Origin of the sequence: Pseudomonas sp. NPDC087342, assembly GCF_044744265.1 — a bacterium.
Taxonomy (GTDB): Bacteria; Pseudomonadota; Gammaproteobacteria; order Pseudomonadales; family Pseudomonadaceae; genus Aquipseudomonas; species Aquipseudomonas nunensis.
Genome location: NZ_JBIUXZ010000017.1, coordinates 11,344 through 66,366 on the forward strand (window position 1 = coordinate 11,344; position 55,023 = coordinate 66,366).

Genomic DNA, 55,023 nt, shown 5'->3' on the forward strand with positions numbered 1-55,023 from the left:
CGAGAACGGCAAAATCGTTCCAATCAGTATCACCGGTAACAAAGCTCGTTATCAGCGTAAGATGGAAAACGCTATCAAGCGCGCCCGCTTCCTGGCCCTGCTGGCCTACACCGACAGCCACGGCCGCTGAGACCGGGCAGTCGACACGTAGCAAAGGATTGAATGCATGCGCGCCATAGCTGAGTTCATCATGCGCGGCCGTGTGCAGGCCACTCTGGTAGTGGCTGGATGCGCGACATTGCCGTTGTTGTATTGGTTGGGTGCTGCCGCTGGATGCCTCGTGCTCCTGCGGCGCGGATTGAAGGACGCCATTGGCGTACTTGCTCTGGGACTGCTGCCGGCCTTGGTCTGGTGGCTTTACTCCGATGACCCACGGGCACTTCTGGTGCTGCTGGGGTCTTCGAGCCTTGCGTTGGTTTTGCGCGCAAGCGAGTCCTGGAACCGCGTGCTGCTGGTCAGCATAGCGATGGGAGTGGTGTTTGCAGTGGTGCTGGGGACAGCTTTTGCTCCCCAAATCGAGATGCTGGCGCAGGCCTTGATAAAGGTCATGCCGTCGCTACTCGGTGATGTCTACCAGAAGTTGTCGGTAGATGAGCAAGCGCGTTTCGCGTCCCTGATTGCACCGGTCCTGACCGGCTTGATTGCGGCCTTGTTGCAAATCGTCAGTGTGCTGAGCCTGCTTGTCGGGCGCTACTGGCAGGCGTTGTTGTACAACCCGGGTGGATTTGGTCGCGAGTTTCGCGCCATCCGATTCCCGCTGGGGCTGGCGATGTTACTGCTGGCGTTCATGCTGCTGGGGCCGAACTTCGGTTCCCAGTTGGCGATGTTGACGCCGTTGTGCAGTGTACCGCTGGTATTCGCCGGGCTGGCCCTGATTCACGGGCTGGTGGCGCAAAAGCGACTGGGCCGATTCTGGCTGGTCGGGTTGTACGTAACGCTGTTGCTGTTCATGCAGCTGATCTATCCGTTGCTGGTGGTCTTGGCCATCGTCGACAGCCTGATTGATTTTCGCGGTCGTCTGCAGTCGAAAGACGCCGATAACGCGAACGGTGAAGGTTAAAAGTTAAGAGGATTTTCACATGCAACTGATCCTTCTGGAAAAAGTCACCAACCTGGGCAACCTGGGTGACAAAGTGAACGTTAAGGCTGGTTACGGTCGTAACTACCTGCTGCCTTACGGCAAAGCTACCGCTGCGACCGCTGCCAACGTGGCTGCGTTCGAAGAGCGTCGCGCTGAGCTGGAAAAAGCCGCAGCAGACCGCAAAACTTCGGCTGAAAACCGCGCCGCCCAACTGGCTGAGCTGGAAGTGACTATCACTGCCACCGCCGGTGACGAAGGCAAGCTGTTCGGTTCGATCGGTACTCACGACATCGCTGATGCACTGACCGCCTCTGGCGTTGAAGTTGCAAAAAGCGAAGTTCGTCTGCCGAACGGCACTATCCGTAACGTAGGTGAATTCGACGTAGCCGTGCACCTGCACGCCGAAGTTGAAGCCACCGTACGCGTTGTCGTGGTAGCAGCTTAAGCAGCACTTGTCGGCTGGCACCCTCGGGTGCTTGCCGGTAACATCGGGCACGATCCTGTTTACAGGTCGTGCCCTTTGTCTTTCTGTAATCCCTGCTTTTCATAAAATAACCAAGTGGCCATGAACGATATCTCCGCTCCTGAGCAATACGATCTGCAAACTGCTGCCCTGAAGGTGCCGCCGCATTCCATCGAGGCCGAACAGGCCGTGCTCGGTGGTTTGATGCTGGACAACAACGCCTGGGAACGCGTGCTCGATCAAGTATCGGACGGCGATTTCTATCGACATGACCACCGCCTGATCTTCCGTGCGATCGCCAAACTGGCGGACATGAACTCGCCAATCGACGTCGTGACCCTGGCCGAGCAATTGGACAAGGAAGGTCAGACCTCGCAAGTGGGTGGCCTCGGTTACCTCGGCGAACTGGCAAAAAACACGCCGTCCGTCGCCAACATCAAGGCGTATGCCCAGATCGTCCGTGCGCGGGCGACCTTGCGCCAACTGATCGGCATCGCCAGCGAGATTGCCGACAGCGCCTTCAACCCGGAAGGCCGCACCGCAGAAGAAATTCTCGACGAAGCCGAACGGCAAATCTTCCAGATCGCCGAGGCCCGGCCAAAAACCGGCGGCCCGGTGAGCGTGAATGACCTGCTGACCAAGGCCATCGATCGCATCGACACCTTGTTCAACACCGACAACGCCATTACCGGCCTGTCCACCGGCTACACCGACCTCGACGGGATGACCAGCGGCCTGCAGCCGTCCGACCTGATCATCGTCGCCGGCCGTCCGTCCATGGGTAAAACCACCTTTGCGATGAACCTGGTGGAAAACGCCGTGTTGCGCAGCGACAAGTGCGTCCTGGTCTACTCGCTGGAGATGCCAGGTGAATCGCTGATCATGCGTATGTTGTCGTCCCTGGGCCGTATCGACCAGACCAAGGTCCGGGCCGGTCGCCTCGACGACGACGATTGGCCGCGCCTGACCTCGGCGGTCAACCTGCTCAACGATCGCAAGCTGTTCATCGACGATACGGCGGGTATCAGCCCTTCGGAGATGCGCGCGCGGACCCGGCGCCTGGTGCGTGAGCATGGCGACGTTGCCCTGATCATGATCGACTACCTGCAATTGATGCAGATTCCAGGCTCCGGCGGCGACAACCGGACCAACGAGATTTCCGAAATCTCCCGTTCCTTGAAAGCCCTGGCCAAGGAATTCAATTGCCCGGTGGTGGCGCTTTCGCAGCTCAACCGCTCCCTGGAGCAACGGCCGAACAAGCGCCCGATCAACTCCGACCTCCGGGAATCCGGAGCGATCGAGCAGGATGCTGACGTAATCATGTTCGTGTACCGGGATGAGGTGTATCACCCGGAAACCGAGCACAAGGGCATCGCCGAGATCATCATCGGTAAGCAGCGGAACGGTCCGATCGGTACGTCGCGACTGGCATTTATCGGTAAATACACCCGCTTCGAAAACCTCGCGCCGGGTAGCTACAACTTCGACGACGAGTAATGTACTCGTCGTCTGGTCGGGCCTCTTCGCGGGCAAGCCTCGCTCCTACAGGTTCTGTATTGGATTGAGATTTGGCGAACGCCACATGACCTGTAGGAGCGAGGCTTGCCCGCGAATGAGGTCAGCACCAATTTCCGACCATAGCCGTCGGAATTGGTTATTTTTTGTGCTATATTCCGCGCCCGCGAAATTCAATGAAAGCCAACACCGGTTATCGACATGATGCAAGCAGCCAAGCCGTTATTTGACTATCCCAAGTACTGGGCCGAATGTTTCGGGCCAGCGCCATTCCTGCCCATGAGCAGGGAGGAGATGGATCAGCTTGGCTGGGATTCCTGCGACATCATCATCGTCACCGGCGATGCGTACGTTGACCATCCGTCGTTCGGCATGGCGATCATCGGCCGGCTGCTGGAGTCGCAAGGCTTCCGCGTCGGGATCATTGCCCAGCCGAACTGGCAGTCCAAAGACGACTTCATGAAGCTCGGCGAGCCGAACCTGTTCTTCGGTGTCGCGGCCGGCAACATGGACTCGATGATCAACCGCTACACCGCTGACAAGAAAATCCGTTCCGATGACGCCTACACCCCTGGTGGCCTGGCGGGCAAACGTCCGGATCGCGCGAGCCTGGTCTACAGCCAGCGCTGCAAGGAAGCCTACAAAAACGTGCCGATCGTCCTCGGTGGCATCGAAGCTTCCCTGCGCCGCATCGCCCACTACGATTACTGGCAGGACCGAGTACGCAACTCGATCCTGATCGACGCCAGCGCCGATATCCTGCTGTACGGCAACGCCGAGCGTGCGATTGTCGAAGTCGCCCAGCGTCTGTCCTACGGTCACAAGATCGAAGACATCACCGACGTGCGCGGCACCGCGTTCATCCGTCGTGACACGCCGAAAGACTGGTACGAAGTCGATTCCACGCGCATCGACCGTCCGGGCAAGGTCGACAAGATCATCAACCCGTACGTGAATACCCAGGACACCCAGGCCTGCGCCATCGAGCAGGAAAAGGGGCCGCTTGAGGATCCGGAAGAAGCCAAAGTCGTTCAGATTCTGGCCAGCCCGAAGATGACGCGCGACAAGACTGTGATTCGTCTGCCGTCGGTTGAGAAAGTCCGTGGCGACGCGGTTCTTTATGCTCACGCCAACCGCGTGCTTCACCTCGAAACCAACCCGGGCAACGCCCGTGCGCTGGTCCAGAAGCATGGCGAAGTCGACGTCTGGTTCAACCCGCCGCCGATTCCGATGACCACCGAAGAAATGGACTACGTGTTCGGCATGCCTTACGCACGGATTCCGCATCCGGCGTACGGCAAGGAAAAAATCCCTGCCTACGACATGATCCGTTTCTCGGTGAACATCATGCGTGGCTGCTTCGGCGGCTGCACCTTCTGCTCGATCACCGAGCACGAAGGCCGGATCATCCAGAACCGTTCCGAAGAGTCGATCATTCGCGAAATTGAAGAGATCCGCGACAAGGTCCCAGGCTTCACCGGCGTCATTTCCGACCTCGGCGGCCCGACCGCGAACATGTACCGCATCGCCTGCAAGAGCCCGGAAATCGAATCCGCGTGCCGCAAGCCATCGTGCGTGTTCCCTGGCATCTGCCCGAATTTGAACACCGACCACTCGTCGCTGATCCAGCTCTATCGCAGCGCCCGTGCCTTGCCGGGTGTGAAGAAGATCCTGATTGCTTCCGGCCTGCGCTACGACCTCGCGGTCGAGTCGCCGGAATACGTCAAGGAGCTGGTGACCCACCACGTCGGTGGCTACCTGAAGATCGCCCCGGAACACACCGAGGAAGGTCCGCTCAATCAGATGATGAAACCGGGCATTGGCAGCTATGACAAGTTCAAGCGCATGTTCGAGAAGTATTCCAAGGAAGCCGGGAAAGAGCAGTACCTGATTCCGTACTTCATCGCCGCCCACCCGGGCACCACCGACGAAGACATGATGAATCTGGCCCTGTGGCTCAAGGGCAACGGCTTCCGCGCCGACCAGGTGCAGGCGTTCTACCCGTCGCCGATGGCCACCGCCACCGCGATGTACCACTCGGGCAAGAACCCGCTGCGCAAGGTCACTTACAAGAGCGACGCGGTCACTATCGTCAAGAGCGAAGAGCAGCGTCGTCTGCACAAGGCGTTCTTGCGTTACCACGACCCGAAAGGCTGGCCGATGCTGCGTGAAGCGCTGACCCGTATGGGCCGCGCCGACCTGATCGGGCCGGGCAAGAACCAGTTGATCCCGCTGCATCAGCCAGCGACCGACAGCTACCAGAGCGCCCGTCGCAAGAACTCGACGCCGGCTGGCAGCCATAAAGTGGCAGGCGAGAAGACCACCAAGATCCTGACCCAGCACACCGGCCTGCCGCCGCGTGCCAGCGATGGTGGCAACCCGTGGGACAAGCGTGAACAGGCCAAGGCTGCGGCGTTCGCCCGCAACCAGCAAGCTGCCAAGGAGCGTAAGGACGCGGCCAAAGGCAAAGGGCCCAAGCCTGCGCGCAAGCCGGTTGTGCCGCGCTAAGTTTCGCCAGCGCTGACAAAACGCCAACCTTCGGGTTGGCGTTTTTTTGCCTGTTGATCGTTGTTGATCGTTCCAACGCTCTGCGTGGGAACGCCTCATGGGACGCTCCGCGTCCAGTGACGCGGAGCGTCACGGGCTGCATTTCCACGCAGAGCGTGGGAACGATCAGAACCCCGGCAAGACCTATCACCCGTCAGTGATTGCTCCTGCCTTTCAATTTCAAGGAAGAAATCCATGGCTCGCCGCAAGAAACCCCTCTCGCAACAACAATTGACTGCCGACAAGCTCATGCAGTTGAAATTCGCCCATTGGCTGGCCTGGCAACCTTATGCGAGGCGTTACGGGTGGATTCATGTGGCGGTCATGATGATGACGATTTTCGCCATGTCGTTGACCGGCACGGTGTTCGGCGAGGTATTTTTCCCACGGGATTACCCGATGATGGAGTACATCCTGATCGGCATGATGGGCGGGTGTTTGCTGATGTCAGGGTGTTTCATCGCGTTGATTCGTGGCTACCCCAAAGCAGTCTGGGGCTTGTTCTGCATGCTGGTGTTCTGCCTGTCGAGCACATTGCTGGCGATGCTCGAAGCAAGCCATGTGGGGTTTACCTGGATCCCGGCGGTTCCGTCGCTGATCGGCTTGTACTTGATGAGCAAGCGTCGCTATCAGCGCGCGATCCTGGTGTTGCAGGTGGGCGCCCGCATCCGTCAGCGGATCAAGCGTCTTGAAGCCAGCCTGAAACCCCATCGATGAACCCCGGCAGTCATGCCTTGCGACATTTGCGTGCAATCCCCTCCAACCAAATTCCCGCGTCGCCCGATTTTGGTGCTGTACTGCCTTAAGCAATCTATGAAAGCGCCAGCGCTGCGCGATGGCATAAGTCTTGCGCGCTGTCGAATACGCTTAAGGCTCGCAGGAGGCACGCCGTGTCGATTCATGTCGCATTGCATCACGTCACACATTACCGCTACGACCGCGCCGTCGAGCTCGGTCCGCAGATCGTTCGCCTGCGCCCGGCAGCCCACAGTCGCACGCGGATTTTGTCCTATGCGCTGAAAGTCTCGCCCGAGCAGCATTTCATCAACTGGCAGCAAGACCCCCAGGGCAACTACCTGGCGCGCCTGGTGTTCCCGGAGAAAACCAATGAGCTGCGGATCGAAGTCGATCTGCTGGCGGAAATGGCGGTGTTCAACCCGTTCGATTTCTTCCTTGAGCCCTACGCGGAAAAGATCCCGTTCACCTATGCCGCCGATGAGCGCAAGGAACTGGCGCCGTACCTGGAAACCTTGCCCCTGACGCCGAAGTTCAAGGCCTATCTGGACGGCATCGACCGCACGCCGCTGCCCAGCGTGGATTTCCTCGTCGCGCTCAACCAGCGCTTGAGCGAAGACATCGGCTACCTGATCCGCATGGAGCCCGGCGTTCAAACCCCCGAACACACCCTCGAACACGCCTCCGGCTCTTGCCGCGATTCGGCGTGGCTGCTGGTGCAATTGCTGCGCAACCTCGGGTTGGCGGCGCGTTTCGTCTCCGGCTACCTGATCCAGCTCACCGCCGACGTCAAAAGCCTCGACGGCCCCTCGGGCACCGAAGTGGACTTCACCGACCTGCACGCCTGGTGCGAGGTCTACTTGCCCGGCGCCGGCTGGATCGGCCTGGACGCGACGTCAGGGCTGTTTGCCGGTGAAGGACACATTCCGTTGGCGTGTAGTCCCGATCCGGGCTCTGCGGCACCGATCAGTGGCTTGGTGGAACCGTGCGAATGCGAGTTCACCCACGAAATGTCCGTGGAGCGGATTTGGGAAGCGCCGCGGGTCACAAAGCCCTACACCGAAGACCAGTGGTTGGCGATCCAGGCGCTGGGTCGGCAGATCGATGCCGACCTGCTGGAAGGCGACGTGCGCCTGACCATGGGCGGCGAACCGACCTTCGTCTCCATCGACGACCCGGATGGCGCGGAATGGAACACCGCCGCGCTCGGCCCGGACAAGCGTCGGCTGTCTGCCGAACTGTTCCAGCGCATGCGCAAGCACTACGCGCCCAAAGGCCTGGTGCATTTCGGCCAGGGCAAGTGGTATCCCGGCGAACAACTGCCGCGTTGGTCGCTGAACTGCTATTGGCGGCGGGACGGCGTGCCGATCTGGCACAACAGCGCGCTGATCGCCGATGAGCAGGAAGACTACGGCGCCGATGGCGAACTGGCCGGTCGTTTTCTCGCGAGTGTCGCTGAACGCTTGAAAATTCCGACACGCTTCGTGTTCCCGGCCTACGAAGACAATTTCTATTACCTCTGGCGCGAAGGCACTTTGCCGCTGAACGTCAGCGCCGAAGACTCACGACTGGAAGAACCGTTGGAGCGTGCGCGCCTGCGCAAAGTGTTCGGCCAAGGCCTGGACAAAGTCATCGGCCAGGTCCTGCCGCTGGCGCGCACCGCCAAGGGCGATCAGTGGCAGAGCGGTCGCTGGTATCTGCGCGACGAGCACTGCCGGTTGGTGCCGGGGGATTCGCCGCTGGGTTATCGCTTGCCGCTAGGGTCGCAGCCTTGGGTGAAAGCCGCGGAATATCCGTTCATCTACCCAAACGACCCGAATCAGGAATTCCCGGCGCTTCCAGACACTCAGCAGTTGAACAGTCCGGGCACGCCTGCGGAAGCGATTGAACGGGATATTGAGATCGACGAATCCGCCGATTGGCTGACCCGCACCGCGTTCTGTGCCGAAGCGCGGGATGGCCGCTTGTACCTGTTCATGCCGCCACTGGAACGGGTCGAGGATTACCTGGAACTGGTCACCGCTATCGAAGCCACCGCGCAGGAACTGCATTGCCCGGTGTTGCTGGAAGGCTATGAACCGCCGAGCGATCCGCGCCTGAGCAACTTCCGCATCACCCCGGATCCGGGCGTGATCGAGGTCAACGTGCAGCCGTCCGCCACGTGGGACGAGCTGGTTGAGCGCACCGAGTTTCTGTACGAAGAAGCGCGCCAGACCCGGCTGACCACCGAGAAATTCATGATCGACGGCCGGCACACCGGCACCGGCGGCGGTAACCATTTCGTACTGGGTGGCGCCACACCGGGTGACTCACCGTTCCTGCGTCGTCCGGACTTGCTGCGCAGCCTGATCAGCTACTGGCATAACCACCCGTCCTTGTCCTACCTGTTTTCAGGACTATTCATCGGCCCGACGTCCCAGGCACCACGGGTGGACGAGGCGCGTAACGACTCGTTGTATGAACTGGAAATCGCCTTCGCACAGATGCCGAAACCGGGAGAAGAGTGCGCGCCGTGGTTGGTGGATCGGTTGTTGCGCAACCTGCTGATCGACGTCACCGGCAACACTCATCGCGCCGAATTCTGCATCGACAAACTCTATTCGCCGGACGGCGCCACCGGGCGTCTCGGCTTGCTGGAATTGCGCGCGTTTGAAATGCCGCCCCATGCGCGCATGAGCCTGGCGCAGCAATTGTTGCTGCGGGCGCTGGTGGCGCGGTTCTGGCGCGAGCCTTATGCACCGCCGAAACTGGCACGCTGGGGCACCGAGCTGCACGATCGCTTCCTGTTACCGCACTTTATCGAGCAGGATTTCGCCGATGTGATCGTCGATCTCAACGCTGCCGGTTACCCGGTGCGCGCCGAGTGGTTTGCCGCGCATCTGGAATTCCGCTTTCCCAAGGTCGGCGATTACGCCGTCAGTGGCATCGAGCTGGAAGTGCGCCAGGCCCTTGAGCCTTGGCATGTGCTGGGCGAGGAGGGCGCGGTCGGTGGCACGGTGCGTTATGTGGATTCGTCCCTGGAGCGCTTGCAGGTCAAAGTCACCGGACTGGCGCCGCAGCGTTACCTGCTGACGTGCAATGGCATTCCGGTGCCGTTGCAGCCGACCGGTCGGGTGGGCGAGTTCGTCGCGGGCGTGCGGTTCCGCGCCTGGCAACCGTTCAACTGCCTGCAACCGACCATCCCGGTCCACGCGCCGCTGGTGTTCGACCTGCTCGACACCTGGATGGAGCGTTCGCTGGGTGGCTGTCAGTACCACGTCGCCCATCCGGGCGGGCGCAACTACGACAGCCTGCCGGTGAACGCCAACGAAGCGGAGAGCCGGCGAATGGCGCGTTTCTTCCGAATCGGACACACCCCTGGGAAACTTCCTATACCGAACGTGACGATTAACGACGAGCTGCCGATGACACTCGATTTGCGACGTTTCTAAGCCCTACACGACGCTCGGATTTTTCGTATATCCGAGCGTCATGAGCCTGCGTTAGTCTGACCGTTCTTTGCTGTCTGCCGAGCTTTCCATGCCTGACCTGCTTGACCGCTACCCGCTGACGGCGGGCACTTATCACGAACTGCTCGACGACAGCGGCGCGGTGCGTCCGCACTGGCGTCGGCTGTTCGACCAATTGCAGCGCAGCACCCCGACGCAACTGGTGCAGCGCCAGGCGTTGCTGACCCGGCAAATCCAGGAAAACGGCGTGACCTACAACGTCTACGCCGACCCCAAGGGCGCCGATCGTCCGTGGGAACTGGACCTGTTGCCCCATGTGATCGCTGCCGATGAGTGGCAGCAACTGTCCGCCGGGATTGCCCAGCGGGCGCGCTTGCTCAACGCGGTACTGGCGGATCTGTATGGCCCGCAGCGTCTGATCGCCGAAGGGCTGCTGCCGGCCGAGCTGGTGTTCGGGCACAACAATTTCCTGTGGCCGTGTCAGGGGATTTCTCCGCCTGACGGCGCCTTTCTGCATCTGTACGCCGTGGATCTTGCGCGCACCCCGGACGGTCGCTGGTGGGTGACGGCGGACCGGACCCAGGCGCCGTCCGGTGCCGGTTATGCGCTGGAAAACCGCACCATCGTGTCTCGGGCTTTCCCCGAGTTGTACCGTGATTTGAAGGTGCAGCATCTGGCCGGGTTCTTCCGTACGTTGCAGGAAACTTTGGCCCGTCAGGCGCCGAGTGACGACGAAGCACCGCTGATCGTGCTGCTGACGCCGGGGCGGTTCAACGAAAGCTATTTCGAACATTTGTACCTCGCACGCCAGCTCGGTTATCCGCTGGTGGAGGGTGGCGACCTGACGGTGCGCGATGCCACCGTCTACCTGAAAACCTTGAGCGGCCTGCGCCGGGTGCACGCGATCATGCGGCGCCTCGACGATGACTTCTGCGACCCGCTGGAACTGCGCACCGACTCGGCGCTCGGCGTGCCGGGTTTGCTGGAGGCCGTGCGTCAGGGCCGGGTGCTGGTCGCCAATGCCCTGGGCAGCGGCGTACTGGAATCGCCGGGGCTGCTGGGTTTTCTGCCAAGGATCAATCAATTCCTGTTCGGCGAAGAACTGATCCTGCCGTCCATTGCGACCTGGTGGTGCGGTGAAGCGCCGGTGCTCGCCCAGGCCTTGGAAAAGTTGCCGGAATTGCTGATCAAACCGGCATTCCCGTCCCAGAGCTTCACGCCGGTGTTTGGCCGTGATCTGAGTGAAAAACAGCGTCAGGCGCTGGCTGAGCGCATGCAGGCGCGGCCTTACGCTTATGTTGCGCAAGAACTGGCGCAGCTGTCCCAGGCGCCGATCTGGCAGGCCGAGGACGGTCAACTGCAACCTCGGGCCATTGGCATGCGCGTTTACGCGGTGGCCAGTCGCGACGGTTATCGGGTATTGCCCGGCGGCCTGACCCGAGTCGCCGCCGAGGCTGACGCCGAAGTGGTGTCGATGCAGCGCGGTGGCGCGAGCAAGGACACTTGGGTGCTCGGCGAGCGGGCGCCAAGCGGCGAGCAATGGAAAACCCAGCGCACCATCGGCGTCCACGATCTGGTGCGGCGCGATCCGTATCTGCCGTCGCGGGTGGTCGAGAATTTGTTCTGGTTTGGTCGGTACTGCGAGCGTTGCGATGACAGTGCGCGGTTGCTGCGGGTCATGCTGGCGCGTTACGTCGATGGCGATGACCCGCAAGCGCTGGAAGCGGCGGTGGACCTCGGGGAACGCTTGAATCTGTTGCCCGAGGAAGGCGAATTGCCGGAACGTTTGCTGGCGGCGTTGCTCGGCGATGACTGGCCGTTCAGCTTGCGTTCCAACCTGCAACGACTGCAGTGGGCGGCCTCGCAAGTGCGCGGCAAGCTCTCCCGGGAAAACTGGCAGGCGCTGGTGGAATTGCAGCGCGAGGCCATGGAGCTGGAAACCGAAGAGCCGGATTTCGGCGAGTTACTGGACTTCCTCAACCGCTTGGTGATGTCCCTGGCGGCGCTGTCCGGGTTTGCCCTGGACGATATGACCCGGGACGAAGGCTGGCGTTTCCTGATGATCGGCCGGCGCATCGAGCGTTTGCAGTTTCTCAGCAGCAGCCTCGCGGCATTCCTGCGCGGTGCTGGTGCCTTCGATCAAGCCGGGCTGGAATGGCTGCTGGAACTGGGCAACAGCAGCATCACCTACCGCTCACGCTATCTGGCGGTGGCGCAGTTGATTCCGGTGCTCGACCTGTTGCTGCTGGATGAGCAGAACCCGCACGCGGTGCTGTTCCAGTTGAAACTGGTGACCCGCACATTGAAGCGCCTGAATGACGATTTCGGTGCGCCGCGAGAGGCGGGGTTGCCACGGTTGGTGGAGCGCTTGATGCACTTCGATCTGGGCTGCCTGGAGAACTCGCTGTTTGGCGAGGCCAGCGTTCACGCAGCGGTCGAGGGCTTGGCCGATTTGCTCCAAGAAATCGCCGATGCCAGCGGCCAGGTCTCGGATCGTCTGGCCTTGCGCCATTTTGCCCATGTCGATGATGTCAGCCAGCGCACGGTGTCCGTCTGATGAATGCCCGTTACCAGATATTCCACGACACCCATTATCACTACGACAGCCCGGTGTCCCTGGCCCAGCAACTGGCGCACCTGTGGCCGCGCCCCTGCACCTGGCAGCGCTGCACCGCGCAGGCGTTGCTGATCAGCCCGGACCCGACGACCCGTCGTGATGAGCTGGACGTGTTCGGCAATCCGCTGACCCGCCTCGCTTTCGAGCGCCCCCACGATGAATTGCTGGTGAATGCCGAGCTCACCGTTGAAGTACTGGCCCGGCCGGTCCTGGATTTCAATCTGTCGCCGGCCTGGGAAGAAACCCGCAACGCGCTGACTTACAGCAGCCAGCCGCTTTCACCTGAGCTGCTGGAAGCCTGTCGTTATCGTTTCGAATCGCCGTACGTGCACTTGAAACGCAACTTCGTCGACTTCTCCGAAAGCTGTTTTCCTGCGGGACGACCGCTTCTGCTGGGTGTTCAGGCGTTGATGGAGAAGATTTTCAGCGAGTTCACCTTCGATGCCGAGGCGACCCAAGTCGCCACGCCGCTGGTGGAAGTACTGGAGCGTCGGCGTGGCGTCTGTCAGGACTTCGCACACCTGATGCTCGCGTGCGTGCGCTCGCGCGGTCTGGCGGCGCGCTACATCAGCGGTTATCTGCTGACCCAGCCACCACCGGGCCAGCCGCGACTGATCGGCGCCGATGCGTCCCATGCCTGGGTATCGGTGTTTTGCCCGGTGCTTGGCTGGGTGGATTTCGACCCGACCAACAATGTGCAACCGGCGCTGGAACACATCACCCTGGCCTGGGGCCGGGATTTTTCCGATGTATCGCCGTTGCGCGGGGTGATTCTTGGCGGCGGCAACCATGACCCGGAAGTTCGAGTCACCGTGATGCCACTGGATTGATCGAGATCCCCTGTGGGAGCGAGCTTGCTCGCGATGGCGGTTTGTCAGACACATAAGTGCTGGATGTGCCGCTCTCATCGCGAGCAAGCTCGCTCCCACAGGGGAGATGTGTTGTATTCGCTGGAGAGGAATTTTCATGTTCCCGGTTTCAATCAAAGGCGTCCTGCAATCCCCCGAAGGCCTTGTCGTGCTGATGCTCAACGAGCGTGACGAATGGGAATTACCCGGCGGGCGAATCGAGCTGGGCGAGACGGCACCGGACTGCCTGGCACGGGAAATCGTCGAGGAGCTGGACGTCGAAGTGGGGGTGGGGGAGCCGCTGGATTCGTATCTGTTCGAGGTGATCCCCGGCAAACACGTATTTATCTCGACCTACCGCTGCCAGTTGCTGGGCGGATTTGTGCCGAAAGTCAGTCATGAACATAAGGAGATCGGGCTGTTTGATCCGGCGAATCTGCCGGCCAACTTGCCCAAGGGGTATCGCGATTCGATTCACAAAGCGTTGGGCCTGTGAGGGTCAGCAGCGGGGCTGCTGACCCTGGACACAGATCCGGTGAGCCTGATCAGATCATCGGGCCCTGAGGGTCTCAGGCGTCGGGCGCCTGATCTTTCGGTGCATCAACATCATCTTCTGCCGCCACTTCACCTTCTGCATCCGGGTTCAGTGCTGCTGCTTCTTCTTCAGCTGTAGCTTTCTTGCGCTGAAGCTTTTCCTCTTTCTTCTGCTCCTTGGCCAAGTCTCTCTGACGTTTGGCGAAGGAATAATTAGGTTTAGCCATGGGCGATCCTCTGGGGTCGAAGGTGAGGTTGAGCGGCGCATATTCTGCCCTGTATCGGTGCCTAGCCGTTAGCTGGGTTTTTGCTCGGCCCATTTTGGCAGGATCGAGGGTTGCCAGGCGTCCAGTGCATCGAGCAGGGTTTGCGGCGATTCGCTCACTTGCAGCATGTCACGGTGTGGTGCGCGAACGAAGCCTTCGCCGACGATATGATCAAGAAAAGCGGTCAATTGGCCATAGAAACCGTTTACTTCGAGCAAACCGAGCGGTTTTCCGTGGTAGCCGAGCTGACCCCAGGTCCAGACTTCGAACAGTTCTTCCAGCGTGCCGAGGCCGCCGGGCAGCGCAATAAACGCGTCGCTGAGTTCAGCCATCCGCGCCTTGCGCGCATGCATGCCGTCCACGACTTCAAGACGCGTCAGGCCGCTGTGACCGATTTCCTTGTCCTTGAGGCTTTGCGGGATGATCCCGATCACTTCCCCACCGGCCGCGAGTGCCGCATCGGCGACGATCCCCATCAGCCCGACGGCGCCGCCGCCATAGACCAGCGTCAGCTTGCGCTCGGCCAATGCTCGCCCGAGGGCGACAGCCGCTTCACGATAAGCCGGGTTGGTGCCGGTACTGGCACCGCAAAATACACAAACGGATGCGATAGACATGCCTTACTCCGTGGTCAGAATGGCCACAGAGTAAAGGCAGAAATCCGTCGATCCAAGGGTTAAACCTCGCGCTGAGGTGTTTCGTAAGTACCGCTGGCGCCACAGGCGTAGGCGGCGAGCAAACTGCGTAATAAGCTGTTGATGGACATGACAGGCGCTCCTTCCAAGTGATGAAGACTTGAGGATAGGGCCGACCCAGACGTCTGGCTGTTAGTTTGTTTCGATGAGTGTCATAGCCCGAAAGTTGTATACAATTTTTGACTCAGGTCATAGGAACTTGCGAAGTTTTCAGGCAGTCTTCTGTCCATTCGCGATTTTGTTAACCCTGCCTTGGAGATTCACCATGTTTGCAAAACTTGCTGCGGTATCCCTGCTTACACTGGCAAGCGCTCAGTTGATGGCTGCGGAGTGCAAGACCACCGTCGACTCCACTGACCAGATGTCCTTCAACACCAAAGCCATTGAAATCGACAAGAGCTGCAAGACCTTCACCGTCGAACTGACTCATTCGGGCAGCCTGCCGAAAAACGTCATGGGCCATAACTGGGTGCTGAGCAAAGAGGCTGACATGCAGCCGATCGCCACCGCAGGCCTGGCCGCCGGCATCGACAAGAACTACCTGCCGGAAGGCGATGCACGTGTGATCGCGCACACCAAGATCATCGGTGCCGGCGAGAAAGATTCGGTGACCTTCGACGTGTCGAAACTGGCGGCTGGCGAAAGCTACGGTTTCTTCTGCTCGTTCCCTGGCCACATCTCGATGATGAAAGGCACGGTTACCCTGAAGTAATCGAATCGCACGCATAAAAAAAGCGTCCCGATCGGGACGCTTTTTTTGTGCCTGCCGAAAGACTGAGTCATCGTTCTTCGCGGGCAAGCCTCGCTCCTACAGGGTTGGCGACGTTCCGTGATAGTGGGAACAACACTGAACTGTAGGAGCGAGGCTTGCCCGCGAAGGCGTCGGCACGGACACCTCAGCAATCAAGGCGCAAACGGCATCACGCGCTTGTGATGGGTCTTTTTGTACGTATCACAGATGATCTTGAACGCTTCCTCACGCACCGGCTCGCCGTGCAGGAACGCGTCGATCTCGGCATAGGTCACGCCGTGGGACGCTTCGTCCGGTTTGCCCGGCGACAGGTCTTCAAGGTCGGCAGTCGGGATTTTTTCCACCAGCGATTCCGGCGCGCCGAAGCTGCGAGCAATCGACCGCACCTGGTTTTTCACCAGCCCGCTCAACGGGGCCAAATCGCAGGCACCGTCACCGAACTTGGTGAAGAAGCCCATTACCGCTTCCGCCGCGTGGTCAGTACCGATCACCAACCCGTGGGCTGCGCCGGCGATGGTGTACTGGGCGACCATGCGCATCCGCGCCTTGGTGTTGCCGAGCACGAAATCCACCGACACCGCGTGCTGGCCTTCGAAGGCCGCGACTTCACCGGCCAGGGATTTGACTGCCGGGCCGATGTTTACCGTGTGACGTTCGTCCGGGGCGATGAAGTCCACCGAGGCCTGGGCGTCGTGCTCATCGAATTGCGTCTCGTACGGCAGGCGCACGGCGATGAACTTGTAGCTGTCATCACCGGTGCGGGTGCGCAGTTCGCGCATGGCGCGCTGGGCCAGCAGGCCGGCGGTCAGGGAATCCACGCCGCCGCTGATGCCCAGCACCAGGGTCTTGAGTCCGGAATTGACCAGGCAATCCTGAATGAAGGTAATCCGCCGGGCGACTTCAGCCTCGAGGGCGGCCTGATCGGCGAACGGCGGCTGGACGTTGAGCTGTTCAGCAATCTCACGCTGTTCGGCTTGCATGAATTCACTCCTTGCTAGAAATACTGGGAAGGGCAGGTACTTTGAAAACATGTCGCAAATAGGCGACGAAATTCGGGTCTTTGCAGTGAGTCTTGCCTGGCTCGTCGGAGATCTTCGCCACCGGTTGGCCGTTGCAGGCGGTCATTTTAAGCACGATGCTCATCGGTTCAACACCCGGAATATCACAGGTCAGGTTGGTGCCGATGCCGAAGCTGACGTTGATCCGACCCCGCAGCGCGCGGAATATTTCCAGCGACTTGGGCAGCGTCAGGCTGTCGGAGAACACCAGCGTCTTGCTCATCGGGTCGATGCCGAGCTTGTGGTAATGGGCAATCGACTTTTCGGCCCAGAGCACCGGATCACCGGAGTCATGGCGCAAACCGTCGAAGAGCTTGGCGAAATACAGGTCGAAATCACCGAGGAAGGCGTCGGTGGTGATGCAGTCGGTCAGGGCGATCCCCAGCAAGCCGCGATACTCGCGGACCCAGCAATCGAGGGCGGCAATCTGGCTGTCGATCAAGCGCGGGCCGAGTTGCTGATGCGCCATGATCCACTCGTGGGCCATGGTGCCCAGTGGTTTCATGTCCAGCTCGCGGGAAAGATGCACGTTGCTGGTGCCGACGAAGCGCCCAGGGAAATCGTGCTTGAGCACGTTCACCACTTCTTCCTGCACACGGTACGAAAACCTGCGCCGCGTGCCGAAATCGGCTACCTGCAATTCGGATAATTCGTCGCTGCTGGCGTTGGCGGTCAGCCAGTCGAACTTGCGGTAGAGCTGCTCGCGCGCCTGCTCGAGGACGACTTCGCGGTAGCGATAGCGGTTACGCACTTCGCTGACGATTGCCAGCATCGGCACTTCGAACAAAATCACATGCAGCCACGGCCCACGCAGGCGGATGAACAACTCGCCGTTTTCGATGCCGGTGTGGACGTAGCGCAGATTGAAGCGGAATAACCCGAGAAAGCGCAGGAAATCCGGCTTCATGAAGCTGATGCGCTCGAGGAAACTCAACTGGTCGGCGCTCAGGCTCAACTCGGCCAGGCGTTCGATCTGGTAACGGATCTCCGCCAGGTACGGGCGCAGATCCTCACTGTTACGGCAACGAAACTCCCATTCGACTTCCACGTTAGGGTAGTTGTGCAGCACCGCCTGCATCATCGTCAGTTTGTAGAAGTCGGTGTCGAGCAGGTTCTGCACGATGCGATCGCCAAATACGCTCTCGCTCATAAGGGAATCTCCAGGCTGGCCGCGGCCCGTGGTCGCGACGTTTCAGCTGTATCAATGAATGGGGCTAGTGGCGCATATCCGTGGCAGTTATTGCCAGCGATTTTTTAGACCGCCATAGATTCCTGTGGGAGCGAGCCTTTGTGGCGAGGGAGCTTGCTCCCGCTCGGCTGCGCAGCAGTCGTCGATTTCAGGGCCGCTGCGCGACCCAACGGGAGCAGGCTCCCTCGCCACAGGTATTGAGTGCGACCCTAGAGTTGTGGGGTATCCGGGCTATCAATCTGCTCCAGCATCCACTTCACAAAGTCCCTAACCTTGGGCACTTCCGCCGAATGCTCGGGGTACGCCAGGTAATACGCGTCGGAACTCGGCATCGCATGCTGCCAGGGTATGACCAGTTTGCCGTCGGCCAATTCCTCTTCCACCAGAAACCGTGGCAACAGCGCCACGCCGCAGCCGACTTGCGCGGCGCGGATGCACATATAAAAGGTTTCGAAGCGTGGGCCGTGGTAGCTGTGTTCGGTGTGGTAGCCCTGGCTGTCGAACCAGTCGTGCCAGGCCTGGGGCCGGGAGGCGTTTTGCAGCAGGACCAGGTCGGTGAGTTGCGTCGGATCGGTAAACGGCGTGCCCGGCAGGCTGCCCGGCGCGCACACCGGCACCAGCTCTTCGCCGAACAGCTTCAGGCTTTCGGTGCCGGGTCGCGAGCCCTGGCCGAAGTAGAACGCCAGGTCGCTGCGACCTTGCAACAGGTCGTCGGCTTCCTGCTCGCTGCACAAATCGAGGTGAATCGACGGATGACGCAGGCGCCAGCCTTTCAGGCGCGGCACCAGCCAGCGTGCGCCGAAGGTCGGCGGTGTTGAGACGCGCAGGACTTCGGTGTCACCGCCGTAGGAACGCAGGTAGTGGGTCGACATCTCGACCTGCGTGAGGATTTTTCGTACCTCCACCAGGTACAAATCACCGGCAGGGGTCATTTGCAGGCGTCGGCGCACCCGGCGGAACAGCAGGTGCTGCAACAACTCTTCGAGTTGCGCGACCTGTTTGCTGACGGCGCTCTGGGTCAGGTTCAGCTCTTCAGCGGCCCGGGTGAAGCTCAAATGCCGGGTCACGGCCTCGAAACACTGCAATGCGGTGATCGACGGCAAGTAGCGTTTATTCAGCATGGGTGGTCCTTTTTCTTGTATCTCTATGCTTTTCTTAACCGACAGATGCGAAGCATGAATAAACGGAATGATATCTCGCTTAATGGTCGTTTGTTGGCTCGTCTCGGGGGCGCTACAACTACAGGTCTGATCAGCCGTGAAATTCCGGCTGCACGATTTCCGTTTTCTGCTTGAGGAATGACCCATGGTTGCCGCATTGCTTGATCGTCTTGGTGTGAACCCGGCCCTGTACCAGAACGGCAAAGTGCCCGTGCATTCGCCGATCGATGGCAGCCAGATCGCTGCCGTGAACTGGGAAGGTGCCGCTGAAGTCGAGCAACACATCAGTCGCGCAGATCATGCGTTCGAATTGTGGCGCAAGGTCCCGGCACCGCGCCGTGGCGAACTGGTGCGCCAACTGGGCGATATCCTGCGTGAATACAAGGCCGATCTCGGTGAGCTGGTCTCCTGGGAAGCCGGCAAGATCACCCAGGAAGGCCTGGGCGAAGTTCAGGAAATGATCGACATCTGCGACTTCGCCGTCGGCCTGTCCCGCCAGTTGTACGGCTTGACCATCGCGTCCGAGCGTCCTGGCCACCACATGCGCGAAACCTGGCATCCGCTGGGCGTTGTCGGCGTGATCAGTGCGTTCAACTTCCCGGTTGCGGTCTGGGCCTGGAACACCACGCTGGCGCTGGTTTGCGGTAACCCGGTGATCTGGAAACCGTCGGAAAAAACCCCACTGACCGCATTGGCCTGCCAGGCACTGTTCGACCGCGTGCTGAAAAACTTCTCCGACGCACCGCCGCACCTGAGCCAAGTCATCATTGGCGGCCGCGATGCCGGCGAAGCGCTGGTCGATGATCCGCGTGTCGCGCTGATCAGCGCCACCGGCAGCACCCGCATGGGCCGTGAAGTGGCGCCGAAAATCGCCGCGCGCTTTGCTCGCAGCATCCTTGAACTGGGCGGTAACAACGCAATGATCCTCGGCCCAAGCGCCGACCTGGACATGGCCGTTCGCGCAATCCTGTTCAGCGCCGTCGGCACCGCCGGCCAGCGTTGCACCACCCTGCGTCGCCTGATTGCCCACGAATCGGTGAAAGAAGAAATCGTCACCCGCCTGAAGGCTGCTTACTCCAAAGTGCGCATCGGCAATCCGCTGGAAGGCAACCTGATCGGTCCATTGATCGACAAAAACAGTTTCGAAAACATGCAGGAAGCGCTGGAGCAGGCTCTGAGCGAAGGCGGCCGGGTGTTTGGCGGCAAGCGTCAACTGGAAGACAAGTTCCCGAATGCCTACTACGTGTCCCCGGCCATCGTGGAAATGCCAGAACAAAGCGACGTGGTTCGCGATGAAACCTTCGCGCCGATCCTTTACGTGGTGGGTTACACCGATTTCGCTGAGGCCCTGCGCCTGAACAACGCTGTACCGCAAGGCCTGTCGTCGTGCATCTTCACCACCGACGTGCGTGAAGCCGAGCAGTTCATGTCGGCGGTGGGCAGCGACTGCGGCATCGCCAACGTCAACATCGGCCCGAGCGGCGCGGAAATCGGCGGCGCGTTTGGTGGCGAGAAAGAAACCGGCGGTGGCCGTGAATCGGGCTCCGACGCATGGCGCGGCTACATGCGCCGCCAGACCAACACCGTGAACTATTCGCTGGAGTTGCCGTTGGCGCAGGGGATTACGTTCGACTGATGGGCCTCTTCGCGGGCAAGCCTCGCTCCTACAGGGTTGTCGACGTTCCGTGATTGTGGGAACGACACTGAACTGTAGGAGCGAGGCTTGCCCGCGAAGCTTTTGCTTTGTTGTTTGTTAGGTTTCTGATTGGAGTCTGGCAATGCCGTTACGCGAAGAGTGTCTGTGGGAAAAACTGACGCCACAAAGGCCCGACAATGCGGCGCTCAAGGGTGAAGTGAAGGTCGATGTCTGCGTTATCGGCGCCGGGTTTACCGGGCTGTCGGCGGCGGTGCATTTGTTGGAGGCGGGTAAAAGCGTCTGCGTGGTGGAAGCCCATCGCGCCGGGCATGGCGGGTCTGGACGCAACGTCGGGCTGGTCAACGCCGGGATGTGGATTCCGCCGGACGAGATCGAAGCCGGGTTCGGCGAAGCGGTCGGCAGTCAACTCAACCGCATGCTCGGTGCGGCACCGTCCCTCGTGTTCAGCCTTGTGGACAAGTACAAAATCGATTGCCAATTGCGCCGCGAAGGCACGCTGCACATGGCGCACAACAGCCGTGGCGAAGCGGATTTGCGCAGTCGTGAAGAACAATGGAAACGTCGTGGCGCCCCGGTTGAGTTATTGACCGGCCAGGCCTGCGAACAAGCCACCGGGACCAAAAAGATCGCCGCCGCGTTGCTGGATCGACGTGCTGGCACGATCAACCCGATGGCCTACACCACCGGGCTGGCCAAAGCGGCCATCGCCCTCGGCGGTCAACTGTTCGATCATTCTCCGGTGACCCGACTCGAACGTCAGGGCCAAAAGTGGTCAGTGCAGACCGCGCAAGGTTCAGTACTTGCCGATCAAGTCGTGATCGCTTCCAACGCCTACACCGAAGGCGACTGGACTGAACTGCGGCGCAATTTCTTCCCCGGTTATTACTACCAAGTGGCCTCGGTCCCGCTGACCGACGACGCCGCGCAACAGATCCTGCCCGGTGGCCAGGGTTCCTGGGATACCCGCCAGGTCCTCAGCAGCATCCGTCGCGACAAAGATGGACGCCTGTTACTCGGCAGTCTCGGCAATGGCAACCAGAAACCGACCTGGTTTCTGAAAGCCTGGGCCGATCGGGTCCAACAGCATTATTTTCCCTACCTGAAACCGGTTGAATGGGAATGCACCTGGACCGGCTGCATCGCATTTACTCCCGATCACTTGATGCGCCTGTTCGAACCGGCGCCCGGTTTAGTGGCAGTCACCGGTTACAACGGCCGGGGCGTGACAACTGGCACGGTGGTCGGTAAAGCCTTTGCCGACTATTTGTGTAACGGAAATCCTCAAGCGCTACCGATTCCGTTCGCACCGATGCAGCCCCTGGCCGGTGTCGGCCTGCGCAGCTGTCTGTATGAGGCCGGTTTTTCGCTGTATCACGCAGGCCAGTGCTTGCGGATCGTGATTTGATTGTTGAAATGTGTTGCTGGAAGCGGCGCTTTTTCGCGTAGCGACTAGCCTGTAATGGTGCGGGTTGTAGCAGTACCGCACCAGCAGTGTGCACTTCGGTGACGCACGTTGTTACAGGCTGGTTGCACGTCGTTTAGTGCCGCGGTTGCAATGATGGCGCGTGCGGGTTGCGCCTTTTTAAAATAATGGTTTCACCTCCCGCGGTTTAGACGGTTGCACGCCCAATGAAAATGGGATCGAAACAGTCGAAATAACAATAAAGCAGCGACTTTTTTCAGAATAAAAAACCGATGGCACGGCCCTTGCTCTGAGCAACCAGAGAAGTCGCAGTGCCAACTAAAAAAAAACCTTGGAGCACCACCTCATGTCCCAGACGTTTTACAAGAAAGGCTTTCTGGCCCTCGCAGTGGCAACTGCGTTGGGTGTTTCTGCGTTTGCACAAGCTGATGTGAAAATCGGTGTGGCAGGTCCAATGACTGGCGCCAACGCGGCATTTGGCGAGCAGTACATGAAGGGTGCACAGGCAGCAGCCGACGCGATCAACGCATCGGGCGGCGTCAACGGGGAAAAAATCGTACTGGTGAAGGGCGATGACGCCTGCGAACCGAAACAGGCTGTGACGGTCGCCAAGGACCTGACCAACCAGAAAGTCGCTGGCGTAGTCGGTCACTTCTGCTCCTCGTCGACCATCCCGGCCTCCGAGATCTACGACGAAGCGGGCATCATCGCGATCACTCCAGGTTCCACCAACCCACAAGTTACCGAACGCGGCCTGAGCGCCATGTTCCGTATGTGCGGGCGTGACGACCAGCAAGGCATCGTGGCCGGCGACTACATCGTCGACGTGCTCAAGGGCAAGAAAGTTGCCGTACTGCACGACAAAGACACCTACGGCCAAGGCCTGGCAGATGCCACCAAGGCTCAACTGGTCAAGCGCGGCGTAACGCCAGTGCTGTACGAAGGCCTGACCCGCGGCGAGAAAGACTTCAGTGCCGTGGTTACCAAGATCCGTGCGGCCGGTGCCGACGTGGTCTACTTCGGCGGCCTGCACCCAGAGGCGGGTCCACTGGTTAAACAGCTGCGTACCGAAGGCCTGAAAGACGTGAAATTCATGTCCGATGACGGCATCGTGACCGACGAACTGGTGACCACCGCTGGCGGCCCGCAATACGTCGACGGCGTGCTGATGACTTTCGGCGCTGACCCGCGCCTGCTGCCAGACAGCAAAACTGTCGTAGACGCTTTCCGCAAAGCCGGCACCGAGCCTGAAGGTTACACCCTGTACGCCTACGCTTCGGTCCAGACCCTGGCTGCTGCCTTCAACGGCTCCAAGTCCAACAGTGGCGAAAAAGCTGCCGAATGGCTGAAGAAAAACCCGGTCAAGACCGTCATGGGCGAGAAGACCTGGGACAGCAAGGGCGACTTGAAAGTCTCCGACTACGTGGTTTACCAGTGGGACAAGGACGGCAAATACCACCAGCTGGAAAAACAGAAGTGATATGACCTGCTGATTTGCCCGGCGCCTTGTGCGCCGGGCAGTCAAAGAACATGTCCGTGCAGTACCTGTCTTTTCTCGTAGAGCTGCACATAACCGTGTTGCACTGGTGGCTGAACCCCGGTCCGTTGCAACCCGCTTCTGTGCAGTCTCTCAAATGCGTGAGATTGCGTTATGGATGGTATTTTCCTGCAGCAACTGGTCAACGGCCTGACCCTCGGGTCGGTCTATGGCCTGATCGCCATCGGCTACACAATGGTCTATGGCATCATCGGCATGATCAACTTCGCCCACGGCGAGGTTTACATGATTTCCGCTTACCTCGCGGCAATCAGTCTGGCTCTGCTGGCTTACTTCGGTATTGAATCCTTCCCTCTGCTGATGCTCGGCACACTGGTCTTCACCATCATCGTCACGGCGGTGTATGGCTGGGTCATCGAGCGCGTCGCCTACAAACCGCTGCGCAACTCCACACGACTGGCACCGCTGATCAGCGCCATCGGTATTTCCCTGATCCTGCAAAACTACGCACAGATCGCCCAGGGCGCTCGCCAACAGGGTGTTCCAACCCTGCTGACCGGTGCATGGCGCGTTGAAGTGGGCACTGGCTTCGTCCAGCTGACCTACACCAAGATCTTCATTCTGGTGGCAGCGTTCGTCGGCATGGGCCTGCTGACCTATGTCATCAAGTACACCAAGCTCGGCCGCATGTGCCGCGCCACCCAGCAAGACCGCAAGATGGCCTCGATTCTGGGGATCAACACCGACCGCGTGATTTCCTACGTGTTCATCATCGGTGCAGCAATGGCGGCCCTCGCCGGCGTACTGATCACCATGAACTACGGCACGTTCGACTTCTATGCAGGCTTCGTTATCGGGATCAAGGCGTTCACCGCCGCGGTACTCGGTGGCATCGGTTCGCTGCCTGGCGCGATGCTCGGCGGGATCATCCTCGGGATTTCCGAGTCGCTGTTCTCTGGTCTGGTGAACTCGGACTACAAAGACGTTTTCAGCTTCTCGCTGCTCGTTCTCGTTCTGGTCTTTCGGCCCCAAGGCCTGCTCGGCCGTCCTCTTGTGTCGAAGGTGTAAGCGATGTCTTCAACCACTAAAAAAACCATTGATCTCAAAAGAAGCCTGGTTGACGCGATTCTTGCCGGCCTCGTTGCCCTGATTGTGTTCGGCCCGATTGTCGGCGTGGTCCTCGACGGCTACGGCTTCAACCTGCAACCGACACGGGTGGCGTGGATTGTCGCCATCGTCATGGCTGGCCGCTTTGCCTTGAGCCTGTTCCTGCAAACCCCCAAGGGCCTGAGAATCCTCGAAGGCTTTGAAAGCACCGGCTCCGGGGTTCATGTACTGCCACCCGATTACAAAACCCGTTTGCGCTGGATTGTGCCGCTGGTGATCGTTATCGCCGTGGTGTTTCCGTTCTTCTCCAACTCCTACCTGCTGGGCGTGGTCATCCTCGGGTTGATCTACGTGTTGCTGGGCCTGGGGCTGAACATCGTGGTCGGCCTGGCCGGCCTGCTCGACCTCGGTTACGTGGCGTTCTACGCCATCGGCGCCTATGGCTTGGCGCTCGGTTACCAATACCTCGGTCTGGGTTTCTGGACGGTGCTGCCGCTGGCGGCGATTACCGCTGGCCTGGCCGGTTGCATCCTCGGTTTCCCTGTGTTGCGCCTGCACGGCGATTACCTGGCGATCGTGACCCTGGGCTTCGGTGAAATCATTCGCTTGGTCCTCAACAACTGGCTGTCCCTGACCGGCGGCCCGAACGGCATGCCGGCGCCATTGCCGACGTTCTTCGGTCTGGAGTTTGGCAAACGCGCGAAGGACGGCGGGGTGCCTTTCCATGAGTTCTTCGGTATCGCCTACAACCCGGACGTGAAGTATTACTTCATCTACGCGGTGTTGTTCCTGGTGGTTCTGGCCGTGCTGTACATCAAGCATCGCCTGGTCAAGATGCCGGTCGGCCGCGCCTGGGAAGCCCTGCGTGAAGATGAAATCGCTTGCCGCTCCATGGGCCTGAACCACGTACTGGTCAAGCTCTCGGCGTTCACCATCGGCGCATCGACTGCCGGTTTGGCGGGTGTGTTCTTCGCGACCTATCAAGGCTTCGTCAACCCGACTTCGTTCACCTTCTTCGAATCGGCCCTGATCCTCGCCATCGTGGTACTCGGCGGCATGGGCTCGACCATCGGTGTGGTCATCGCGGCGTTCGTGCTGACGGTTGCCCCGGAACTGTTGCGTGGCTTCGCGGAATACCGCGTGCTGCTGTTCGGCATCCTGATGGTGTTGATGATGATCTGGCGACCGCGCGGCCTGATTCGAATCAGCCGTACCGGTGTGACCCCGCGTAAAGGAGTAGCGCCATGAGCGAAGTCGTACTCTCGGTCGAGAAGCTGATGATGCACTTCGGCGGCATCAAGGCGTTGAGCGATGTCAGCCTCAAAGTCCACCGCAACTCGATCTTCGCCCTGATCGGCCCCAACGGCGCTGGCAAGACCACCGTGTTCAACTGCCTGACCGGTTTCTACAAGGCCTCGGGAGGCAAGATCGAACTCAGTGTGCGCGGCGAGAAGACCAACGTTATCCAGTTGCTGGGTGAATCGTTCAAACCGGTGGATTTCGTTTCACCGAAATCCTTCTTCAGTCGTATGTACTACAAGATGTTCGGCGGCACCCACCTGGTGAACCGGGCCGGCCTGGCGCGGACCTTCCAGAACATTCGCCTGTTCAAGGAAATGTCGGTGCTGGAAAACCTGCTGGTGGCCCAACACATGTGGGTCAACCGCAACATGCTGGCGGGCATCCTCAACACCAAGGGTTACCGCAAGGCCGAAAGCGATGCGCTGGATCATGCGTTCTACTGGCTGGAAGTGGTCGACCTGGTGGACTGTGCCAACCGTCTGGCTGGCGAACTGTCTTACGGCCAGCAACGCCGTCTGGAAATTGCCCGCGCCATGTGCACGCGGCCGCAGATTATCTGCCTCGACGAACCGGCCGCCGGCCTCAACCCTCAGGAAACCGAAGCGCTGAGCGCGATGATCCGGCTGCTGCGCGACGAGCACGATCTGACCGTGGTGCTGATCGAACACGACATGGGCATGGTAATGAGCATTTCCGACCACATCGTGGTGCTGGACCACGGCATCGTCATCGCCGAGGGCGGGCCTGATGCCATTCGTAACGACCCGAAAGTGATTGCGGCCTACCTCGGCGCTGATGAAGAGGAAGTGGTGCTATGAGCCAACCCATCCTCGAACTGAAGGATCTGGACGTGTTTTACGGGCCTATCCAGGCCCTGAAGAAAGTCTCGCTGCACATCAACGAAGGCGAAACCGTCAGCCTGATCGGCTCCAACGGTGCCGGCAAGTCGACCCTGCTGATGTCGATCTTCGGCCAGCCCCGGGCGGCTGACGGGCAGATCATCTACCAGGGTGTGGACATCACCCACAAATCGTCCCACTACATCGCGTCCCACGGCATTGCGCAGTCGCCGGAAGGGCGGCGGGTGTTCCCCGACATGACCGTCGAGGAAAACCTGCTGATGGGCACGATTCCAATTGGTGACAAGTACGCCAAGGAAGACATGCAGCGCATGTTCGAGCTGTTTCCGCGCCTCGAAGAACGACGTACCCAGCGGGCCATGACCATGTCCGGCGGCGAGCAGCAGATGCTCGCCATCGCGCGTGCACTGATGAGCCGGCCCAAGCTGTTGCTGCTCGACGAACCAAGCCTGGGCCTGGCGCCGATCGTGGTGAAACAGATCTTCGCGACCCTGCGGGAACTGGCGAAAACCGGCATGACCATCTTCCTGGTCGAGCAGAACGCCAACCATGCGCTGAAACTCTCGGATCGGGCGTACGTGATGGTCAACGGCGAGATCCGCCTCACAGGCACCGGCAAGGAGCTGCTGGTGAATGAGGAAGTGCGGAACGCTTATCTCGGCGGGCACTGATTCTTTGCAGATGTAATCCACAGCCCCGACGAGCAATCGCCGGGGCTTTTTTACATCCTAAGAACACTACAAATCCCTGTGGGAGCGGGCTTGCTCGCGAAGGCGGCGTTTCAGCCACTTTGATGCTGGATGTGCCGCCGCCTTCGCGAGCAAGCCCGCTCCCACAGGTGTCTGTGGTGTGCTTTCGGGAAATTGTGGAAAACAATATTCACAAGCTCTCAAACCGCGACATAAAGCCGCTGCAAATAGTTGTTTTGTCACAGTTTTGACTTGTCCCCGTTTGCTGTGGAGCTGGCTGTGAATAACGTGGGAGTAGCTGGCTGAACGCCTTTAAAACCGTGGCTTTCAGGCGTGTAGTTGTTTTTTGATCAGGCGTTTTTCCCTGGGCATGAGCCGCCGTTGTCAACCTTTTTGTTGTGGGTCAAAAGTGCCAGATCCGAGGTGTGCCAGCCTGTGGATAAGTCTGTGGTTAAACTCTGGAAAGACTCGGCTGAGGGCCGTCGTTGCTGGCTTGGCGCCATCGTCGGTTTGTGCGGCGGATCGTGCAAAATGCCATGGGCTACACGGTGGCCTCTTGAGGGTCAAGCAAAAAAGTTTCTATTCTGCTCGCAAAGCCTTATACACAGCGGCTTCCAGCTTTTGCACTTGCCCCCAAAGACTGTGGACCGGCCTGTGGATAACGTGCGCGCACATGGCTGCAAGCCACGGCGGACAAGGCGTGGCTGTGGTTGGTTGTTTTTCGTACACATGCGCGGTTTTTGTAGCAGCTGGCGGAGCCTGCGTTCGGCTGCGCAGCAGTCGTAATCCATGCAACGCTACTTTCACTGTTGATCCGTATTGGGCGACTGCTGCGCAGCCGAACGCAGGCTTCGCCAGCTGCTACAGGGATTGTCGATGGCCCATCGAGTTGTGCTGGTTGCCGGTAAGGGCGAGGCCGGGCATGCTGGCTGCTGATTTTCTATTCCAATGGCTGATGATCAGCCGAAGCAAGGAGAACACGATGTCCAACACCCTGTTTATCACCGGCGCGACGTCCGGTTTTGGCGAAGCCTGTGCCCGTCGTTTTGCCGAGGCTGGCTGGAAACTGGTGCTGACTGGCCGTCGTGAAGAGCGCCTCAACGCCCTGTGCGCCGAGTTGTCGAAGCAGACTGAGGTGCATGGCCTGGTGCTCGACGTGCGTGACCGCAAGGCCATGGAGGAGGCGATTGCCAACCTGCCGCCATCCTTCGCCAAGCTGCGCGGGCTGATCAACAACGCAGGCCTGGCCCTGGGCGTAGACCCGGCGCCCAAGTGTGATCTGGACGACTGGGACACCATGGTCGATACCAACATCAAAGGCCTGATGTACAGCACTCGGCTGCTGCTGCCGCGCCTGATCGCCCATGGTCGTGGCGCGGGCATCGTCAACCTCGGCTCCATCGCCGGCAACTACCCGTACCCGGGCAGCCACGTGTATGGCGCGAGCAAGGCGTTCGTCAAACAGTTCTCCCTGAACCTGCGCTGCGACCTGCAAGGCACTGGCGTGCGCGTCAGCAACATCGAACCAGGCCTGTGCGAGAGCGAGTTCTCCCTGGTGCGTTTCGCTGGTGACCAGGAGCGTTACAACGCCACCTACGCTGGTGCCGAGCCGATCCAGCCACAGGACATTGCCGACACCATTTTCTGGGTCTTGAATGCGCCAGCGCACATCAACATCAACAGCCTGGAACTGATGCCGGTGAGCCAGACCTGGGCGGGTTTTTCGATTGAGCGAAATGGTGGCAAGGCGTAATTGTGGCGAGGGGGCTTGCCCCCGTTGGGCTGCGTAGCAGCCCCTAAGCCAAGCGCATCGGTTTGCCAGATATGCCGCATTCTCAGGTTTGCGGCTGCTGCGCAGCCGAACGGGGGCAAGCCCCCTCGCCACAAAACCGGGCAAAACAGCGCATAAGGTAGACTCCTCCCCCAACAACCCCACCGCACCCCGCGGTTTTCAAGGTTTTCAGAGGAGGCTACGTGAGTAACCGAGGTGAGCAGTCGCTGCTCAAACAATCGACGATCCTGATGTTCGCCGTGGCGATCGCCGGGATCGTTACCGGTTTTATTTCGGGCGCCCAATCCATCCTGTTCGATGGTTTCTTCTCGTTGATCGCGACCTTTATCAAGGTCCTGATGCTGATCACCGCCAAATTGATCGCCAAGGAAAGCAACCACCGCTTCCAGTTCGGTTTCTGGCATCTGGAGCCGATGGTGTTGCTGATCGAAGGCAGTTTCCTGTTTCTGATCGCGATCTACGCCTTTCTCAACGGTGTGTTCGGCATTATCAATGGCGGCCGTGAAATCGAGCTGGGGCTGGTGATCATCTACGCGGCGGTGTTTACCGTTGTCGAGTTCGCGTACTTCTTTTACGTGCGCCATCGCAATCGCAAGCTCAAATCCACGCTGATCCAGTTCGACAACATCAGTTGGCTGGTGGACGCGATGCTCTCGGTGGGCCTGCTGGTGAGTTTCCTCACCGCGCTGCTGCTCAAGTCCCAGGGGTACGGCCAGTGGGCGGTGTACGTCGACCCATTGATCCTGATTCTGTTGGCGCTAAGCATGTTGCCACCGGCCTTCAAAATCCTGCGTCCGGCGCTACGCGACGTGTTGGGAATAGTGCCGGATCAACTGAATGACAAAGTGCGTCAGGTGATGGACGCGGCCAAGGTCGAGCATGGTTTCGACGACTACATCTCTTACGTGCAGAAGCACGGACGGGCGCGGTTTATCGAGATTCATGTGGTGTTGCCGGCGGATTACCGACTGGAAAGCGTGGGGCAACTGGATGTGTTGCGCGAGGATATTTCCGCGAAGTTGGGTCAGGCGGATGCGGCACGATGGCTGACCATCAGTTTTACCGGGGACAGGAAGTGGATTGCGTGATCAATAGGTGATCGTTTTGAGGGCCTCTTCGCGGGCAAGCCTCGCTCCTACAGGTTATGTGTCGTCCGCATTATCGCGTTCAAACATAATTCCTGTAGGAGCGAGGCTCGCCCGCGAAAGCAATCTGTCAGTCAGCGCAAATACTCGACCAACCCGCGATAACAAGTCGCCAAATGATAAGGCGTGGTCGAAGGCATGTCCTTGCGACTCACTTCGCCCACGGCATCACGACACTCATACCAGCCACCCTCATGCAGGAACTGCTGCTGCAACGCCTGCAATTGGCGCAGCACCGCTACTTCGCTGCTCGGCCGCAAGGTCAGCGCCCGCAGATACTCGGCCTGGGCCCAGATTCTCTCCGTGCCATCCTTCGGGCAGCCATCCAGATCGAGCATTGCCCGAACCGCGCCGGTCTGTGGATCGACACCCAATTGCTCAGTAAACGCAAAAGCGCGATCCAGAGAAGCATGCAGCGCCGATCCACGCAGCAATGGCGAGGATTCCAGCAGGAAATACCATTCGAATTGATGCCCAGGTTCGAACCAGTTATCCACAGCCCCGAGGGGTTTTTCCATCAGCACGCCGGTCTGCGGATCGATGAAGTGCTTCTGCATCGCTGTGCATAACTCGACGAGTGCGCCTTGGGCGGCAGCGTCTTCGCGAACGGAAAGGGTCGCGAGGAAGGCTTCGGCCAAATGCATCAGCGGGTTCTGCAATGGTCCGGTCTGGAGCGAGGACCAGTCGCGCTCAAGGCACGCTTCGTACAGACCGTCGTCCGTGGCGAAGCGTTGGGCTACAACTTCCAGTGCGGCGTTGAGCACCGACTCGACCAGCGGTTCACGCACCTTGTCCCAGTAATGGGCACAGGCGAACAGGATGAAGGCGTGGGTGTAGAGGTCTTTGCGCTGGTCCAGCGGCGCGCCTTGCGGGTCGATGCTGTAGAACCAGCCGCCGTGCTCGGCATCGTGGAAATGCTGCTGCAAGGAACGGAACAGCGCCGCCGCACGTTCCTGAGCTGCCGGCACCTGGCCGATCAGGCTCGAGAATAGATACAGCTGACGGGCGCAGGCCATGGCGCGATAGCGTTGCGGTGGCAAAGGTTGATGCCCGGCGTCCAGCGCTTCATATGGCAGCGCCATCTCGGCATTCCAGCCGGGGCCTTGCCAGAGCGGCACGATCACGTCCAGGAAGTGTTGTTGCACCGAGGCGAACAGGGCGGTCAATTCAGGCTGGGAGGCAGAGCGGGAAACAGGTGGCATTGGCTGGCGTCGTCACGGCAGGGGCGATTGCGCGACATGTTAGCAGCCTGAGAGAGGCGGTGTCTGTCAGGCCGCCTTCGCGAGCAGGCTCGCTCCCACATGGGAACGCATTCCAATGTAGGAGCGAGGCTTGCCCGCGAAGAGGCCAGAACAGCCAACAAAGAATCAGCCCGCGAGCAACCAAACCCCAGTCGCCGCCGAAGCCGCACCCGCCATACGAATCAACGGCGCCGCCGCTTGCGGCAGAACACGAACCACCGCGTAACCCAAACCATGCAACGCCGCAGTCGCCGCCACAAATCCTGCGGCATACGCCCAAGGGCTCGACATGTCCGGCAATTCCAGACCGTGGGCCACGCCATGGAACAACGCAAACAACGCCGTCGCGCCAACGGCCACGCTCAACGGCGGACGCACTGCCAGCGCCACAGCCAGGCCCAGCGCCAGCACCGACGCGGCAATCCCGCTTTCCATTGCCGGCAGGTTCAGTCCTTCAAAACCCAGCAAACCGCCGATCAACATGGTGCCGACGAACGTGCACGGCAGCGCCCAACGCGCCGCGCCTTTTTGCTGCGCTGCCCACAAACCCACGGCGACCATCGCCAGCAAGTGGTCGATGCCGCCAATCGGGTGGCTGATGCCGGCGATCAAACCATTGTCGCCATGGCCCGGGTGGGCGAAAGCGATAGCCGGAGTAAGCAGCAGGGCCAGGGCGCCCAGGATGCGTTTCAGTGTCATGGATAAGCTTCCTTGTTGATAAGTCGTGATCAGGCTGCGGTCAGCAGGCCCTGGCGTTCGATGAAGGCGATGATGTCTTCCAGGCCCAGGCCGGTCTTCTGGTTGCTGAAGACGAACGGCTTGCCGTTGCGCATGCGCTTGGTGTCGCTGTCCATCAGTTCCAGCGAGGCGCCCACCAGTGGCGCGAGGTCGACCTTGTTGATCACCAGCAGATCGGATTTGCAGATCCCCGGCCCGCCCTTGCGCGGCAACTTGTCGCCGGCCGAAACGTCGATCACATATATCGTCAGGTCCGACAGCTCCGGGCTGAAGGTCGCCGAAAGGTTGTCGCCACCGGACTCGACGATGATCAGGTCCAGTCCTGGAAAGCGCCGGTTCAACTGATCCACGGCTTCAAGGTTGATCGAAGCGTCTTCGCGGATCGCGGTGTGCGGGCAGCCGCCGGTTTCCACGCCGATGATCCGTTCTGGCGCCAGGGCTTCATTGCGCACCAGAAAATCGGCGTCTTCGCGGGTGTAGATGTCGTTGGTCACGACGGCCAGGTTGTAGCGATCGCGCAGGGCCAGGCACAGGGCCAGGGTCAGGGCGGTTTTGCCGGAACCGACCGGGCCGCCGATGCCGACGCGCAGAGGTTGTGTGTTCATATGATTCTCCAAAATAAAAGGCCCTAAGAACGGAACAGGCGGCTGTACTGGCGCTCATGGGCCATGCACGCCAGGGACAGGCCGAACGCGGCGCTGCCATAGTGTTCGGGATCGATTCGGGTGGCGTTGTGCTGGGCTTCCTGCAACAGCGGCAGCAACTGACTGGTCAAGCGCTGGGCGGCTTGCTGGCCCAGGGGCAGGGTTTTCATCAACACCGCCAATTGGTTTTCCAGCCAGCTCCAGAGCCACGCGGCCAAAGCGTCTTGCGGACTGATGCCCCAAGCGCGAGCGGCCAGGGCCCAGCCGAGGGCCAGGTGCGGTTCGGGACGTTGTTCGAGAAAGGCCCGGGCCGGCGCGTCGAGTTCCGGCAAACCGTTGAGCAGTTGCTGCAACGAATAGCCCATCTGCCGACTTTCCTGATGCAACTCGCGGGTTTCGCGGCTGGCGCGATGTTCCTCGCAGCGTTGCAGCAATTCGGCCCAGTTATCGTGCGAGGCGGCCACGCAATGGGCGAGCAGCAGCGGCGCTTCGAAGCGGGCGAGGTTCAGCAACAACTGATCGCTGATCCAGCGCCGGGCGCTGTCGGCATCCGTCACGCGGCCGTTATCCACAGCCATTTCCAAACCTTGGGAATAGCTGTAGCCGCCAATCGGCAACTGCGGACTGGCCAGGCGCAGCAGCGCCCAGGCTGGGTTCATAGACGTACGCCGAACTGGTGCAGCTTCGGCGGATAGTTGAAGTCTTCGTCACCGTGGCGCGAGTGGTGATGGCCGCCACCGTAGGCACCGTGTTCCGGCTGGAACGGCGCTTCTATGTTTTCGACCTTGGCATCCAGCTGTTCGAGCATGGCCTTGAGCACGTAATCGTCGAGCAGGCGCAACCAGCCGTCACCAACTTGCAGGGCCACGTGGCGGTTACCGAGGTGATAGGCGGCGCGGGTCAGTTCGAACGCATTGGCGCAGGTGACGTGCAGCAGTTGTTCGGGGCGGGCGCAGACGCGGACGATGCGTCCGTCTTCGGCCTGGAGACACTCGCCGTCATACAGCGGTGGCTGGCCGCGCTCCAAAAACAACCCGACGTCTTCCTGCTCGGCACTGAAACAGCGCAAGCGGCTTTTGCTCCGGGCTTCGAAGGTCAGGTGCAACTCGGCGGCCCAGACGGGTTGAGGGTCGATTCTGCGGTGAATCACCAGCATCGGAAAGCTTCCAGCAAAGGACAATGCTCAGGCTAGAGCAAGGGGCTTGCCAATCGGGCGATACGTAGGAAAACCCTGTCGGAGAGTAGTAGTTGTTGCAGGATGTTGCAGTGTTTTGAGTCATGTTGGTGCGTGAAGGATTCTTCATGCACCAAATGTGGGAGCGGGCTTGTGTGGCGAGGGGGCTTGCCCCCGTTCGGCTGCGAAGCAGTCGTAAAATCTGAGAGGCGCGGTGCTCTGATAGGACGCGAGGGAGCGCTGCGCACTCCAACTGGGGCAAGCCCCCTCGCCACACAAGCTCGCTCCCACAGGGTTTATTCCGTGCTGCCGAGACCTTGCCAATGCTTGAGGCCGATGAAGATAAATCGCAGCTGCTGAGTGATTTTGGCCTGAGGCGTCAGGTGCTCGGGCAACGCTTCAAGCGGCGGATCGATGATATCCGGCAAGGTCGCAAACACACTTTTAACAATCAGGTCAGCCATCACGCTCAGCCCGGCAATGTCCAGATGCTGCAACTTGGGCATCAATGACAAATCCGCCGCGAGGTCGGAGCTGATATCTTCGCGCAAGCGGCCAATGGCCTGGCGCACCGGTAGCGAGCCACCGTACTGCTCGCGGGCGAGAAACAGGAATTGCGAACGGTTGGCGCTGACCACATCGAGAAAGATCCGCACCGACGCATCAATAATGCCGCCCATGACGAATTCGTTGTGGCGGACCAGGCGGATGGTTTCGCGGAAGGTCTGGCCGACTTCACTGACCAGCACCAGGCCCAGTTCGTCCATATCGGCAAAGTGCCGGTAGAAACCGGTGGGCACGATCCCGGCGGTTTTCGCCACTTCGCGCAGGCTCAGGCTGCCGAATCCTCGGCCGCATTCCATCAAATGGCGGGCGGCGTCCATCAGGGCGTTGCGGGTCTGTTGTTTCTGTTCGGCGCGGGGCAGCATCGCAAGGGTGTTTTCTGGAGAGGACAGCGGCGCACTCTAGCAAATCGGCTTTGCCGGCGTCGAACGGGGATCGGGGGTCAAGCGAGGAGAAGTGTGGCTCTATATAAAGTCAAAAGCCCAATCCGGGGATTGGGCTTTTTTTCAGGGCCGCCATGGGCTCAGCTCAAAGCGCTGTTGCGTTCGATTACACGGTCACCACCACCTTCAGCAAGGGTTTGGCCTTGTGGGGTGCGGTCCGAACCATCAGCAGCGAGGGTTTGGCCCTGTGGAGTGCGATCAGAACCGTCGGAAGCCAGGGTTTGGCCTTGAGGGGTGCGATCGGAACCGTCGGCAGCCAGGGTTTGGCCTTGTGGAGTGCGATCCGAACCGTCAGCAGCAAGGGTTTGGCCTTGTGGAGTGCGGTCGGAACCGTCAGCCGCCAGAGTTTGACCTTGTGGGGTTTTGTCGTAGCCGTCTTGGGTGATCAAGCCTTTTTCTTTCAGGCGATCATTACCACCTTCGGCAAGGGTCTGGCCTTGTGGAGTGCGATCCGAACCATCGGCTGCGACGGTTTGGCTGAACACCGAGTGGCTGTCTTTGACTTGTGGTGTGGCTTGATCAGCAGCTGGCAGAGCAAAAGCGGTGCTGGCTAGCATCGAAAGGGTAAGGCTAAGCAGTAATTGGCGTTTCATGATGGGTTGCTCCTTGGGAGGGCGATAAAGTGGGTACGAGGGCAATGCTACTCTCGATAAGTCGATATAAAAGTTCATAAACGCAATGGTAATAATCAACAGAATTGATTGTTTGACGCAGAGGCTCTAGAACGGGCGTTTCCGGCGGGCCGTTTTGCACTGAGGTGGGTATTTTCGACTCACTCGTGCCGCACAAAAGTGCGGGACCGGTAACGCCAGAAGCGGGCGCACTGTGTCCGCGGCCGATTATTTGAGCGTTAAGAGGCATTTCAGTTAAACCTGCGAGCCATTTCCCAGTCGTAGATTTCATGGCAGGCCGGTTCTGGCCTACCGTTTCAAACGTGCGTCGCAGTCAGGGCGCTCAGTCGTATTCAGGAGCCCTGTGCAATGACGCGCACTTCAAAAATAATTACTTGGACCTTCGCCAGCCTGGTTGTCCTGCTGGCAATACTGGTTCTGATCATCGTGTTCTTCGATTGGAACCGGATCAAACCGCCGCTCAATGCCAAAGTCTCCGAAGAACTGCATCGTCCGTTCGCCATTAATGGCAACCTCGCGGTGGTGTGGCGGCGCGAGCTCGATGAAGGCGGCTGGCGTGCCTGGGTGCCGTGGCCGCATGTGGTGGCCGAGGACCTGAGCCTGGGCAACCCGGACTGGTCGAAGCAGCCGCAGATGGTCACCCTCAAACGCGTCGAGTTACGCATCTCGCCGCTGGCCTTGTTGGCGCAACGCGTGGTGATCCCGCGCATTGACCTGACCGAACCGAATGCCGACCTCCAGCGCCTGGCCGATGGCCGCGCGAACTGGACGTTCAAGTTCGACCCCAAAGACCCGAACGCCGAACCGTCGAATTGGGTGGTGGACATCGGTGCCATCGGCTTCGACAAGGGCCACGTCACCCTTGACGACCAAAACCTGAAAACCCAGCTCGACGTGCTGATTGATCCGTTGGGCAAACCGATTCCGTTCAGCGACATCGTCGGCGACAAAGCGGCGAAAACCGCAGTCGAGAAGGGCGGTGCTCCCCAGGACTACGCGTTCGCGATCAAGGTGAAGGGCCAATACCACCAACAGAAACTCGCCGGTGAAGGCAAGATCGGCGGCCTGCTGGCGTTGCAAGACGCGGCCAAGCCGTTTCCGCTGCAAGCCCAGGTGAAGATCGCCGACACCAGCGTCGAACTGGCAGGCACCCTGACCGACCCGCTGAACCTCGGCGCGTTGGACCTGCGCCTGAAACTCGCCGGCAGCAGCCTGGCCAACTTGTACCCGCTGACCGGCGTCACTCTGCCGGACTCGCCTCCTTACGCCACCGACGGTCACTTGACCGCCAAGCTGCATGACTCCGCCGGTGCGCAGTTCCGCTATGAAGGCTTCAACGGCAAGATCGGCAACAGCGACATTCACGGTGACCTGGCTTACGTCGCCAATCAGCCACGGCCCAAACTCAGCGGTTCGCTGGTCTCCAATCAATTGTTGTTTGCCGACCTCGCGCCGTTGATCGGCGCCGATTCCAACGCCAAGCAGAAGGCTCGTGGCGGTGAAAGCAAGCAGCCGACGGACAAGGTGTTGCCGGTCGAGGAGTTCAAGACCGAGCGCTGGCGGGATATGGACGCGGATGTCGAATTCACCGGCAAGCGCATCGTCCACAGCGAAAAACTGCCGTTCACCGACCTCTATACCCACTTGGTGCTGACTGACGGCGTGCTGAGCCTGGAGCCCCTGCGTTTCGGCGTGGCCGGCGGCAAGCTCGATGCGCAGATTCGCCTCAATGGCCGCACCGAACCTTTGGAAGGCCAGGCGAAGCTCACGGCGCGGGGCTTCAAGTTGAAGCAGTTGTTCCCGACCTTCGAACCGATGAAAACCAGTTTTGGCGAGCTGAACGGCGACGCCGATATCTCGGGTCGTGGCAACTCCGTGGCCAAGTTGCTGGGCACGTCCAACGGCAAGTTGAAAATGCTGATCAACGACGGCGCCATCAGCCGCGAGTTGATGGAGCTGGCCGGGCTCAACGTCGGCAACTACGTGGTCGGCAAAATCTTTGGCGACAAGGAAGTGAAGATCAACTGCGCAGCGGCGGACTTCGACATCAAGACCGGCCTGGCGACCACGCAGTTGTTTGTCTTCGATACCGAGAACGCGATCATCTACATCGATGGCACCGCGAACATGGCCACTGAGCAACTGGACTTGACCATCACCCCGGAATCCAAGGGCTGGCGTTTGATTTCATTGCGCTCGCCGCTGTACGTGCAGGGCAAATTCATCAAGCCGAGTGCCGGGGTGAAAGCTGTGCCGTTGTTGCTGCGCGGTGCGGGGATGGTGGCGCTGGGCGTGATTGCTGCGCCTGCGGCGGGGTTGCTGGCGCTGGTGGCGCCAAGTGGTGGCGAGCCGAACCAGTGTGCGCCGTTGCTGGAGCAGATGAGGGCGGGCAAGGCGCCGGTCACCGTTAAGCCAACCAAGTAAATCTATGGCGTCTGTGAAGACGCCTTCGCGGGCAAGCCTCGCTCCTACAGGTTCGATGATCCCCTGTAGGAGCGAGGCTTGCCCGCGAAAGCGATCTACCAGGCGCTACAAATCTTTCAGAATGTCAGCCATATCGTCCGCATGCTCTTCTTCCTGAGCCAGGATGTCTTCGAAGATGCGCCGTGTGGTCGGGTCTTTTTCGCCGATGTACTGGATGATCTCGCGGTAGCTGTCGATGGCAATCCGCTCGGCGACCAGGTCTTCGTAGACCATCTCCTTGAGGTTGTTGCCGGCCACGTATTGAGCGTGGGAGTTTTTTGACAGCAGGTCGGGGTTGAACTCCGGCTCACCGCCCAGTTGCACGATGCGCTCGGCCAGACGGTCGGCGTGTTCGGCTTCCTGGTTCGCGTGTTCGAGGAATTCGTCGGCGGCCACGTGGGCCTTGAGGCCGTTGGCCATGAAGTAGTGGCGCTTGTAGCGCAATACACAGACCAGTTCAGTGGCCAACGATTCATTGAGCAAGCGCAGCACCTCGTCTAGGTCGGCGCTGTAGCTTTCGGTCACGGCACCGTTTTCGACGTTCTGGCGGGCGCGTGCACGCAGGGTGGTTACATCAGACAAATGCATGTCGCTCATCTCGATCTCCTGGAGGCTAATCCGGTTTGCGTCACGCCTCTGGGGACGTGATCGCTACTTAAGGTGTGAGTTATGAGCGCTGCAGAAAGTTTTATGTAATTGAACCAGCGGTCAGCCTTTGTTGATCTGGATCACGCAAGGCATGCCCTGACGCCCGCGCCTCCTCGCGCAGCCATTCGAAAAACGCCCGCACCGGCGGATGCCGTTCGCGCCCCGGCACGCACAGCGCGCTGTACCCGGCGCCATCGATCTGAACCTCACCTTTGTAAGCCACCAGCAGCCCGTTGGCGACGCTCTCGGACACCAGGATATTGCTCGCCAGTACCAGCCCTTGCCCGGCGATTGCCGCTTGCAAGGCGTAATGCTCTTCGTCGTATTCACGCACCGCCGGATGCCCGGCCAGCCAGGTTTCGCCGGACTGTGCACACCAGGCCTCCCAACTGTACGCGTCAAATTTCGCATGACACCACCGCACGCTGATGAGTGTCGGTACCTGGCTGGCCGCCAGGGCGACCTGTTCGGCGGAGCCATAGACACCAAAGGACTCGTCGAACAGGCACAGTCCATAAAGGTTCGGGTAGCCGTCGAGGGTGTAGCGCACCACCAGATCGACACTCGCGTCCTGATGCAAATCGATGACGTCACAATGGGTGTCCAGCCGCAGGCTGATATGCGGATACCGCGCATAGAAGCGCCCCAATCGCGGCACCAGCCACAGCGCAGCGAACGCGGCGATAGTAGAGATCGTCAGGCTCGTGCCACTGCGTTGCGGGCGCAGCGTGTCGACGCTCTGCGCCACTTCCAGCAAAGCCCCGTGCAGGCTCTGGAACAACCGCTCGCCGCCCTGCGTGAGGCGCACCTGTCGCGGCAGCCGTTCGAACAGCGCAATGCCGAGCCAACTCTCCAGCGAACGAATCTGATGGGAAATCGCCGTGGGCGTCACCGACAGTTCCTCGGCGGCGGCCTTGAAACTCAGCAAGCGCGAAGCCGATTCGAAAGCGCGCAGGGCGGTCAGCGGCAGCGAGGCGAACATTGAATACTCCATGGATGAAATGGATTCATCCTGAATGACTTTTGCTCATTTGAAGAGGGACTGCTTTGCACGACAGGCTGCAAGCCATTCAAGTGTAGTTCTTTAGGAGATTCAGATGAGTTCAGTTCTTGTAATAGATGTAAGCCCCGGTGACGAGCGTGTTCATTCCCGGCGCTTGGTCGAGGAGTTCTAAATGGCCTGGTTTTTTTTGCTGATCGCTGCCGGGTTCGAAATCACTTTCGCCATGAGCATGAAGTACTCCGAAGGCTTCACTCGGCTGTGGCCGTCGGTGATCACCGTCGTGGCGGCAATTGCCGGGATTTACTTCCTGACCCTGGCCATGCGCGAGTTGCCGGTGAGCATCGCCTACCCGATCTGGACCGCCATTGGTTCTCTAGGCACAGTGTTTCTCGGCTTTGCGCTGTTGGGCGAAACCCTGACCGTGGTGAAGCTGATATCGGTCGGGTTGATCGTGACGGGCGTCGTGGGGCTGAAGTAAAGCGTGTTTGGCGGATGTCATAGACTGGTCATGTTCGCTGGCGATGCTTGGCTGATGTCTTGCATCCCGCCTTGCGTCACCTCACCGATCACAAGGATGTCCGCCCATGTCGCAAGGTTCCGCCACGCGTTACCCGTTGGTGCTGGTCCCCGGAATGCTCGGGTTTATCCGCGTGCTTTTTTATCCGTACTGGTTCGGGATCGTCGCGGCGTTGCGCCGGGGTGGTGCGAGCGTGTTTGCGGTGCAGGTGTCGCCGCTCAATTCGACCGAAGTGCGTGGCGAGCAGTTGCTGGCGCGGATCGACGAGATCCTGCGGGAAACTGGCGCCGAGAAGGTCAACCTGATCGGCCACAGCCAGGGCTCGCTGACCGCGCGCTACGCCGCCGCCAAACGCCCGGACCGCGTGGCTTCAGTCACTTCGGTGGCCGGGCCCAATCACGGCTCGGAACTGGCGGACTACCTGCACAAACATTACCCGGCGGACAGCGCCAAGGGCCGGGTGCTCAGCGTTTTGCTGCGGATAATCGGCGCCTTGATGAGCCTGCTGGAAACCGGCTATCGCGGACCGAAACTGCCGGTGGACATCAATGCTTCGCACCATTCCCTGACGACCGACGGCGTGGCGCAGTTCAACCAGCGTTATCCACAGGGCTTGCCTGAAACCTGGGGCGGACAGGGGCCGGAAGAGGTCAACGGTGTGCGTTATTACTCCTGGTCCGGCACCTTGCAGCCGGGCAAGACCGATCGCGGCGGTAATCTGTTCGACGGGACCAATCGTTTTTGCCGGTTGTTTGCGACAACGTTCGTGCGCGAAGCCGGGCATTGCGACGGGATGGTCGGGCGCTATAGCTCGCATTTGGGCACGGTGATTGGCGACGAATATCCGCTGGATCATTTCGATATCGTCAACCAGTCGCTGGGGCTGGTGGGGAAGGGCGCGGATCCGGTGCGATTGTTTGTCGAGCATGCGGCGCGGTTGAAGGCGGCCGGGGTTTAACCTTCAGACCGAGTCATCGTTCTTCGCGGGCAAGCCTCGCTCCTACAGGTAAGGTGACCTCTTGTAGGAGCGAGGCTTGCCCGCGAAGGCGTCAGCTCAGGCAACGCTAATCTTGCGGCCCAACACCGTGGTCCACCGCTCCGAAAGAATCACCCCACCCAACGTCAACATCCCACCGACCAAGTGATACATCGCCAACTGCTCATGCAGCACCACCGCCGCAATCAGTGCGGTAATCACTGGCAGCAGGTTGAAGAACAGCGTGGTCCGGCTCGGGCCCAGGCGCACCACGGCTTGCATCCACGCCAGTGGCGCAATCATCGAAGCCAACAGGCAGGCGTAGAGCACCAGCGGAATATTCTGCAGGGTCAGGCCGGTCTTCGGCGAAATCACAAACAGCGGAAACAGCACCAGCACCGCCACCCACACCTGCATATACAACAACACCAGCGGCGGCAGGCGCAGCTGCCATTTTTTCAGCAGCGTGCTGTAGATCGCGTAGGCCAGGGTCGCGATCAGCATCATTGCGTCGCCCAGGTTCACTCCATGTTCCAGCAACGCACCCAAGCTGCCCGACGACACCACCACCAAAACACCGGCGAACGACAACACCGCGCCGGCCAGCGCCCCGGCGGTCAGGCGTTGGCCGAGGCTGATAATCGCCATCGCCAGGGACATCAGCGGCATCAGCGACAGGATGATGCCCATGTTGGTGGCCGTGGTCAGGCTTGCGGCGAAGTAGGCCAGGCTCTGATAGACCGCCATGCCGAGCACGCCGAGGATGAAAATCTTGCCCAGGTTCGGGCGGATCAGCGGCCAGTGGGCGATCACCGGTTTGAGCATGAAGGGCGTGAACAGCATCCCGGCCAGCAGCCAGCGATAGAAGCCGATCTCGGCGGGGAAAATCGCGCCGGCCGACATCTTGGTGATCACGGTGTTGCCGGCCCAGATAAAAATGGCCAGCAGGGGATACATGTATTGCATGAGGGAAAAACCAGAACGTTGATGAGGGGCAATTATCCGCTTGTCTGGATGCAAGCCTATACTGCGATCCAGACAATCGGCCCCGGATGACGGACAGCATGAGCAGTAAACACATCGATCTGCTGGATTTCAGCGAACTGCCGGCCCCGGTGTACTTCCGCTACGCCGATTTCGACACCCACGAATACGCCTCGGCCCACCGACATCCGTGGGGCACGCTGGAGTATTCGGCCAACGGCGTGTTGCACATGGAAATCGGCAACAGCCGCTTCATGTCGCCGCCGCAGTACGCGGTCTGGGTGCCGCCGCAGACCGAGCACAGTTTCTACAGCAACCAGCCGATCAACTACCGCGCGGTGTGCCTGGCGCCGTCGCTGTGCCGCGACCTGCCGCAACAGGCCTGCACCCTGGCGATCAGCGACATCCTCAAGGCGATCCTCAAGGACTTCGCCGCCCGTGACGTGAAAATCCCGGAGCACGAAACTGACGTGCGCCTGGCCCAAGTACTGGTGGACCAGTTGCAACAGGCGCCCGAACACGCCTGTTATCTGCCCTACGCGCGCAATCCGGGTTTGCTCGGAATACTCGAAGCCTTGCAAGCCGAACCTGGGGATAACCGGCCATTGGCCGATTGGGCGGCGCAGATTCATGTCAGTGAACGCACGCTCGCCCGGCAGTTCTTGCGTGAGTTGGGCATGAGTTTCGGCGAATGGCGGCAACGCCTGCGGTTTCTGGCGGCCATCGAAGCGCTAGACAGCCAGCGCAGCATTCAGAACATCGCCTTCGACATGGGTTACAGCACCGGTTCGGCATTTATCGCGATGTTTCAGCGCCAGGCCGGGTGCACGCCGGAGCAATACCGGCGCAGTCATCTTGAGACAAGGTGAAGGTGTAACGGGGTTTGTCTACACTTCAGGGCGAGGCCGCATCCATCGGTGCGGCAACAAGGAGAAAACTCCATGAAGATGTTGCGTGTCCCTTTGTTGATGATCGGTTTGCTGCTCTGCTCCCAGGGCTTCGCCGCCACGGCCCAACAGAACAAAATGACCACCTGCAATGCCGACGCTACCGCGAAAAGCCTCAAGGGCGATGAGCGCAAGACATTCATGAGCACGTGCCTCAAAGCGGCCCCGGCCGCCAATGACGCGAAAACCCTGACCCCGCAGCAAGAGAAGATGAAAACCTGCAACGCCACGGCCGCCACCCAGGCGCTCAAGGGCGATGCGCGTAAAGCGTTCATGAGTGATTGCCTGAAGAAAAAGTAGGTATTGGTCCGGAAAATGTGGGGGTCTGAGGGCCTCTTCGCGAGCAGGCTCGCTCCCACATTTGCCCGGTGAACACAGATCCATTGTGGGAGCGAGCCTGCTCGCGAAGAGGCCAGTCAGGGCACTGAAAAAAGCCGTCAGTCCCCCGACCAAGGTCGACCTACACAATCCCTAGTGCTGGCCCCGGATCGCTGGCAGACTGCCCATCCTTTTACGCCGTTCGTTTTGAGGCTGTATGCCAACGTTTTCTCAACGTCACGTCTTGCTGTTTATCAGTTGGGTCATCATCTTCGGTGGTTTGCTGCTGGTCCTCCCTCTGCGCCTGCTGCCCAGCCTGCTGGCCGGGCTATTGGTGTTCGAACTGGTCAACATGCTTACGCCGCAATTGCAGCGGCTGATCGAAGGTCGCCGCGCCCGTTGGCTGGCCGTGGCGTTGCTTGGCACGTTGGTGGTCAGCGTGCTGGCGTTGATCTTCGCCGGTGCAATCAGCTTCCTGCTGCACGAAGCGGAAAACCCCGGCGCTTCCCTCGACAAATTCATGCACGTGGTCGACCGCGCCCGCGGGCAACTGCCGCCGTTCATCGACGCCTACCTGCCGGCCAGCGCCGCCGAATTCCGCGTGGCTATCGGCGAGTGGATGAGCAAGCACCTCAGCGACTTGCAATTGGTGGGCAAGGACGCGGCGCACATGTTCGTGACGTTGCTGATCGGCATGGTGCTGGGCGCGATCATCGCCTTGCAGCGGGCACCCGACGTGACCAAGCGCAAACCGCTGGCCGCTGCCTTGTTCGACCGCTTGCACCTGCTGGTCCAGGCGTTTCGTAACATCGTGTTTGCGCAGATCAAGATTTCCCTGCTCAACACCTTCTTCACCGCGATCTTCCTTGCACTGATCCTGCCGATGTTCGGCATCAAGCTGCCGCTGACCAAAACCCTGATCGTGCTGACGTTCCTGCTCGGCCTGCTGCCGGTGATTGGCAACCTGATGTCGAACACCCTGATCACCATCGTCGGATTGTCGCTGTCGATCTGGGTCGCCGTGGCGGCGCTGGGTTATCTGATTTTTATCCACAAGCTCGAATACTTCCTCAACGCGCGCATTGTTGGCGGGCAGATCAGTGCCAAGTCGTGGGAGTTGCTGCTGGCAATGCTGGTGTTCGAGGCCGCGTTCGGCCTGCCTGGGGTGGTGGCGGGGCCGATTTATTACGCGTATTTGAAGAGTGAGTTGAAGCTGGCGGGGATGGTGTAATCAGGTAGAGGTGTAGTGCCTGAGCTGGTGCCTTCGCGGGCAAGCCTCGCTCCTACAGGGGATCGCACAAATCCTGTAGGAGCGAGGCTTGCCCGCGAAGGGCACCACTCGGTCCTGGATCAGTCCATCGAGCCGTAACGCTTCATCGCCTCAATCGCCAAACCGCTGCCGATGCTGCCAAAGATATTCCCTTCCACATGCCGCGCGTTCGGCAGCATTGCCGAGACGCTGTTGCGCAGCGCCGGAATCCCGCTCGAACCGCCGGTGAAGAACACCGTATCGACCTGATCAACCCGCACGTTGGCATCGTTCAGCAGTTGCGTGACGCTGTTGCGCACGCGTTCCAGCAGGTTGTCGATGGCGGACTCGAACAATGCGCGGGTCAATTCAACGCTGAGGCCCGGCTCGATACGGTCCAGCGGCACGTGGCGGCTGTCGGCGTGGGTCAGCTGGATCTTGGTTTCTTCCACTTCCATGGCCAGCCAGTGGCCGGCGCGCTGGTCGATCAGCTTGAACAGGCGATCGATACCGCCGGTGTCTTCGATGTCGTAGCGCATGCTGCCCAGGGCCAGGGTCGACTTTTGCGAGTACACCGAGTTGATGGTGTGCCAGGTCGCCAGGTTCATGTGGTGGCTGGTCGGCATGTAGGCGCCGCTCTTCATGCGGCTGCCGTAGCCGAACAGCGGCATTAGGCCTTGCAGGCTCAGTTGCTTGTCGAAATCGGTCCCGCCGATGTGCACGCCGCCGGTGGCGAGGATGTCATCGTGGCGGTTGTCGTGCATACGGCGCTCGGGCGACAGGCGCACCAGCGAGAAGTCGGACGTACCACCGCCGATGTCGACGATCAGCACCAGCTCTTCTTTTTCGATGGTCGACTCGTAGTCGAATGCCGCTGCAATCGGCTCGTACTGGAACGACACGTCTTTGAAGCCGATGGCACGGGCTACGTCGACCAAGGTGTTTTCAGCTTCCTGGTCGGCCAGTTCATCATCGTCGACGAAAAACACCGGGCGACCCAGCACCACTTCTTCGAACTCGCGACCAGCGGCGGTTTCGGCGCGCTTCTTCAACTGGCCGATAAACAGACCCAGCAGGTCCTTGAACGGCATCGCCGTGCCGAGGACGCTGGTGTCGTGCTTGATCAGCTTGGAACCCAGCAGGCTCTTGAGCGAGCGCATCAACCGGCCTTCGTAGCCTTCCAGGTACTCGTGCAGCGCCAGCCGGCCGTACACCGGGCGGCGTTCTTCGATGTTGAAGAAGACCACCGAAGGCAGGGTGATCTTGTCGTCCTCCAGCGCGATCAGCGTTTCCATGCCGGGGCGCAGCCAACCGACGGTGGAGTTGGACGTGCCGAAGTCGATACCACAGGCACGGGCTGGGGATGCGTTTTTCATGTCTTTCGAGTTCCGGTTAAAAAACGGCCGCGCAGTGTATGTCAGTGCGGCGAAGATTCGAAGGCCGACTATCCGCTAAATCACCATCAATAGCGCCTTGATAAGCTGGCCGGATGCCCCAAACTTGTCTGCATCGACCCTGGCAGCCATTCGGCGGTCGCAAGAACCGCCAGCCGCTGCCGATAAACTTCTGATGCGCTGCCCGGTCACAATCTTGAGATCGGTCAACCCGGTGGCTGTTAATACGCGCATGCTGCCGGCAGTGGCGCGATTTGATAACGGATGGTGATCCTTAGATGGACTTCAAAGACTATTACAAGATTCTCGGTGTGGAACCGACCGCTGACGATAAGACGATCAAGGCCGCCTATCGCAAGCTGGCTCGCAAATACCACCCCGACGTCAGCAAGGAAAAGGACGCCGAGGCCAAGTTCAAGGACGCCTCGGAAGCCTATGAAGCGCTGAAAAGTGCGGACAAGCGCGCCGAGTACGACGACTTGCGCAAATACGGCCAGCACGGCCAGCCGTTCCAGGGCCCGCCGGGTTGGCAGGGACGTGGCGGTGGCGGCGGTTTCGGTGGTGGTCAGGACACGGGCGATTTCTCGGACTTCTTCAGTTCGATCTTCGGCAACCGGGGTCCTGGTTTTGGTGGTGAGTCGCGTCGCAGTGCCGGACGTCGAGGGCAAGACGTGGAAATGGAACTTGGGATTTTTCTGGAAGAGACCCTCTCGAACGAATCGAAGAAGGTCACCTTCCAGGTGCCGCAATACAACGCGGCCGGCCAGCATGTGAGCAACACCCCGAAAAGCCTGAACGTGAAGATCCCGGCCGGTGTGACCGACGGCGAGCGTATCCGCCTCAAGGGCCAAGGGGCTCCGGGTGTCGGTGGCGGCGCCAATGGCGACCTGTTCCTGATCATCCGTTTTGCGCCGCACCCTAAATTCGACGTCGAAGGCGAAAACCTGATCATCACTTTGCCGCTGGCGCCGTGGGAACTGGCGCTGGGCGCGGAAGTGGCGGTGCCGACCCTGACCGGCAAGATCAACCTCAAGGTCCCGGCCGGCAGCCAGAACGGCCAGCGCATGCGCGCCAAGGGCCACGGTTTGATGAACAAAAAGGGTGAGCGGGGCTTCCTGTTCGTGCAACTCAAGGCTGTGATGCCTAAAGTCCTGGATGATGAAACCAAGGCGTTGTGGCAGGAACTGGCGAAGAAAGCCGCGTTCGACCCGAGAGAAAATTTTTGATCCGCTAGAACCATGGAGCTACTGACTATGAGCAGTCCCCTGATCGTTCAACTGGACATGGCAGAATTCTGTGAGGCGACCGACCTGTCGGACGTCTACGTGATCGAAATCGTCGAACACGGCATCCTCGAACCTCAGGGCTCCGCGCCCAAGGACTGGCGTTTCAACGATTACGAACTGGCCCTGGCCAAGCGCGCCGCCAAGCTGCGGCGCGATCTGGAACTGGAATGGGAAGGCGTCGCCCTGGCGCTGGACCTGCTTGAAGAAGTCCAGCAACTGCGGGCGGAGAACCGGATGCTCAAGCAGCGGTTGGGGCGGTTGGTGGTTGAGTAGATAGTCTGAAGTTGCTGTGTTGTCTATTCGGCCGCTTTCGCGAGCAAGCTCGCTCCCACAGGATATGCGTTGTACAAAAATTCCCTGTGGGAGCGAGCCTGCTCGCGAAGAACGATAACGCGGTCCGTCGGCATTAAACCTTTCTAGGCAACACCACCGTAAACAACGTCCCCTCCACCTCATTGGAACTGACTTCTATCGTCCCCTGATGAGCGTTGACCACTTCCTTGACGATAAACAATCCCAACCCAAGGCTGGTCGACGGCTGCCCGAGTTCTTCGCTGGCCGTGCGCACCAGCGGGTCGAAGATCGTGCTGAGCGCATCCTCCGGAATCGGTACGCCAAAGTTATGCACCGTGAGGCGCACCGCGTAGGGTTCGCCGATGAGGTTCACCGTGACATCGCGTTTGTTCGTGCCATGTTGCAACGCATTGCCGATCAGGTTCTGCAGCAGCTGAGCGATACGCCCGGCATCCCAGTTGCCTCGGGTGTCGCCGCTGATAGTGAGCATGGGATCGCACTCGGGATTGCCGGCGCAGGCCTGGGCGATCGCTTCATGCGCCGCGTCGGCCATGTCCATCGGCTTGGGGTCGATCGGCAGGCTCTTGCCCAGGCGACTGCGCACCAATTCCAGTAAATCCGCGACCATCACCGACATGTGCCGGGTGCCGCGCTGAATGTGGTGCAAACAGGCCAGTGCGTCGCCTTCAAGATTGACTTTGCGCTGCAGCAACTCGGTGGACATGCTCACTGCTTGCAACGGTGCGCGCAGGTCATGGCCGAGGATCGCGAGGAAGAGGTCCCGCGAGTGGTTGACCTGCTCGGCATAGGCGGCGGTCGATTCGGCCAGGGCTTCGTCGATGGCTTCGTTGAAGCGGATCATGTCCTGGAAGTACGCCAGGTCCGGGGCTTGCAGGCTATTGACCCACAGGCGAATCACGCAGGCCCGCAGATGGCGGAACTCGGACGTCATCTGCACCAGATCGAAACCGACGTTGTGCCGCAACTCGCCATGGCTGGCGGCGGCCTGATCCAGGCTGGGGGTTTTTTCCGGACCGTCGCCCATGGCCTTGGCGGCTTGTTCCTGGGCGGTCTGGGCGGTGTTCATGTCCCGCGCGGCCGCCAGAAGAATCGAGCTGGCGTGATCGCGCAAGGTGATGCGATCAAGGTTTTCGTCCGGCGTGATGACGCGGGCGAATTGCTCCCACTCATCGACGATACGATCAACCTCAACCACGATGAATTCGCTTAGGCGCATGGACGATGGTTCCGAACAAAAAATGACCGTTGATGGCGCAGCATCTTAGCCTCTTCACGGCCGGGTAAACACTGCTGAATGCGTGGGTGCAGGGCGAGTGACCTGGCAGGTGGTATTTATATATATCCGGTATTTCATTTATTAAAGTGTCCGCAGGTTTTTAACGCTGTTGTCCGCAGGATTTTGATCTTTTATTAACGGACTCTGCTCGCTAGCCTGATGCCTCCAATAATCATGGAAGGTTGTTGTTATATGGCTGATATACGGAACATCAGGGAGGATGCAGCGACTGTCACTGAAACCATGACACTCGGTTTTCATATCGATCGCATCAAACAGGCGATCCAGGATTCGCACGGGATGATGCCGCCAGATAGCCTGCTGGCTAATGAGGACGGCGTGACCGAGTTCTTTGCGCCGTGGTATCTCAAGGCTCGTAAGATTGACCGCGATGCACTCAAGGATCTTTACAGTCGGCGCTGGCTGCTTCAGGGATACCTCGATAAGTTGTTGGATAAGTTTGAAACTGATATTCGAGACTTCGCCGAGCCGCTACTAAATAAAGCATTAAAAGATCAGTGGGATATTGAGCTGGATGTTCGCGTGGCCGAACTGCGTTTATATGTCCCCAGTAAAATTATCTTCGGCATTGATCGAGGGGCTGACCATTTCAAACAAATGACCCTGCTCGATGCGGCGCTGCACAACTTCGAGGCCGACGAAGCCGAGCCGGCGGCGTTCCGCGATGGCTCCGGCGTGTTTACCCTCGATGCGGAAAACGCGCCCTTGCGCCACGCCATGACCGTCGCGCAATTTGTCACGCTGTGCCGCACGCTGGACCTCGGCGCGCAATATCAGACTCATCTCAAAGGCATCCTGACCCCGACGTCGGCCGCCGCGCGGATGGAGTTGCAACTGAGGTCCGTCACCAGCGACAAAGCCGCGTTCAAACTGGCCGCACTGTTGGCGCGGCTCAAGGGCGAGGTCAGCGCCCACGGTTTCGGCGCGCTGCTGAAAGTGCACGACGGCGAACCGGATAATTCCTGGTATGGCGCGCCGATGCACTGCCACCGTCTGTCGCTGATGGGCTTCAGGCTCGGCGGCATCGTGCTGTTCAGCGCCGTAGCCGAACCGTCGCAGTTAAAGAAGGCAATTGATGCACTGACCTCTGAACAGTTGAAATTCTGGAGCGAATGGTCGGATCGCATTCCGGTGCTGCCGGGCAAGGAATATGAGCTGTTCAAACTGATCAAGGCGTTTTTCGCCAATGGTCCCCAGGGCATGTCCGAGGAACTGGCGCGCAAGGATGATCTTCATCGGCAAAACCGTCTGGCGGGACGGCTGATCGCCTACATACCCGGCGACCCGCAGCACCCGATCAAAGAGTACGACTCGTTCACCGACTTTATGCAGACCCTGGTCAGTCAACTGCGCGGTGTCGAGTATCAGCAGTTTTTCAGCCGTTTCGTCGATCAGAAGGACAAAGGCGTATTTTTCGCCCGGGTCAACGAACGCCTCAAGACCTTTAAATGGGCGCAACGAAAACCTCTGGACATGGGCCCCTGGTGGCGTGAGACACCTATCGAGAACGCCAACCCGGAACCGCTCACCCATGTCATCAGCGGCAACGTATGGAGTGCGTTGTTCACCACCCGACGGGACAAAGCCATTGCCGATGCCCGGCGTATTGCGGTGCCAACCGGCGACGAAGATGCGCAAACACGCTGGAAGCGCCTGACCGGTTATCTGGACATCGCCTGGAACGTGTTCAACTTTGCCGGGATGCTGATTCCGGGTGTGGGCGAAGCGCTGCTCGCTCTCATGGTTGCGCAATTGGTCGAAGAACTCGCCGAGGGCTTTGAAGACTGGAGCAAGGGCGATCGCGAAGAAGCGGCGGGGCACATCAGTTCGGTGCTGATCAACGGCGCGCAACTGGCGCTGATGGGCGCCGGGCATGTGCTGCCAACCGGGGCCGCGCTGTCGATACAGCCCTCGCCGTTTGTCGACAACTTGAAATCAGTGGAGCTGCCCGACGGCAAGACAAGCCTGTGGAACCCCGACCTGACGCCGTATGAACGACAGATTCCGCTACCCAATAACGTGCGGTCGAATGAGACGGGTCTGTTGCTGCACGACGGCGAGACCGTGCTGGCGCTGGATGACAGACACTACGCAATCAAGGAAGGCCCGAACAGCAACGGCCATCGCATCCGCCATCCCTCGCGCGCCAACGCGTACGAACCGCAAGTGGCCCACAACGGTGCTGGCGCCTGGACCAGCGAACTCGATCGACCTCAGCTTTGGGATGAAGCCAAAGTCTGGCGGCGTTTCGGGGCTGCGTTCGAAGAACTGCCCAGCGCCCGCCAGGGACAGGTACGGATCGTCAGTGGCGTCGATCACACCCGATTGCGCCGGATGCACGTCGAACAGGAAAGTCCGCCAGCGTTGTTGATCGACACGTTGCGGCGGTTCAAGGCCTATGGCGAGGCCGAGGCACTGGGGCCGCAGATTTTGCAGAACAAATTCGAATCGCTGTACAAGGCTGGTGAAGTGACGGCGGATGCTCGGCAACTGCTGCTGCAACGGGAATATCCGACGATGCCAGGCGCTGTCGCGCGTGAAATGCTCAAGCGGATTTCGCCCGAAGACCTGGCATTCATCGATCAAAAAGATCGTCTGCCGTTGCAGGTCAAGGCCTTGGCAAAACGTGCCATGGCCGAGGTGCGGACGGTGCGCGCCTACGAAGGTTTGTATCTGGAGGTGCTGGCGAACGCCGACACTGAACGGCTGGCGCTGCACAGCATGGCGGCGCTGCCCGGCTGGTCATCGTCCGTGCGCATCGAAGTTCGCGAGCTCTCGATCATGGGCAAGTTGCGCGACAGTGTCGGACCGCCGGATGCCGCGAACCGCAAGGTGCTGGTACTCAATGAGGAGGGAGCATTCGAAGCACGCGATCATCGCGATCAGCACCTGCACGGCGCTGACGATATTTATAGCGCTGTGCTGCATGCGTTGCCGGATGCCGAACGCGAGGCGTTGGGCTTTGAAATTGTCGAAGGCGCCAGGCTCAAGGAAACGGTGCAGAGGCAACCGCTGGCTCAAGAAGAACTGAGCTCGATTCTCGAGGATTACCCCACGTTCAAGCCGGCCTATGACCCGGAACACATGAAGCTCCCCGGTGGCATGTGGGGATACCGATTCAACCCTTCCCCGGCCACGATTCGATACCGTGCCAGTTGCTTGTATCCCCAATTCACCGATGTCGATCTTGACGAGATGATGAGTCGGTTTTCTGCAAGGGGCGAGCTCGTACAACAGATAAGCGCGCTCGAAGACGAGTTCGATGCGTTCAGCCGAGTCATGAATCGTTGGGTCAACCAGTTCGGCGAGGCGCCGCGTTTCAGTCGCAGTGGTTTATCCGAGTTCGAGTCGCGCAACCAGATCTACAAGACTCTTCGTCAATGCTGGCAACGCACCGGTCCCCGTGGCGCCGAGGTCACGGGGGAAGCGCATTCCCAGGCACTTGACCTGAGTGTCATGGACCTTGGAAAACATCTGGAAAGCATGCCGGTACTGAGTGCGAACTTCGACCATGTGACGAATGTGAACCTGGCGGGGAATGGCTTGCGCGACAGCCACGCGACGTTTGTGCATCACTTCCGTCAGGCGCGCCAGTTGGACCTGCGCAACAACCGGATGACCCGCCTGCCATCGGTAATCGGCGGCATGAGGCATCTCACCAACCTGCTGTTGAGTAATAACCAGATTGTCTTGACCGTCGAGGCGGTGAATAGCCTGCGGGGCCTGACGCAAATGCGCTCCATGTCACTGATGGGCAATCCGCTGGGCCTGCTGCCCGATATCAGCCGGATGCGCCACTTGGTCATGCTGCAAATGAGCAATACCGGGGTGAACACCTGGCCGACAGGGCTGTTCCTGCAAGTGCGGCCACGGCATTTTTTCCTGGACTTGCGCGAATGCCCGATCAGCCTGATTCCCGACGTCGCGCCGGGTTCGTTCCGTGCGGAACTGCTGGCGCGCACACACATCAGCCTCGAGCCGCGCTGGATGTCTGCACAAACCCTGGAACAGTTGAAGCTGTACGTCGAATCGGTGGGGCTGGACCCGGAACGCCCTTTTGCGCCATTAGGGCCGCTCGACAGCATCAACTGGAGCGCCGGTCTGAGTGAACCGCGGTGGCAAACCCTGCAACCGATCTGGGACAACCTGGAAGACGAGTTCAGCTCGTTTCCGTTTTTCGAAAAGCTTCATCAGCTCACCAAAACCGCGGATTTCAAAGCGGTCGACAGCACCTACCGAATCGGCCTGAGTGCCAAAGTCTGGCGCATGATCGAAGCCATGGCCGAAGATGACGCGCTGCGCGACAAGATCTTCGCCGAAGCGGTCGCGCCGACCGAATGCGTCGATGGCTTGACCCAATGGTTCAACGCCATGGGCATCGAGGTGATGATCCACGAGGCTTATCAGTTGCAGAACGCGGACCTGGTCAAGGCCGGGTTGGTGCGTTTGGCCAAGGGCAAGACGCGGTTGCAACAGGTCGATGCGATTGCCCGTCGGCATATTTCCGAACGGCTGGCGGTGGGGGAGACTTACCGACGGGTCAATGCTGAAGGTCAGGTCACGGGCACGATTGATGAAGTCGAGGTCCACCTGGCGTTCATGACGGATTTGGCCGAGCGCCTGAACCTGCCCTGGCAGGCGCGGGGCATGCAGTTTCGCAAGATAGCCGGCGTGACCCCTTCGATGATTGAAACGGCCTATCAGCGGGTGTTGGCGCTGGAGGAAGGCGATCTTCTGCGCGATGCGATCGCTGAATTGCCCTTCTGGAAAGCCTATGCCGAGGGCAGCAATCGGCGGCTGTTCAGCGCATTCCGGCGCAAGCTGGAAGCCCTCACCGACTTCAAGATGGCCATGGACGAACGGGCTGACGCAGTCGATCTAACGCCTGAAGCGCGAGAGCGTTTGAAGGAAAGAATCCGCGTGTTGGCCGCTGAACTGGGCAAGCCGGAAAGTGCCTTCGCACCGGGTCAGGTGATGACCGATGAGGCGTTCGACAGCGAGTACAAGAGCGTGCTCGACGAGATGGAGCAGCTACTGAAAAAACTGACTCAGGACGCGATGGACTGGGCACGACTGGACAAGGACGACGCGCCGTTTGCGTAATGAAACCTGGCATTGATCAAGCCCCGATGTGCGCATCGGGGCTTTTTTTTTGGCTTAAAACAGAAAGTAACGCTGGGCCATCGGCAGGACTTCCGCCGGCTCGCACCACAGCAACACACCGTCGGCCTTGACCTGATAGGTCTGCGGATCGACGTCTATGTTTGGCAGATAATCGTTGTGGATCAGGTCGGTTTTCTGCACCTCTCGGCAGCCTTTGACCACGGCGATTTTCTTCTTCAAACCAAGCGCCTCGGGCAATCCCGCTTCCTGCGCAGCCTGACTGATAAAGGTCATGCTGGTGGCGTGCAGCGAGCCGCCGTAGCTGGCGAACATCGGGCGGTAGTGCACCGGTTGTGGCGTCGGGATCGAGGCGTTGGCGTCGCCCATCAGGCTGGCGGCAATCGCGCCACCTTTGAGGATCAGCGTCGGCTTGACCCCGAAGAACGCCGGGCGCCACAGCACCAGGTCGGCCCATTTACCGATTTCAATCGAGCCCACTTCATGGCTGATGCCGTGGGTGATCGCCGGGTTGATGGTGTACTTGGCGATGTAGCGTTTGGCGCGGAAGTTGTCGTTGCCTTCACCGTCCTGGGGCAGCGGACCGCGCTGCTTTTTCATCTTGTCGGCGGTCTGCCAGGTGCGGGTGATGACTTCGCCGACGCGGCCCATGGCCTGGCTGTCGGAGCCGTTGATCGAGCAGGTCAAG

Annotated in this window: 46 protein-coding genes and 1 pseudogene; 29 read left to right on the forward strand and 18 right to left on the reverse strand. The window is 59.9% G+C overall.

Annotated elements, in window-relative coordinates:
• The 10 genes from rpsR to ACIOYV_RS24580 form a co-directional block, all read left to right on the forward strand.
• Nucleotides 1–130: 30S ribosomal protein S18 (rpsR, locus tag ACIOYV_RS24535; protein WP_401327898.1), on the forward strand; the 130-nt coding region annotated here is incomplete at its 5' end.
• Between the two features lie 36 nt (nucleotides 131–166).
• Nucleotides 167–1,060 (forward strand): hypothetical protein, encoded by an 894-nt coding sequence (locus ACIOYV_RS24540; protein ID WP_054044101.1) that lies wholly within the window; start codon nucleotides 167–169, stop codon nucleotides 1,058–1,060.
• Between the two features lie 19 nt (nucleotides 1,061–1,079).
• The gene (gene rplI / locus ACIOYV_RS24545; RefSeq protein ID WP_054044100.1) at nucleotides 1,080–1,526 is read left to right on the forward strand and encodes a 50S ribosomal protein L9; all 447 of its coding nucleotides are present in this window, start codon (nucleotides 1,080–1,082) and stop codon (nucleotides 1,524–1,526) included.
• A 120-nt stretch (nucleotides 1,527–1,646) separates the two neighbouring features.
• The gene (gene dnaB / locus ACIOYV_RS24550) at nucleotides 1,647–3,041 is read left to right on the forward strand and encodes a replicative DNA helicase (RefSeq protein ID WP_054044099.1); all 1,395 of its coding nucleotides are present in this window, start codon (nucleotides 1,647–1,649) and stop codon (nucleotides 3,039–3,041) included.
• 222 nt (nucleotides 3,042–3,263) lie between these two features.
• Nucleotides 3,264–5,567 carry a YgiQ family radical SAM protein gene (locus tag ACIOYV_RS24555; RefSeq protein ID WP_401327900.1) on the forward strand — a complete coding sequence of 768 codons (2,304 nt, stop codon included), beginning with the start codon at nucleotides 3,264–3,266 and terminating at the stop codon, nucleotides 5,565–5,567.
• A gap of 234 nt (nucleotides 5,568–5,801) precedes the next feature.
• On the forward strand, nucleotides 5,802–6,323 hold the full coding sequence (locus ACIOYV_RS24560) for a hypothetical protein (RefSeq protein ID WP_401327762.1): 522 nt from the start codon (nucleotides 5,802–5,804) through the stop codon (nucleotides 6,321–6,323).
• A gap of 173 nt (nucleotides 6,324–6,496) precedes the next feature.
• Nucleotides 6,497–9,772, forward strand: a complete 3,276-nt coding sequence (locus ACIOYV_RS24565) for a DUF2126 domain-containing protein (protein ID WP_401327765.1) — start codon at nucleotides 6,497–6,499, stop codon at nucleotides 9,770–9,772.
• 88 nt (nucleotides 9,773–9,860) lie between these two features.
• On the forward strand, nucleotides 9,861–12,347 hold the full coding sequence (locus ACIOYV_RS24570) for a circularly permuted type 2 ATP-grasp protein (protein WP_401327767.1): 2,487 nt from the start codon (nucleotides 9,861–9,863) through the stop codon (nucleotides 12,345–12,347).
• Nucleotides 12,347–13,237 (forward strand): transglutaminase family protein, encoded by an 891-nt coding sequence (locus ACIOYV_RS24575; protein WP_054044095.1) that lies wholly within the window; start codon nucleotides 12,347–12,349, stop codon nucleotides 13,235–13,237. Before ACIOYV_RS24570 ends, ACIOYV_RS24575 begins: the two co-directional genes overlap by 1 nt.
• 136 nt (nucleotides 13,238–13,373) lie before the next feature.
• Nucleotides 13,374–13,751: an NUDIX domain-containing protein gene (locus tag ACIOYV_RS24580; protein WP_290028037.1), complete on the forward strand. Its 378-nt coding sequence runs from the start codon at nucleotides 13,374–13,376 to the stop codon at nucleotides 13,749–13,751.
• Nucleotides 13,752–13,824: 73 nt separating this feature from the next.
• On the opposite strand, the gene ACIOYV_RS24585 is transcribed toward ACIOYV_RS24580, so the two are convergent.
• Both ACIOYV_RS24585 and ACIOYV_RS24590 read right to left on the reverse strand, forming a co-directional pair.
• Nucleotides 13,825–14,016 (reverse strand): hypothetical protein, encoded by a 192-nt coding sequence (locus ACIOYV_RS24585; RefSeq protein WP_163908026.1) that lies wholly within the window; start codon nucleotides 14,014–14,016, stop codon nucleotides 13,825–13,827.
• A 68-nt stretch (nucleotides 14,017–14,084) separates the two neighbouring features.
• Nucleotides 14,085–14,672: a TIGR00730 family Rossman fold protein gene (locus ACIOYV_RS24590; RefSeq protein ID WP_054044093.1), complete on the reverse strand. Its 588-nt coding sequence runs from the start codon at nucleotides 14,670–14,672 to the stop codon at nucleotides 14,085–14,087.
• A gap of 343 nt (nucleotides 14,673–15,015) precedes the next feature.
• On the opposite strand from ACIOYV_RS24590, the gene azu reads away from it, so the two are divergent.
• Nucleotides 15,016–15,462, forward strand: coding sequence for an azurin (gene azu / locus ACIOYV_RS24595; RefSeq protein ID WP_265042732.1), 447 nt, complete (start codon nucleotides 15,016–15,018; stop codon nucleotides 15,460–15,462).
• A 191-nt stretch (nucleotides 15,463–15,653) separates the two neighbouring features.
• Here the strand turns inward: azu and nadE are convergent, their stop codons facing one another.
• The 3 genes from nadE to ACIOYV_RS24610 form a co-directional block, all read right to left on the reverse strand.
• Nucleotides 15,654–16,481, reverse strand: a complete 828-nt coding sequence (gene nadE / locus ACIOYV_RS24600; RefSeq protein WP_054044091.1) for an ammonia-dependent NAD(+) synthetase — start codon at nucleotides 16,479–16,481, stop codon at nucleotides 15,654–15,656.
• A 4-nt stretch (nucleotides 16,482–16,485) separates the two neighbouring features.
• On the reverse strand, nucleotides 16,486–17,709 hold the full coding sequence (gene pncB, locus ACIOYV_RS24605; protein ID WP_054044090.1) for a nicotinate phosphoribosyltransferase: 1,224 nt from the start codon (nucleotides 17,707–17,709) through the stop codon (nucleotides 16,486–16,488).
• Between the two features lie 248 nt (nucleotides 17,710–17,957).
• Nucleotides 17,958–18,869 (reverse strand): LysR family transcriptional regulator, encoded by a 912-nt coding sequence (locus ACIOYV_RS24610; RefSeq protein WP_401327774.1) that lies wholly within the window; start codon nucleotides 18,867–18,869, stop codon nucleotides 17,958–17,960.
• Between the two features lie 184 nt (nucleotides 18,870–19,053).
• On the opposite strand from ACIOYV_RS24610, the gene ACIOYV_RS24615 reads away from it, so the two are divergent.
• The 9 genes from ACIOYV_RS24615 to ACIOYV_RS24655 all read left to right on the forward strand — a co-directional run bounded on the left by ACIOYV_RS24615 (nucleotide 19,054) and on the right by ACIOYV_RS24655 (nucleotide 30,324).
• A complete protein-coding gene (locus ACIOYV_RS24615; protein ID WP_054044088.1) occupies nucleotides 19,054–20,544 on the forward strand; it encodes an aldehyde dehydrogenase family protein in 1,491 nt (496 codons plus the stop codon).
• A 142-nt stretch (nucleotides 20,545–20,686) separates the two neighbouring features.
• Nucleotides 20,687–21,970, forward strand: a complete 1,284-nt coding sequence (locus ACIOYV_RS24620; RefSeq protein WP_401327777.1) for an NAD(P)/FAD-dependent oxidoreductase — start codon at nucleotides 20,687–20,689, stop codon at nucleotides 21,968–21,970.
• Between the two features lie 364 nt (nucleotides 21,971–22,334).
• Nucleotides 22,335–23,468, forward strand: a complete 1,134-nt coding sequence (locus ACIOYV_RS24625) for a branched-chain amino acid ABC transporter substrate-binding protein (protein ID WP_054044086.1) — start codon at nucleotides 22,335–22,337, stop codon at nucleotides 23,466–23,468.
• Between the two features lie 171 nt (nucleotides 23,469–23,639).
• Complete coding sequence (locus ACIOYV_RS24630) at nucleotides 23,640–24,554, forward strand: ABC transporter permease subunit (protein ID WP_054044085.1); 915 nt, start codon at nucleotides 23,640–23,642, stop codon at nucleotides 24,552–24,554.
• Between the two features lie 3 nt (nucleotides 24,555–24,557).
• On the forward strand, nucleotides 24,558–25,841 hold the full coding sequence (gene livM, locus ACIOYV_RS24635) for a high-affinity branched-chain amino acid ABC transporter permease LivM (RefSeq protein ID WP_265042737.1): 1,284 nt from the start codon (nucleotides 24,558–24,560) through the stop codon (nucleotides 25,839–25,841).
• Nucleotides 25,838–26,713: an ATP-binding cassette domain-containing protein gene (locus ACIOYV_RS24640; protein ID WP_054044083.1), complete on the forward strand. Its 876-nt coding sequence runs from the start codon at nucleotides 25,838–25,840 to the stop codon at nucleotides 26,711–26,713. The genes livM and ACIOYV_RS24640 overlap by 4 nt, the downstream gene beginning before the upstream one ends.
• Entirely contained in the window at nucleotides 26,710–27,426 is a 717-nt protein-coding gene (locus ACIOYV_RS24645) for an ABC transporter ATP-binding protein (RefSeq protein WP_123513958.1), read from the forward strand. Before ACIOYV_RS24640 ends, ACIOYV_RS24645 begins: the two co-directional genes overlap by 4 nt.
• Nucleotides 27,427–28,426: 1,000 nt before the next feature.
• Nucleotides 28,427–29,197 carry an SDR family oxidoreductase gene (locus tag ACIOYV_RS24650; RefSeq protein WP_054044081.1) on the forward strand — a complete coding sequence of 257 codons (771 nt, stop codon included), beginning with the start codon at nucleotides 28,427–28,429 and terminating at the stop codon, nucleotides 29,195–29,197.
• A gap of 221 nt (nucleotides 29,198–29,418) precedes the next feature.
• Nucleotides 29,419–30,324: a cation diffusion facilitator family transporter gene (locus ACIOYV_RS24655; protein WP_163908038.1), complete on the forward strand. Its 906-nt coding sequence runs from the start codon at nucleotides 29,419–29,421 to the stop codon at nucleotides 30,322–30,324.
• A 131-nt stretch (nucleotides 30,325–30,455) separates the two neighbouring features.
• Here the strand turns inward: ACIOYV_RS24655 and ACIOYV_RS24660 are convergent, their stop codons facing one another.
• The 7 genes from ACIOYV_RS24660 to ACIOYV_RS24690 all read right to left on the reverse strand — a co-directional run bounded on the left by ACIOYV_RS24660 (nucleotide 30,456) and on the right by ACIOYV_RS24690 (nucleotide 35,778).
• On the reverse strand, nucleotides 30,456–31,583 hold the full coding sequence (locus ACIOYV_RS24660; protein WP_401327784.1) for an AGE family epimerase/isomerase: 1,128 nt from the start codon (nucleotides 31,581–31,583) through the stop codon (nucleotides 30,456–30,458).
• Between the two features lie 165 nt (nucleotides 31,584–31,748).
• The gene (locus tag ACIOYV_RS24665; protein WP_401327787.1) at nucleotides 31,749–32,321 is read right to left on the reverse strand and encodes a HupE/UreJ family protein; all 573 of its coding nucleotides are present in this window, start codon (nucleotides 32,319–32,321) and stop codon (nucleotides 31,749–31,751) included.
• Nucleotides 32,322–32,350: 29 nt separating this feature from the next.
• Nucleotides 32,351–32,965 carry an urease accessory protein UreG gene (gene ureG, locus ACIOYV_RS24670; protein WP_123402399.1) on the reverse strand — a complete coding sequence of 205 codons (615 nt, stop codon included), beginning with the start codon at nucleotides 32,963–32,965 and terminating at the stop codon, nucleotides 32,351–32,353.
• 23 nt (nucleotides 32,966–32,988) lie between these two features.
• A complete protein-coding gene (locus ACIOYV_RS24675; protein ID WP_265042745.1) occupies nucleotides 32,989–33,663 on the reverse strand; it encodes an urease accessory protein UreF in 675 nt (224 codons plus the stop codon).
• Nucleotides 33,660–34,160, reverse strand: a complete 501-nt coding sequence (ureE, locus tag ACIOYV_RS24680; protein ID WP_054044075.1) for an urease accessory protein UreE — start codon at nucleotides 34,158–34,160, stop codon at nucleotides 33,660–33,662. Before ureE ends, ACIOYV_RS24675 begins: the two co-directional genes overlap by 4 nt.
• Before the next feature lie 314 nt (nucleotides 34,161–34,474).
• Complete coding sequence (locus ACIOYV_RS24685) at nucleotides 34,475–35,107, reverse strand: TetR family transcriptional regulator (RefSeq protein ID WP_054044074.1); 633 nt, start codon at nucleotides 35,105–35,107, stop codon at nucleotides 34,475–34,477.
• Nucleotides 35,108–35,265: 158 nt separating this feature from the next.
• Nucleotides 35,266–35,778 carry a hypothetical protein gene (locus ACIOYV_RS24690; protein WP_401327792.1) on the reverse strand — a complete coding sequence of 171 codons (513 nt, stop codon included), beginning with the start codon at nucleotides 35,776–35,778 and terminating at the stop codon, nucleotides 35,266–35,268.
• Between the two features lie 387 nt (nucleotides 35,779–36,165).
• Between ACIOYV_RS24690 and ACIOYV_RS24695 the strand changes: the two genes are divergently transcribed.
• The gene (locus tag ACIOYV_RS24695) at nucleotides 36,166–38,241 is read left to right on the forward strand and encodes an AsmA family protein (protein WP_401327795.1); all 2,076 of its coding nucleotides are present in this window, start codon (nucleotides 36,166–36,168) and stop codon (nucleotides 38,239–38,241) included.
• 105 nt (nucleotides 38,242–38,346) lie between these two features.
• Here the strand turns inward: ACIOYV_RS24695 and ACIOYV_RS24700 are convergent, their stop codons facing one another.
• Together ACIOYV_RS24700 and ACIOYV_RS24705 are read right to left on the reverse strand one after the other, a co-directional pair.
• Nucleotides 38,347–38,877, reverse strand: coding sequence for a bacterioferritin (locus tag ACIOYV_RS24700; RefSeq protein ID WP_054616379.1), 531 nt, complete (start codon nucleotides 38,875–38,877; stop codon nucleotides 38,347–38,349).
• Between the two features lie 91 nt (nucleotides 38,878–38,968).
• Nucleotides 38,969–39,922, reverse strand: coding sequence for a LysR substrate-binding domain-containing protein (locus ACIOYV_RS24705; RefSeq protein ID WP_401327799.1), 954 nt, complete (start codon nucleotides 39,920–39,922; stop codon nucleotides 38,969–38,971).
• 181 nt (nucleotides 39,923–40,103) lie between these two features.
• Here ACIOYV_RS24705 and ACIOYV_RS24710 point away from each other — a divergent pair, with 181 nt between their 5' ends.
• The gene (locus ACIOYV_RS24710) at nucleotides 40,104–40,409 is read left to right on the forward strand and encodes a multidrug efflux SMR transporter (protein ID WP_290028072.1); all 306 of its coding nucleotides are present in this window, start codon (nucleotides 40,104–40,106) and stop codon (nucleotides 40,407–40,409) included.
• Between the two features lie 106 nt (nucleotides 40,410–40,515).
• Nucleotides 40,516–41,406: an esterase/lipase family protein gene (locus ACIOYV_RS24715; protein WP_401327803.1), complete on the forward strand. Its 891-nt coding sequence runs from the start codon at nucleotides 40,516–40,518 to the stop codon at nucleotides 41,404–41,406.
• A gap of 96 nt (nucleotides 41,407–41,502) precedes the next feature.
• On the opposite strand, the gene ACIOYV_RS24720 is transcribed toward ACIOYV_RS24715, so the two are convergent.
• Entirely contained in the window at nucleotides 41,503–42,390 is an 888-nt protein-coding gene (locus tag ACIOYV_RS24720) for a DMT family transporter (RefSeq protein ID WP_401327806.1), read from the reverse strand.
• A gap of 98 nt (nucleotides 42,391–42,488) precedes the next feature.
• On the opposite strand from ACIOYV_RS24720, the gene ACIOYV_RS24725 reads away from it, so the two are divergent.
• The 3 genes from ACIOYV_RS24725 (at nucleotide 42,489) to ACIOYV_RS24735 (ending at nucleotide 44,904) form a co-directional block, all read left to right on the forward strand.
• Complete coding sequence (locus ACIOYV_RS24725) at nucleotides 42,489–43,277, forward strand: AraC family transcriptional regulator (RefSeq protein ID WP_401327809.1); 789 nt, start codon at nucleotides 42,489–42,491, stop codon at nucleotides 43,275–43,277.
• 72 nt (nucleotides 43,278–43,349) lie between these two features.
• Nucleotides 43,350–43,655, forward strand: a complete 306-nt coding sequence (locus ACIOYV_RS24730) for a PsiF family protein (RefSeq protein WP_054044065.1) — start codon at nucleotides 43,350–43,352, stop codon at nucleotides 43,653–43,655.
• 235 nt (nucleotides 43,656–43,890) lie between these two features.
• Nucleotides 43,891–44,904: an AI-2E family transporter gene (locus ACIOYV_RS24735; protein ID WP_054044064.1), complete on the forward strand. Its 1,014-nt coding sequence runs from the start codon at nucleotides 43,891–43,893 to the stop codon at nucleotides 44,902–44,904.
• A 119-nt stretch (nucleotides 44,905–45,023) separates the two neighbouring features.
• Here the strand turns inward: ACIOYV_RS24735 and ACIOYV_RS24740 are convergent, their stop codons facing one another.
• Nucleotides 45,024–46,298, reverse strand: a complete 1,275-nt coding sequence (locus ACIOYV_RS24740; protein ID WP_265042758.1) for an Hsp70 family protein — start codon at nucleotides 46,296–46,298, stop codon at nucleotides 45,024–45,026.
• 296 nt (nucleotides 46,299–46,594) lie between these two features.
• On the opposite strand from ACIOYV_RS24740, the gene ACIOYV_RS24745 reads away from it, so the two are divergent.
• Nucleotides 46,595–47,542, forward strand: coding sequence for a DnaJ C-terminal domain-containing protein (locus ACIOYV_RS24745; RefSeq protein ID WP_054044062.1), 948 nt, complete (start codon nucleotides 46,595–46,597; stop codon nucleotides 47,540–47,542).
• A 27-nt stretch (nucleotides 47,543–47,569) separates the two neighbouring features.
• On the forward strand, nucleotides 47,570–47,875 hold the full coding sequence (locus tag ACIOYV_RS24750; protein ID WP_054044061.1) for a chaperone modulator CbpM: 306 nt from the start codon (nucleotides 47,570–47,572) through the stop codon (nucleotides 47,873–47,875).
• Nucleotides 47,876–48,008: 133 nt separating this feature from the next.
• Here ACIOYV_RS24750 and ACIOYV_RS24755 read toward each other — a convergent pair whose 3' ends face one another.
• A complete protein-coding gene (locus ACIOYV_RS24755; protein WP_401327814.1) occupies nucleotides 48,009–49,133 on the reverse strand; it encodes a sensor histidine kinase in 1,125 nt (374 codons plus the stop codon).
• A 252-nt stretch (nucleotides 49,134–49,385) separates the two neighbouring features.
• On the opposite strand from ACIOYV_RS24755, the gene ACIOYV_RS24760 reads away from it, so the two are divergent.
• Nucleotides 49,386–54,317 (forward strand): dermonecrotic toxin domain-containing protein, encoded by a 4,932-nt coding sequence (locus tag ACIOYV_RS24760; RefSeq protein ID WP_401327817.1) that lies wholly within the window; start codon nucleotides 49,386–49,388, stop codon nucleotides 54,315–54,317.
• Nucleotides 54,318–54,371: 54 nt separating this feature from the next.
• On the opposite strand, the pseudogene ACIOYV_RS24765 reads toward ACIOYV_RS24760, so the two are convergent.
• Nucleotides 54,372–55,023 (reverse strand): annotated as a pseudogene (locus ACIOYV_RS24765) (amidohydrolase family protein); the annotation flags it as partial.

Coding starts and splice junctions, on each gene's coding strand:
- ACIOYV_RS24760 (WP_401327817.1), top strand. CDS start 49,386: ATGGCTGATATACGGAACATCAGGGAGGATGCAGCGACTGTCACTGAA.
- ACIOYV_RS24660 (WP_401327784.1), bottom strand. CDS start 31,583: ATGCCACCTGTTTCCCGCTCTGCCTCCCAGCCTGAATTGACCGCCCTG.
- ACIOYV_RS24720 (WP_401327806.1), bottom strand. CDS start 42,390: ATGCAATACATGTATCCCCTGCTGGCCATTTTTATCTGGGCCGGCAAC.
- ACIOYV_RS24640 (WP_054044083.1), top strand. CDS start 25,838: ATGAGCGAAGTCGTACTCTCGGTCGAGAAGCTGATGATGCACTTCGGC.
- livM (WP_265042737.1), top strand. CDS start 24,558: ATGTCTTCAACCACTAAAAAAACCATTGATCTCAAAAGAAGCCTGGTT.
- ACIOYV_RS24700 (WP_054616379.1), bottom strand. CDS start 38,877: ATGAGCGACATGCATTTGTCTGATGTAACCACCCTGCGTGCACGCGCC.
- nadE (WP_054044091.1), bottom strand. CDS start 16,481: ATGCAAGCCGAACAGCGTGAGATTGCTGAACAGCTCAACGTCCAGCCG.
- ACIOYV_RS24625 (WP_054044086.1), top strand. CDS start 22,335: ATGTCCCAGACGTTTTACAAGAAAGGCTTTCTGGCCCTCGCAGTGGCA.
- ACIOYV_RS24735 (WP_054044064.1), top strand. CDS start 43,891: ATGCCAACGTTTTCTCAACGTCACGTCTTGCTGTTTATCAGTTGGGTC.
- ACIOYV_RS24725 (WP_401327809.1), top strand. CDS start 42,489: ATGAGCAGTAAACACATCGATCTGCTGGATTTCAGCGAACTGCCGGCC.
- ACIOYV_RS24575 (WP_054044095.1), top strand. CDS start 12,347: ATGAATGCCCGTTACCAGATATTCCACGACACCCATTATCACTACGAC.
- ureE (WP_054044075.1), bottom strand. CDS start 34,160: ATGCTGGTGATTCACCGCAGAATCGACCCTCAACCCGTCTGGGCCGCC.
- ACIOYV_RS24570 (WP_401327767.1), top strand. CDS start 9,861: ATGCCTGACCTGCTTGACCGCTACCCGCTGACGGCGGGCACTTATCAC.
- ureG (WP_123402399.1), bottom strand. CDS start 32,965: ATGAACACACAACCTCTGCGCGTCGGCATCGGCGGCCCGGTCGGTTCC.
- pncB (WP_054044090.1), bottom strand. CDS start 17,709: ATGAGCGAGAGCGTATTTGGCGATCGCATCGTGCAGAACCTGCTCGAC.
- ACIOYV_RS24585 (WP_163908026.1), bottom strand. CDS start 14,016: ATGGCTAAACCTAATTATTCCTTCGCCAAACGTCAGAGAGACTTGGCC.
- ACIOYV_RS24705 (WP_401327799.1), bottom strand. CDS start 39,922: ATGGAGTATTCAATGTTCGCCTCGCTGCCGCTGACCGCCCTGCGCGCT.
- ACIOYV_RS24610 (WP_401327774.1), bottom strand. CDS start 18,869: ATGCTGAATAAACGCTACTTGCCGTCGATCACCGCATTGCAGTGTTTC.
- ACIOYV_RS24755 (WP_401327814.1), bottom strand. CDS start 49,133: ATGCGCCTAAGCGAATTCATCGTGGTTGAGGTTGATCGTATCGTCGAT.
- ACIOYV_RS24675 (WP_265042745.1), bottom strand. CDS start 33,663: ATGAACCCAGCCTGGGCGCTGCTGCGCCTGGCCAGTCCGCAGTTGCCG.
- rplI (WP_054044100.1), top strand. CDS start 1,080: ATGCAACTGATCCTTCTGGAAAAAGTCACCAACCTGGGCAACCTGGGT.
- ACIOYV_RS24745 (WP_054044062.1), top strand. CDS start 46,595: ATGGACTTCAAAGACTATTACAAGATTCTCGGTGTGGAACCGACCGCT.
- ACIOYV_RS24560 (WP_401327762.1), top strand. CDS start 5,802: ATGGCTCGCCGCAAGAAACCCCTCTCGCAACAACAATTGACTGCCGAC.
- ACIOYV_RS24665 (WP_401327787.1), bottom strand. CDS start 32,321: ATGACACTGAAACGCATCCTGGGCGCCCTGGCCCTGCTGCTTACTCCG.
- ACIOYV_RS24580 (WP_290028037.1), top strand. CDS start 13,374: ATGTTCCCGGTTTCAATCAAAGGCGTCCTGCAATCCCCCGAAGGCCTT.
- ACIOYV_RS24685 (WP_054044074.1), bottom strand. CDS start 35,107: ATGCTGCCCCGCGCCGAACAGAAACAACAGACCCGCAACGCCCTGATG.
- azu (WP_265042732.1), top strand. CDS start 15,016: ATGTTTGCAAAACTTGCTGCGGTATCCCTGCTTACACTGGCAAGCGCT.
- ACIOYV_RS24630 (WP_054044085.1), top strand. CDS start 23,640: ATGGATGGTATTTTCCTGCAGCAACTGGTCAACGGCCTGACCCTCGGG.
- ACIOYV_RS24620 (WP_401327777.1), top strand. CDS start 20,687: ATGCCGTTACGCGAAGAGTGTCTGTGGGAAAAACTGACGCCACAAAGG.
- ACIOYV_RS24590 (WP_054044093.1), bottom strand. CDS start 14,672: ATGTCTATCGCATCCGTTTGTGTATTTTGCGGTGCCAGTACCGGCACC.
- ACIOYV_RS24710 (WP_290028072.1), top strand. CDS start 40,104: ATGGCCTGGTTTTTTTTGCTGATCGCTGCCGGGTTCGAAATCACTTTC.
- ACIOYV_RS24555 (WP_401327900.1), top strand. CDS start 3,264: ATGCAAGCAGCCAAGCCGTTATTTGACTATCCCAAGTACTGGGCCGAA.
- ACIOYV_RS24730 (WP_054044065.1), top strand. CDS start 43,350: ATGAAGATGTTGCGTGTCCCTTTGTTGATGATCGGTTTGCTGCTCTGC.
- ACIOYV_RS24740 (WP_265042758.1), bottom strand. CDS start 46,298: ATGAAAAACGCATCCCCAGCCCGTGCCTGTGGTATCGACTTCGGCACG.
- ACIOYV_RS24645 (WP_123513958.1), top strand. CDS start 26,710: ATGAGCCAACCCATCCTCGAACTGAAGGATCTGGACGTGTTTTACGGG.
- ACIOYV_RS24715 (WP_401327803.1), top strand. CDS start 40,516: ATGTCGCAAGGTTCCGCCACGCGTTACCCGTTGGTGCTGGTCCCCGGA.
- ACIOYV_RS24540 (WP_054044101.1), top strand. CDS start 167: ATGCGCGCCATAGCTGAGTTCATCATGCGCGGCCGTGTGCAGGCCACT.
- ACIOYV_RS24690 (WP_401327792.1), bottom strand. CDS start 35,778: ATGAAACGCCAATTACTGCTTAGCCTTACCCTTTCGATGCTAGCCAGC.
- ACIOYV_RS24650 (WP_054044081.1), top strand. CDS start 28,427: ATGTCCAACACCCTGTTTATCACCGGCGCGACGTCCGGTTTTGGCGAA.
- ACIOYV_RS24615 (WP_054044088.1), top strand. CDS start 19,054: ATGGTTGCCGCATTGCTTGATCGTCTTGGTGTGAACCCGGCCCTGTAC.
- dnaB (WP_054044099.1), top strand. CDS start 1,647: ATGAACGATATCTCCGCTCCTGAGCAATACGATCTGCAAACTGCTGCC.
- ACIOYV_RS24750 (WP_054044061.1), top strand. CDS start 47,570: ATGAGCAGTCCCCTGATCGTTCAACTGGACATGGCAGAATTCTGTGAG.
- ACIOYV_RS24695 (WP_401327795.1), top strand. CDS start 36,166: ATGACGCGCACTTCAAAAATAATTACTTGGACCTTCGCCAGCCTGGTT.